Below are 54610 nucleotides of genomic sequence, written 5' to 3' on the forward strand. Positions count from 1 at the left end.
TGTCGCAGTCGGCACGGGCGCGTCTTCGCGCCCGGCCGCACAGGGTCGCCTGGCCAGGATATGGGCAAGCCATGGAGCCGGCTACATGTTCCTGTTGCCATGGCTCATCGGCTTCTTCGGCCTGACGCTCGGGCCCGCCATCGCGTCACTCTATCTCTCCTTCACGAACTTCGACCTGATCCGCGCGCCGGAATGGATCGGCACCGCCAACTACGCGCGCATCGCGACGGCCGACCCGAAGTTCGCCGCTGCCGTCAAGGTGACGTTTCTCTATGTCGTGCTCTCGGTGCCCTTCAAGCTCGCCTTCGCGCTGCTCGTCGCGATCCTTCTCGACCGTGGCGTCCGGGGGCTCACCGTCTATCGGGCGATCTTCTACCTGCCGTCGCTGCTTGGCGGCAGCGTCGCTATCGCCGTGCTCTGGCGACAGCTCTTTGCCGGCGACGGCCTGATCAACAGCCTGCTGGCCCAGTTCGGCATCGAGGGGCCGAGCTGGATCTCGCATCCGGACTATTCGATATGGACGCTCGTGGTCTTGAGCGTCTGGCAGTTCGGATCGCCGATGATCATCTTCCTCGCGGGCCTTCGGCAGATCCCGACGGACATGTACGAGGCGGCAAGCCTCGACGGGGCGTCCAAGTTCCGTCAGTTCTACAAGATCACGCTGCCGCTGCTGACGCCGGTCATCTTCTTCAACGCGGTCGTGCAGACGATCGACGCTTTCAAGGCCTTCACTCCCGCCTTCATCATTTCCGGCGGCACCGGCGGCCCGATCAACTCGACGCTCTTCTACACTCTTTACCTCTACCAGGAGGCCTTCGGTAATTTCCGCATGGGCTACGCCTCGGCGCTTGCCTGGATTCTCGTGCTGATCATCGGGCTGTTCACGGCCTTCTCGTTCCTCACCTCTCGCTACTGGGTGCACTACGATGACTGACGCGACCATGAGCTCGGTAACCGCCCCGCCGCCGGTCCCGACGGGCCGCCGCGGCCCTGTCGGATCGTTCCTCGTTCACGCCGCCCTGATCGCCGCCTCGATCGCCATGATCTATCCGCTCCTGTGGATGATCTCGGCCTCGGTCAGGCCGGAGGACGAGATCTTCGCCTCGACGTCGCTTTGGCCCTCCTCGGTGGACTTTTCCTCCTATGTGCGCGGCTGGTTCGGGCTCGACGTCAGCTTCGGGCGGTTCTTCTGGAACTCGCTGGTCATTGCGGTCCTCACCGTCGTCGGCAATGTCGTCGCCTGCTCGCTCGCGGCCTATGCCTTCGCGAGGCTGCGCTTCGCGGGGCGGAATTTCTGGTTCGCGATCATGCTCGGCACGATGATGATCCCCTATCACGTGACGCTCATTCCCCAATATGTGCTCTTCCTCGATCTCGGCTGGGTGAACACCTTCCTGCCGCTGGTGGTCCCGAAGTTCCTCGCCAGCGATGCCTTCTTCATCTTCCTGATGGTGCAGTTCTTCCGCGGAATACCGCGCGAACTGGACGAAGCGGCGATGATGGACGGCTGCGGCGCCTGGCGCATCTACTGGAAGATCATGCTGCCGCTATCGCTTCCCGTTCTGGCGACGGCCGCCATCTTCTCCTTCATCTGGACCTGGGACGATTTCTTCGGGCCGCTGATCTACCTCAACGACATGAACAGCTACACGATCCAGCTCGGCTTGAGGACCTTCGTCGACTCCAGCAGCACCTCCGACTGGGGCGGGCTCTTCGCCATGTCGACGCTCTCGCTCGTGCCGGTGTTCTTCTTCTTCCTCTTCTTCCAGCGCCTTCTGATCGAGGGCATCGCCACAACCGGCATGAAGCGCTGAGCGACGGAGCTTGAAAATCATCATGGACGAACTGCGTTTCGCTGCCGTCGGGCTCAACCACAACCACATCTACGGCCAGGTCAACTGCCTGCTTCGGGCCGGCGCCCGCCTCGCCGGCTTCCACGAGAAGGACGATGCGCTGGCCGCGGAATTTTCCGCCGTCTACGCAGACGCCCGGCGCATCGCGACGGCAGAGGAAATCCTCGAGGACGAGAACATCGGCCTCATCGTCTCGGCCGCCGTTTCGAGCGAGCGCGCGGAACTGGCGATCCGTGCCATGCAGCACGGCAAGGACGTGCTTGTCGACAAGCCGGGCATGACGAGCTTCGACCAGCTCGCCAAGCTGCGCCGGGTCCAGGCCGAGACGGGCCGCATCTTCTCGATCCTCTATTCGGAGCATTTCGAGAGCCCAGCCACGGTCAAGGCCGGCGAGCTCGTCGCCGCCGGCGCGATCGGCGAGGTGGTGCACATCGTCGGCCTCGGCCCGCACAGGCTGCGCCGCGAGACGCGGCCCGACTGGTTCTTCCGCCGCGCGGACTATGGCGGCATCCTGACCGACATCGCGTCGCACCAGTGCGAGCAGTTCCTGTTCTTCACCGGCGTCAACGACGCGACCGTGCTATCGGCGAGCGTCGGCAACCGGAGCGTTCCCGACGCTCCGGAACTGCAGGATACGGGCAGTATCCACCTCTCGACGGGGCGGACAACCGGTATGATCCATGTGAACTGGCTGACCCCGGAGGGAATGCCGACCTGGGGTGACGGCCGGCTCTTCATCGTCGGCACCTCCGGAACGATCGAGGTCCGCAAGACGGTCGATCTCGCCGGCCGCGAAGGCGGCAACCACCTGTTTCTCGCGGACCGCAACGGCGTCGAACATATCGACTGCTCTCGCGTCGACCTGCCCTTCGGGCGCCAGTTCCTCGCCGACATCCGCGACAGGACCGAAACCGCAATGCCGCAGGAGCGCTGCTTCAAGGCCATGGAGCTTGCGCTTCAGGCGCAGGCGATCGCCGAACAGAACGGGGACAGGAACTGACATGAGCGTGAAGACAGTTGCCATCATCGGCTGCGGCATCGGGCGTTCGCACATCGTCGAAGGCTATCAGCCGCACCCGGACAAGTTCCGGGTCCAGGCTCTCTGCGACCTCAACGAGGAGCGGCTGAACGAGGTCGGCAACGAATTCGGCATCGAGCAGCGGACCCGCTCCTTCGACGAACTGCTCGCCGACGACAGCATCGACATCATCGACATCTGCACCCCGCCAGGCATCCATCTCGAACAGGTGCTCGCAGCACTTGCCGCCGGCAAGCATGTGATCTGCGAAAAGCCGCTGACCGGATCGCTCGCGGGCGTCGATGCGATCATGGAAGCCGAGAAAGAGGCCCGCGGCGTGCTGATGCCGATCTTCCAGTACCGCTATGGCGACGGCATCGAGAAAGCCAAGCGCATCATCGAGGCGGGCATCGCGGGCAAGCCCTATGTCGGCTCGGTCGAGACGTTCTGGCTGCGCACGCCCGAATATTATTCCGTCCCCTGGCGCGGCAAGTGGGCGACGGAGCTCGGCGGCGTGCTCGTCACCCACGCGCTGCATCTGCACGATATGATGCTGCATCTTCTCGGCCCGGTGGCGCGCGTATTCGGCCGCGTCGCGACCCGGGTCAACGACATCGAGGTCGAGGATTGCGCCTCGGCGAGCCTGCTCATGAAGAACGGCGCCTTCGTTTCGCTTTCCTGTACGCTCGGCTCGCAGGAGCAGATCAGCCGGCTCAGGCTGCATTTCGAGAACGTCACCTTCGAAAGCAGCCACGAACCCTATGCGCCGGGTAAGGATCCGTGGAAGATCATCGCGTCAAATGACGAAGTGCAGGCGCGGATAGACGAAGTGACCGGCGACTGGCGCCCGGTCTCGCCACGCTTTACCACCCAGATGGCGCATTTCCACGATTTCCTGAGCGGCAGGGGACCCCTGCCCGTGACGACGCAGGACGCGCGCCGCGCACTGGAACTGGTCACCGCGATCTATCAATCCGCCGATACCGGCCGCGAAATTGAGTTACCGCTTGGGCCGGACAGCCCGAAATATGCCGATTGGCGTGCGAATACCCGATAAAGGCCGCAGGGAGGGACTTTGACATGGCGACGAGCGTCGTTCTTCAGAAGGTCGAGAAGCGCTACGGCGCGCTCGACGTGATCCACGGCATCGACCTGACCATAGACCCCGGCGAGTTCGCCGTCTTCGTGGGTCCGTCCGGTTGCGGCAAGTCGACGCTGCTCAGAATGATCGCCGGACTGGAGGAGATTTCCGGCGGCACGCTGATGCTCGACAGCGACCGGATGAACGAAGTGGCACCCGCCAGACGCGGCATTGCTATGGTGTTCCAGTCCTATGCGCTCTATCCGCACATGTCGGTCTACAAGAATCTCGCTTTCGGCCTCGAAACGGCCGGCTTCAAGAAGGCCGAAATCGAGCCGAAGGTGCGCCGGGCGGCCGAGATCCTGCAGATCGAAAAGCTGCTCGACCGCAAGCCGAAGGCGCTCTCCGGCGGTCAGCGGCAGCGCGTGGCGATCGGCCGCGCGATCGTGCGCGAGCCGCGCATCTTCCTCTTCGACGAGCCGCTTTCCAACCTCGACGCCGAACTCCGCGTGCAGATGCGCGTGGAGATCTCAAGGCTTCATCGGGACCTCGGCAACACCATGATCTATGTGACGCACGATCAGGTGGAGGCCATGACCATGGCCGACAAGATCGTCGTCCTGAATTCCGGCCGGATCGAGCAGGTGGGCGCACCGCTCGATCTCTACAACAATCCCGTCAACCGTTTCGTCGCCGGCTTCATCGGCAGCCCCAAGATGAATTTTCTCAAGGCGCGGATCGCGGACGTCACCGGAAGCGAAACGGCGATCGAGGTCTGCGGCGGAACGATCCGCCTTCCCCGCCGCCTGAACGGTGCGACACAGGGGCAGGACGTCACGTTCGGCATCCGGCCGGAGCATCTTTCCGCGCGCGAGGGCGGTATCAAGCTCGCTACCGTCAATGTCGAGATCGTCGAGAATCTCGGCGGCGAAACCATGCTCTACGGGATCACGCCGGATCGCCAGCAGCTGACCGTCGCGCTGGAGGGGCAGCAGAAGGTCGAGCGCGGCTCCAATCTCGCCGTCCACTTCGACCCGTCGCGCTGCCATGTCTTCGGCGCCGACGGCAGGGCCATGCGATGAAACTGTTCTACAGCCGCAATCCCAATCCGCGTCTTGCCGTCGCGGTGGCACGCCATCTCGGGGCCGAGGTCGAGTTCGAGTTCGCCTCGCCCTTCGCGCCGGGGCAGGCGGAACGGTTTCGGCCGCTCAACCCGAACCTTTCGCTGCCGATACTCGTGGAGGCCGGAAAAAGCCTTTGGGAGGCCGACGCGATCGCCTGCCGGCTTTCACGCGCGATGCAATCGGATTTCTGGCGCATCGGCGACGACGAACCCGACATGGTCCGATGGATCAGCTGGGGCAAGGAAAACTTCGTACGAGCTTGCGACATGGTGCAGTTCGAGCGCGGCACGAAGCAGCGCTATGGGCTCGGCCCGATCGACCAGCAGCTGATCGAGGAGGGGCTGAGGATGTTCCGTACGGCAGCGGCGATACTCGATATGGAGCTTTCCGGGCGGAACTGGCTGGTCGGAGGCGCCGTGTCCCATGCGGATTTCCGAATGGCGACCTTTCTGCCCTTCAACGATGCCGCCGGGCTGCCGCTTGGCGATTATCCCAACATCTGCCGCTGGAATGACCGGCTCGAGGAGATCGATGCCTGGTGCGATCCCTTCAGGGGACTGGATGCGCCCGAACTGCCGCCTGTCCCGGAGCGCTGATCGGACCGCAGACGCAGCCTCAAATCCAACGATCGTCGAAGCGGTGGACGGCCACACCCGCCACGGGGCTTCTTGCGACAAAAATGCCGCCGGAGCGGTTTTCCTTGCCGATGCCCGCGGGCCGCAGCGACGTGACGAGAAGCGTCTTCAAGTCCGGTCCGGCGAAGCAGGGCATGGTCGGCGCCGGCACCGGAAAGCGGTGCGTCCCGACAAGGCGGCCTTCGGGCGAGAAGCGATTGACGATGCCCGCCGACACGCCGGCGCTCCAGTAATGGGCTTCCGCGTCGGTGGCGGCTCCGTCCGGCCGGCCGCTCGCCTCGTCCAGGCTTGCCAGCCGCCTGCGCCCGGAAAGCGCGCCCGTTGCGGGATCGAACTGCCAGCGGTCGATCCAGGCCCCGCGCGAATCCGAGTGAAACAGAAGGGAACCGTCGCCGCTCCAGGCGAGGCCGTTGGAGCAGACCACGCCTTCCACCTTGCGTTCCACCGCGCCCTCGGGCGAGACGCGGTAGAGCGACGCGACGGGGCGGCGGTCGGGCACATCGTGCATCGTCCCCACCCAGAAGGCGCCGTCCGGTCCCACCTTGCCGTCGTTGAGACGCGTATCCGCAATGTCCGGCTCGATCGCGGCGATTTCCCTGGTGACCGCGCCGGCGTCGGGATCGAACAGAACCACGCGATCGCGCTGCGCCAGCACGAGGCGTCCGGAGCGCGCAAGGCCGGTGCTGCAGGCGCCGCCCTCGACGGTCCATTCGACGTGGCCGGCGCCTGAAAGATCGACGCGATGAAGGGCGCTGCGGCCGATATCGACGAAGAACAGGCAGTTCCGGCGCTCATCGAAAACCGGGCTTTCGGCGACGTCGCAGCGCGACTCCAGAAGACACTCAAATGTTAAATCGAAAGACATGTTTCACACCATGGGCCCGGGCCGCTGCCAGGAGAAATGCGTACAGAGGCGCTTAAAGTCCATATTTGAATTCGTTGCCGCAGGTGTTTGCTCTATCATTGCTCTTGCCCTCGCTCAACTTGTAAAATAAAAATACAAGAAACCGGCCGGGAGATTTGCATGAAGACGCCCCTTGAAACCGCGATTCTGAAGGCCTGCCGCTCCGCGCGGTGCGCCGCGGCAGCGTGAGCCGGGCTATCGGCGAGCGCTTGAAGTGGATCGGAGCATGACCGGATCAGAGATCGCCATGGGAGCCGGTGATACGGGCGCGCGATTCCGTCAGATGGTAGCGCATGTAAAGGCGGGCGAGGTCCCGGTTCTGGCCCGAAATGGCAGAGTAGATCTTGCGGTGTTCTTCGAGGACACGGCGGCGGCGATCATCGGAGCCCTGCCGCGTCAGGCCGAGCGCCATGCGCATCGAGCCGCTGAGAATGTCACGCAGTTCTTCCAGAAGCCGCGGGAAAAGCTCGTTTCCCGCGGCTTCTGCCACGGCGTGGTGAAAGGCGAAATCCTCTTCCCAACCGGTTTCGCCGCGCGCGAAGGCGCCTTCCAGCGCCGCCAGCGCCTCGCCGATCTGATTGAGCTGAGCCTTTGTCCGGCGCATCGCGGCAAGCCCCGCGCATTCCGTCTCCAGCGCGAGCCGGGGCTCGAAAGCCCTCAGATAGCTCGCGATCTCGGCCGAAGCGGCGAGACTGGTGAGCTTGTCGGACGGGCGCGATTTCACGAAGGTGCCGATACCCTGGCGCGAAACCACCAGGCCGTCGGCCTGCAGCCGCATCAGCGCCTCCCGCACGACCGGACGGGAAACCTGAAAGTCGCGGCAGATATGCGCTTCGGACGGCAGCTTCGCCCCCTCGGCCATCTGGCCGCTGGCGATCTGCTCGAGAATTTGCCCGTAGAGAACATCGGCAAGCCGCTCCCGCCGCGCCGGTTTCAGTTTCAACGTTACGTCGTTCAAGGGTCTGCCTTCACCTGTCATTTTTCTGTACAGGCGCAATCTAGCCGACCCGCCCGCAAATGCAAAGGAGCGTGCCGATGACCAGGCGCAAGAAGCCGGAGGAATTTCGAAGCTTTCGCTGGTTCGGCGTCAAGGACCTGCGCGCCTTCGGTCACAGGTCCCGCCTCTATCAGATGGGCTACGACCATGCGGAACTCGCAAACAAGCCCGTCATCGCGATCATCAATACCTGGAGCGACATCAATCCGTGCCACGCACATCTCAGGGCTCGGGCAGAGGAGGTCAAGCGCGGCGTCTGGCAGGCGGGCGGCTTTCCGATCGAGCTGCCGGCCATGTCGCTTGCCGAGACCTATGTGAAGCCAACGACGATGCTCTACCGCAATTTCCTGGCCATGGAGGTGGAGGAGCTCATTCGCTCGCATCCGGTCGACGGCGTCGTCCTGCTTGCCGGCTGCGACAAGACCACGCCGGGAACGATCATGGGAGCGATCCAGGTCGACCTGCCGACGATCTTCGTGCCGGCCGGGCCGATGCTGCGCGGCAATTATCGCGGCCGGATGCTGGGTTCGGGATCGGACGTCTGGAAATACTGGGCGGAAAAGGAAGCCGGCCGCGTCACCGAGAACGAATGGAGCGAAATGGAGCGCGGAATCGCCCGCTCCTTCGGCACCTGCATGACCATGGGCACGGCCTCGACCATGACGGCGCTTGCCGACACGCTGGGGCTTTCGCTGCCCGGCGCCTCCGCCATCCCCGCGGCGGATGCCGGTCATGCGCGCATGGCCGCGCTTTCCGGCGCGCGCATCGTCGAGATGGTCTTCGAGGATCTGAAGCCGTCCGACATTCTGACGGCGAAGGCATTCGAGAATGCGCTCGCGGTGCACATGGCGATGGCCGGCTCGACCAATGCGATGATCCATCTTATCGCGATCGCGCGCCGTTGCGGCGTTCCTCTGACGCTCGATGATTTCGATCGCGTATCGGCCGAAGTCCCTGTTCTCTGCAACATCCGGCCGACCGGTGAATTCCTGATGGAGGACTTCTACTATGCCGGCGGCCTGATCGCGCTCTGGAAACAATTGAAGCCGCTCCTGCATACCGGGGAACGCAATGTGATCGGCACGATCGGCGGCGCCCTCGATGAGGCGGAGGTCCATCTGCCGGAGGTGATCCGCCCGCTCGACAGGCCGGTGGCCGCGCGCGGCGGCACGGCCATTCTCAAAGGCAACCTTGCGCCGCAGGGCTGCGTCATGAAACCAGCGGCGGCCGACCCTGCCCTGCTCCAACACCGCGGTCCGGCGCTCGTCTTCGACGATTACGACGCTATGATGAAAGCGGTGAACGACGATGATCTCGACGTCACAGCCGACACGGTGATGATCCTGCGCAATGCCGGGCCGGTCGGCGGACCGGGCATGCCGGAATGGGGCATGCTGCCGATCCCGAGGAAGCTCCTCAAAGAAGGCGTGCGCGACATGGTGCGCATTTCCGACGCCCGCATGAGCGGCACCAGCTACGGCGCCTGCATCCTCCACGTAGCACCGGAGGCCTATGTCGGCGGCCCGCTGGCAGCGGTCCGCAACGGCGACATCATCGCGCTCGACGTTGCCCGCCGCACGATCACGCTCGAGGTCGATCAGGCGGAGATCGAGCGCCGGCTCGCCGAATGGAGGCCGCCGGAGCGCGACTATTCGAGGGGCTATCTGAAGATGCATGCGGAGCATATCCAGCAGGCGCCGGAAGGCTGCGACTTCACCTTCCTGCAATCGCCCCATAAGCTGCCCGAACCCGAGATTCATTGATCCCGACGACGACTGGTCATTAGACCCGAAATCATCGCGATCCGTGCCAAGCAGGTTGTACGCATGACGACGCGACTATTGATAACCGGGGCCGCGGGCGGCCTCGGCCGCTATGCCCGCGAGGGGCTGAAGGGCTGCGCCGATGTTTTGCGCCTTTCGGATGTCGCCACGCTTTCTCCCGCCGGAGAGGGCGAGGAGATCGTGCGATGCGACCTCGCCGAGCGCGAGGCGGTCGACCAACTCGTGCGCGGTTGCGATGCGATCCTGCATCTCGGTGCGATCTCGGTGGAGTCAGACTTCGACGCTCTTCTTCAGGCCAACATTCTCGGCACCTACAATCTCTACGAGGCGGCGCGAAAAGCCGGCGTGAACCGCATCCTCTTTGCGAGCACCAACCATGTGACCGGCTTCCATCCCATCGGCGAGACGCTCGACCACCTGTCGCCGCGGCGGCCGGACAGCCTTTACGGCGTCAGCAAGTGCTTCGGCGAGGACCTTTCCCGGCTCTATTTCGACAAATACGGCATGGAAACCGCCTGCCTCAGGATCGGCAGCTGCTTCGCCGAACCCACCAACCGGCGCATGCTCTCCACCTGGCTGAGCCCGCGTGATTTCCTGGCGCTTGTGCGCCGGCTTCTCGATGCCCCAAAAATCGGCCATCTGGTGCTCTACGGCGTCTCCGCCAACCGCGACGTCTGGTGGTCTAACGGGCATGCGGACTTCCTCGGCTGGCGCCCGCAGGACAGCAGCGAGCCTTACCGGCACGAGATTGAGAAGCGTGAGGAGGAGCCTTCGGACGGCGTGCGCTATCAGGGCGGGCGTCATGCGGCGGCGAAGTTGCCGGGTTGAGGCGACCGGCTCCGCAAGACCACGGTTTTCCGTCCCTGCCGCTACGCTCGGCATTGCCCTGGCGCCGCACCGCCATAGATTCTGCAGCGGCAGCTTCGGCGGCTCGTTGCACCGTCGCTATCCGAGCTCTCGCTTCAGGAGGAATACATGACTTCCCCCAGGACGGCACGTGACGTTTCCAGCCAAGAGCCTTTATCCGCCGGTCCGCTGTCTGCAGATGAACTTCAGCGGATGGACGCCTACTGGCGGGCGTCGAACTATCTCTCCGTCGGCCAGATCTACCTCCTCGACAACCCGCTTCTCAGCGAGCCGCTGAAGCGGGAGCACATCAAACCGCGGCTTCTCGGCCATTGGGGTACGTCGCCCGGCCTGAACATGCTCTATGTGCACCTGAACCGGGTGATCAAGCGCGACGATCTGGAGATGATGTATGTCATCGGCCCCGGGCATGGCGGGCCCTCGCTTGTCGCCCACGCCTATCTGGAGGGCACCTATAGCGAGGTCTATCCGGATATCAGCCAGGACGCCGAAGGCCTGCGGAAGCTGTTCAAGCAGTTCAGCTTCCCCGGCGGCATCCCGAGCCATGTCGCGCCGGAAACGCCGGGCAGCATTCACGAGGGCGGCGAGCTCGGCTATGCGTTGAGCCATGCCTACGGTGCCGCCTTCGACAATCCGGAGCTGATCGTCGCCTGCGTGGTGGGCGACGGGGAAGCCGAAACGGGCCCGCTCGCGACCGGCTGGCACGGCAACAAGTTCCTGAATCCGGCGCGCGACGGCTGCGTCCTGCCCATCCTGCACCTCAATGGATACAAGATCGCCAATCCCTGCTTTCTCGCACGCATTCCCAGAGAGGAGCTGCAGAAGTTCTTCGAGGGCATGGGCTATGCGCCGCTTTTCGTCGAGGGTCATGATCCCGCAGACGTGCATCAGCAGCTGGCGGCCGCGCTCGATACCGCGCTCGCGGATATCAGGCGCATTCAGACCGACGCCCGGGTCAACGGCAATCTGAAACGCCCTGCATGGCCCATGATCGTCTTCCGCACACCCAAGGGCTGGACCTGCCCGGCCGAGATCGACGGCAAGAAATGCGAGGATTACTGGCGATCGCATCAGGTTCCGATGGGAGACATGGACAAGCCGGAGCATATCCGCATCCTCGAAGGCTGGATGAAGAGCTATCGGCCGGAGGAGCTCTTCGACGGTGACGGGCGGCTGACGGCGGAACTGGCGGCGCTTGCCCCACCGGGACGCCGCCGGATGAGCGACAATCCGCATGCCAATGGCGGGCTGTTGCTGCGCGACCTGAAGATGCCCGACTTCCGCGATTATGCGGTTGCGGTTCAGAGCCCCGGAGCGGCCACGGCCGAGTCGGCCCGCGTGATGGGCAGCTATCTGCGCGACGTGATGAAGCTCAACCTGAAGTCCGGGAACTTCCGCCTGTTCAGTCCGGACGAAAACAACTCGAACCGCTGGCAGGACGTGCTCGAGGTCACGGATCGCTGTTTCATGGCGGACATCTATCCGGAAGACGACCACTTGTCGCCCGACGGACGGCTTATGGAGGTCCTGAGCGAGTATCAATGCCAGGGCTGGCTCGAAGGTTATCTCCTGACCGGACGCCACGGCTTCTTTTCCTGCTACGAAGCCTTCATTCACATCATCGATTCGATGTTCAACCAGCACGCCAAATGGCTGAAGGTCTGCAACGAGATCCCGTGGCGGCGCCCGATCGCTTCCCTGAACTATTTCCTGAGCTCGCATGTCTGGCGCCAGGACCATAACGGCTTCAGCCATCAGGACCCCGGCTTCATCGATCACGTGGTCAACAAGAAGGCGGACATCATCCGCGTCTATCTGCCGCCGGACGCCAATACGCTGCTGTCGGTGACGGACCATTGCCTGAGGAGCCGCAACTACATCAACGTCGTCGTCGCCGGCAAACAGCCGTCGCCGCAATGGCTGACCATGGACCAGGCGGTGAAGCATTGCACCGAGGGCCTCGGCATCTGGGAATGGGCAAGCAACGACAAAGGCTGCGAGCCGGATGTGGTCATGGCATGTTGCGGCGATGTTCCGACGCTGGAGACGCTCGCCGCGGTGCAATTGCTGCGCGAACACCTGCCGGAATTGAAGGTGCGGGTGATCAACGTCGTCAATCTGATGAAGCTGCAGCCATCGGGAGAGCACCCGCACGGCCTGCCGGACCGCGACTTCGACGCCCTGTTCACCAAGGACAAGCCGATCATCTTCGCCTTTCATGGCTATCCCTGGCTGATCCACCGCCTCACCTATCGCCGAACGAACCATGCCAATCTGCATGTCCGCGGCTACAAGGAAGAGGGGACGACGACGACGCCCTTCGACATGGTGGTGCTCAACCATCTGGACCGGTTCCATCTGGTCGAGGACGTCATCGACCGGCTGCCGCAACTCGGCGCCCGCGCGGCCTATTTCAAGCAGGCGATCCACGAGCGGCTGATCGACCACAGGCACCATATCGAGAAATACGGCGAGGACATGCCGGCGATCAGCGGCTGGAAATGGGGCGCCGGCAGCGCCGGCAAGGCACAGGGAACATCGACCGAAGGCGACAATGTCTGAGAGGACGCACTTCCGCGACCGGACATACCATCACAAAAGGCCCGCCGAAGCGGGCCTTTTTCTGTGTTTCGATCGCAGGGTCTGATGCAGAACGTGCCACTGCCCCCGAGTTCAGGCCGGCAGCTGGAAGAACCAGTTGGCAAACAGCACGATGGCGAGGCCTCCGCCGAGCGCCAGATAGGGTAACATGCCCGCCTTCCTGACGCCGAGGTTCTGCCCGGAGAGGCCGAGATCCTCCATGGCTTCGAGCGGGAACCTGCCGCGATCCTGAAAGTAGTGGCGATAGGCGAAGACCGGCAGGATGAGCGCGGCGAAGATGAAGCCGACCCACAACGCATTGGAGTAGCCCCAGACCTTGGCGCCGGCGCCCAGGAAGAGCGCGTTCACGAAGGCCAGCACAGTGTTCAGGCCGATCAGCCAGGTCGGCGCCTTCCAGGGCCGCTCGATATGGCCGGAGTCGATACGGTGGATCCAGCCGGAGTTGAGGTTCAGGAAGTTGAAGATGATGTAGCCGACATTGGAGACGGCGAGCACGAAGAAGTAGCCGCCGACGTCCGAGGCGATGGCAAGCAGGAACAGATTGAAAGCGAAGTCGGTCCACATGGCCCGGGTCGGCGCGCCGTTCTCGTTCACATGGTTGAGATATTTCGGCAGCCAGCCGTCCTTCGAGCCCTGGTAAAGCGTGCGCGAGGAACCGGCCATCGCCGTCATGATGGCGAGGAAGAGCGCGAGAATCATCAGAACGACGAGAAGCTGGGTGACGATACGGCCGGCGCCGATCAGGCCCCCGAGCGCCTCGGCCACACCCGTGCCGTCGATGATGCCGGGCGCCAGCATGCCGGCATGACCAAGCACCCCCTGGAAGGCGAAGGGTACGAGGAAGAAGAACAGGCAGCAGACGAGGCCGGAATAGAAGATCGCCTTGAAGGTGTCGGTCCGCGGGTTCTTCAGTTCGCGCGTATAGCAGACCGCCGTCTCGAACCCGTAAGTCGACCAGGCGGCGATATAGAGGCCGCCGAGAAAGAGCGTCCAGCCGCCATTGCTCCAGGTGCCGTCCTCGCCGGAATAGGCGGCCGTCGGTGGCACGAGGCCGGTGACGTTGGAGGCAACGATATGGCCGCTGACGATCGGATAGATGCCGATGATCAGCAAGGGAATGAGGACGAGCATAGCGAGCCACTTCTGAACGCTGGCGGTCCCGGCGATGCCGCGATGCTGGATCGCGAAGATGATCAGCATCAGGATGCCGCCGATCAGGAATGTGGCGTTGATATTGGCCGTGGCGAGGAAGGGTATGCTGAAGCTGACCAGCGACCAGTTGCGGATCATGGGCGTCAGCGCCGCTACGCCGTCGGCTGCGAGAACCGCCTTGACGGCATCTTCCGGCGGGGTGCCGGCATGGGCCGCGATATACTCGGCGACACGGGGGCTATCGGCGGTGACGGAGGCGGCATGGGCGCCGATCCAGTCGAGCACCGCCTGCGAATCCGCCGCCGGAATCGGGAAGAGGGCATTGAGGATATAGCCCGCGGCGATCACGCAGCCGAGCGAGAGCACCGGCGACCAGGCGAACCAATTGCACCAGACGGAAAGCGGCGCGATGAGTTTCGAATAGCGCAGCCATGCGGTCGCTCCATAGATCGAGGCGCCGCCGGACTTGTTGGCGAACATCCCGGCGATTTCCGCATAGGTGAAGGATTGCAGGAAGCCCATGATCATCGAAATGATCCAGACCGCGAAGGCCAGCTTGCCGGTCGTGCCGGCAATGCCGCCGATGGAGAAGAGCACGAGTGGCGGCACGCCAGCTGCCACCCAGAAAGCGCCCTTCCAGTCGAGCGCGCGTATAAGCTTCCCCTCGGTGCCGGCAGCAATGCCGGCGTTCACCACATCTGTCATCGCTGAATTCCCCTTTTATTTGTTCCGGACGTGTTCTTCGATACGTCTCCCTGAACGTGCCTCCCACGGCAGCCGGCCCGATGTCTTGGTGCCCCATTTATGCATTGAATTCAGATCCGGCCGTTTATGCATAGTGAAGAAAGTTTCTTCATAGTCAATATATCTCCTTTACTTCAGCTCGGTATTTTGCCAGCATGATCCGGGCAGGGGCCAACATTCGGCCGCGAGGGTGCTATGGAAAATCGCCGTCCTGGGATACTTGGGGGGAGGCCCGTTTCGGCGAGCATCATCCGCTATCCGGGCATTCCGGCGCTGCCGAAGGACACTGAACGATACCGATGCAAGGGTGGCGGCTCGCTGGTCGTACGCGTCGAAGCGGGAGACCTGGTGACGGTCACCGATGCGGAGGGCGGCCAGGCATGCGAGCTTTCCTTCGTTGACGAAAGCGGCCGCTTCCAGGCGGCAGGCCTCGGCGCGGCGTTCACCAATGCCGCCGAGGGCCTCAAGACCATTCTCTCCCGCGAAGAAGCGGGCACGCTGCGCATTCGAAGCGCGCTTCGGCGCCGCGGTGCGGATCTGGCCACGGCCGGCGCGCTCCGCATCTTCGGGGAACGGTCCACGCCGGGCAACAGGGTCGAATTCACGATCGCGCTGAAGGGGCTGCTGATCGTTGCCGCACCCGCAGAGGCGATGTCGCCCGAGGCACAGGACACGGCAACGCCCATCGAAGTCAGGGTCCGCCGCAGCAGGGTGGTCCGCGACTATTCCTCCGCCTTGCCGGAGCCGCTTGCCGATCCGATCGAAGACATCCGCATCAAGGCTGCAACCGCTTCGGCGTATTTCGTGCGGGCCGGAGAATTCATACAGATCATCGACGTCTATGGCCGCCAGTGCACGGACTTTCAGGCCTTTGCCGCCCGCAAGGTCGACAAGGGCCTCGACCTGGCTCTCGACTCAACCGTCACCCGTACCCTGCTCGGGCGCAGCTACCCGGCGCCGGGCCTGCCCTCCAAGGCTTTCGATCGCGATTTCGAGCCGCTGGTGGAGATCGTGCAGGACACGGTTGGCCGTCACGACGCTTTCGCCACCGCCTGCAATTCGCGCTATTACGATGACATGGGCTATCCCGGCCACGTCAACTGTACCGACAATTTCAACGCGGCGCTTGCGCCTTATGGCATTCCCGGCCGCAAGGGCTGGGAGGCGCTCAACTATTTCTACAACACCGATATCGACCACAACAATCAGCTCTATCTCGATGAGCCCTGGTCGCGTCCGGGCGACTACGTGCTGATGCGGGCCCTGACCGACCTCGTCTGCGTCTCCTCCTCCTGCCCCGACGATATCGACGCGGCAAACGGCTGGGATCCGACCGACATCCACGTCCGGACCTTTTCCGGAAAAGAGCAATTCTCACGAGCGGTAGCCTATCGCATGACACCAGATGCCGATCCCGAACTGACGCGTGAAACCGCCTTTCACCCCCGTTTCTCGGCGCTGACGCGAGACTACGCTGAATATCGCGGCTATTGGCTGCCGAACCGGTTTTCGTCGGCGGGGCCAGTCGAGGAATACTGGGCCTGCCGGGAAAGGGCGGCAGTGATCGATCTCTCGCCGTTGCGCAAGTTCGAGGTCACCGGTCCGGATGCCGAGGAATTGCTGCAATACTGCCTGACGCGCGACGTGCGCAAGCTTTCTACCGGGCAGGTCGTCTACTCCGCGATGTGCTACGAGCATGGCGGGATGATCGACGACGGCACCCTTTTCCGTCTCGGCGACAAGAACTTCCGCTGGATCGGCGGGGACGATTACAGCGGCATCTGGCTGCGCGAGCAGACGGAGAAGAAAGGCTTCAAGGCCTGGGTGCGCTCCTCGACCGATCAGATGCACAATATTGCCGTTCAGGGCCCGAAGAGCCGCGACATCCTCAAGGAGATCGTCTGGACGGCACCGCGTCAGCCCACGATCGGCGAGCTCGAATGGTTCCGCTTCGCGGTCGGTCGCATCGGAGGCTTCGAGGGCGCGCCCATCGTCGTCTCGCGCACCGGCTATACCGGCGAGCTCGGCTACGAGATATTCTGTCACCCAAAAGACGCCCTGACCGTTTTCGACGCGGTCTGGCGGGCCGGCGAGCCGCATGGGCTGAAGCCGATGGGGCTGGAAGCGCTCGACATGGTCCGCATCGAGGCGGGACTGATCTTCGCTCATTACGACTTCGACGATCAGACCGACCCGTTCGAGGCCGGTATCGGCTTCACGGTGCCACTGAAGTCCAAGCATGACGATTTCATCGGCCGCGAAGCGCTGATCCGCCGCAAGGAAAACCCGCGCCACTTGATGGTCGGCCTCGACATACAGGCGAACGAGGCGGTCGGCCACGGCGACTGCGTGCATGTCGGACGCGCGCAGATCGGCGTCATCACCAGTGCCACCCACTCACCGGTCCTCGGCAAGACGATCGCGCTTGCCCGGATCGACGTTACGCATGCGACGGTCGGCACGCAGGTGGAGATCGGCAAGCTCGACGGCCAGCAGAAGCGCCTGCCCGCAATCGTCGTGCCGCTGTCGCACTACGATCCGCAGAAGAAGCGGCCGCGCTCCTGAACCGATTTGGGAAATCCTCTCTACGCCTTGCCGGCCGCGCAAGTGGAATTTAGCCCCTCCCACAGGTGGGAAGGGCATGCGCCGAGCCGAAGATCGTCAAGCGCGCAGATATTCCTCCAGGGAGTCGTCGAGCGCTTCCACCCAAGGCGTGTGATGCTTGGGCGACATATTGCCCGTCATCAGCGAACGATAGGCATTGTCGCGAAAACCCATGATGTTTTCCGCCTTGTGGTGCTCCCACTTCATGAAGGTCCGGTTGACCCCTTCGATATCGAAGCTCGGATAATCGGTTTCGGCCAGTAGCTCCTTCACATAGTCGCCCTGATACCAGATCATCTCCTCGGCATGCTCGAGCGTTTCCTCGCGGGCGCGCCACATGTCGAAATTGGCCTTCAGTTCCTCTTCCGGCGGCAGCGCGATGCGGCCCATCATGACGTCGCGCGCCCACCAGGCCTGCACGTCGAACATGTTGAAGGTATAAAACTGATCCTGCATACCGATGTAGAAAAGCTGCGGATTCTTGTCGAAGACCACGCCCTTGTAGAGATGGTCGGCCCAAAGGCGGTTGGCGGTCTTGAGCCTGAGTTCATCCGGCAGAAACGGAAAATGGTGCTGGTAGCCGGTGCACAGGATCAGCGCGTCCACTTCCTTCGTCGAGCCGTCCGCGAAATGAGCCGTCTTGTTTTCGAGCTTCGTCAGCAGCGGCCGTTCCTCGAAATTTTCCGGCCAGTTGAAGCCCATCGGCTTTGAGCGGTAGCTCGTCGTTACCGATTTCGCCCCATACTTCCAGCATTGCGAACCGATATCCTCGGCCGAGTAGCTCCGGCCGACGATGAGAACGTCCTTACCCTTGAATTCCAGCGCATCGCGGAAATCGTGGGCGTGCAGAACGCGGCCGTTGAAGGTTTTCACGCCTTCGAAATAGGGAACGTGCGGTGTCGAGAAGTGGCCGCTCGCAACGACGACGTAGTCGAATTCCTCGTCATACATGCGGTCTTCGAGGCGGTTATGAGCGATAACCGTGAATTTCTTCGTCTCTTCGTCGAAGTGCACCATGCGCACCGGCGTATTGAAACGCACCCAGTCGCGCACATTCGCCTTCTCCACACGGCCCTTGATATAATCCCACAGCACCGCGCGCGGCGGGTAGGAGGCGATCGGCTTGCCGAAGTGCTCCTCGAAGGTGTAGTCCGCGAATTCCAGGCATTCCTTCGGACCGTTCGACCAGAGGTAGCGATACATGCTGCCATGCACCGGCTCTCCATATTCGTCCAGCCCGGTGCGCCAGGTATAGTTCCACAGCCCTCCCCAATCGGACTGCTTTTCATAGCAGACGATCTCCGGAATCTCGGCACCCTTCTGGGCGGCCGACTGGAAGGCCCGCAACTGGGCGAGGCCCGATGGACCGGCACCGATGACGGCAACTCTTGTCATGACGCATTCCCCTTTTGCTTTTGTGAAGTTGCAATTGCATGCAGTCGTCTTGGCGCTGGAAACGGCGTCAATCCGGGAATGTGCCGGGACTGGTCGGCGCGCCGTCGTCGAATTTCGTAAGCCAGTCGATCGTCGTCTGGCGATAGCGCGTCAAGCCCTTGTAATCGATGAGCTCGGGCGGCAGCGTGCTGAGCACGCGCGGAAAGCGGCGTGCCCATTTGGGGACCGTCACGAGCTCGTTCATATTCATCAGATAGCAGCGGATGACGAAGAGGATGGCGTTCGAGCGCGGCAGGCGCCACAGGCTCTGCACCTCGACGCGCAGATGCACCTTCTCGCCGACGTTTTCCGGTGTGACCGTCGCGCGGTCGGGTCCCCATTTATGATAGTTTTCCGGGCTGGTATCGAGGCGCGGATTGATCGTCATCGTCCAGTTGAAACGGCGCGTAGGCTTGCCCTGCTGCAGGTTCAGGAGGAATTTCAGCGCGCGGTCGAAGACGCCCATCTGATGGGCGAGCGGCACCGGGCCGTGCCATTCCATGAAGTTCATGCCGATGTCGAAATCGAGCGACCAGTCGGCCTGGGTCGTGACCATGCCGGCATCCATCCAGAGATTGCCGTCGCGCTGGTCTACGATGCAGAAATCCCCCTGCGCCTGGCGGGTGATGTATTCGAGCGGTTCATAGGGCAGCGTCGAGCGATCGCCGAAGGTGAAGGTGTCGTCGATGCCGAGCGGCCGGTTGATCCAGCGCCATTGATCGCCGTTCCTGATGAGCGTGAAATGTTCGGGGAAGCCGGCGGCCTGCTCCTCCATCAGAAGTTCAAGCGTATCCCATTGGGCCGTCATCATATGGGGCAACGCCTGGTAGCGCAGCGGATCCTCTTTCAGAACCAGGGCCCGATCGTGCATCTCGGCGACGTAGTGCTCATCGACGTCGATCAGGCTTTCGAAGGCAGTGCCCTTCTGCCCCTTCACATGCGGTTCCATGTTGACCGCGTACATGTATTCGTCGCGGTCGAAGGGAAACGGAAAGCGCCGGATGTTTTCCGGACTGTTGCGATAGCTGAAATCGTCCCGGAACGTTTCCTGCTTGAAGGCGATTGCCATGCCCGTTCTCCTCCTGATCGGCCCGATGGATCGTTTTGTCGAACAATCCAAGTCTTTGAACTACGCATTTCTGGGCGGAAAACTGTTGGACGGTTTTCCTGGACGGCTCTAGAGGTCGAGATGCAAAGCCTTTCCCTCGAATCGGGAGACGCAGAGCATCACCTTTCGGCCGGAAGCCTTTTCTTCGTCGGTCAGATAGACGTCGTTGTGCAGCAGCTTGCCGTCGCAGAGGGCGACCATCGTTTCACACTGCCCGCAGGCACCGCCGCGACAGAGAAAGGGCGCATCGATTCCGGCCGCCTCGATCGCCTCCAGCATGCTCTCGTGATGACCGACATGGACGGTCTTGCCGGAGCGCGTCAGCTCGATCGAAAAGGGCTTGCCGGGCTGGGAGGACAGAAAGCGCTCGGAATGCAGGTTCTGCTCCGGCCAGCCAGCCTCCAGCCCGGTCTTGAGTACGCCGTCGATCATGCCCGCGGGACCGCAGACATAGAGATGCGTGCCGAGCGGCTGGCTGTCGAGCAAGCGGGCGACCGGAATGCGATTGTCTTCGGCATCGCAGTAGATCTTCACCCGATGCGGTCCGTAGCGGGCGACGAGGTCCTCGCAATATGCGCCGCGGTCGCGCGTTCGAATGGCATAATGCATTTCGAAACAGGCGCCTTCGCGGGCAAACTGCTCCATCATGGCGATGAAGGGCGTGATCCCGATGCCGCCGGCAATCAGCAGATGCTTTCGGCCGCGCCAATCCGGCTGAAACAGGTTGACGGGATGCGATACCCTCATTTCGTCGCCTTCGCGCACCTTCTCGTGCATGAAGGACGAGCCGCCGCGGGAATCCTCGACATGCAGCACGCTGATCTCGTAGGCCGAGCAATCATATGGCGCCGACATCAGCGAATAGGCATTGCGCCGCACGTGACCATTGTCGTTCATCGAAACGATGACGTGGGCGCCACCGGAGAAATAAGGCATCGCCCGGCCGTCGAGGCGCTCGAAGCGAAATCGTTTGATGCGATGAGCGACCGGCGTCACGCGGGTCACTCGGACGGGAATTTCAGTACCACCGCTCACAGGAACAACTCCTCCGGATCAGGCGCGCTGCCGGGTTCCTCCGCATCGATATTGACGCCCTGGAAGGCGCCGAGGCGCCGCGAGTAATGGTCGCGTACGAGAAGCGGCAGACCGCAATGGCCGCAGGGAAAGGGGCTGTGGGTGACGTCCTCGGTGACGCCTTTGCAGTGGACACATTGCACGCGGCGCGCCAGCGAGCCGCGGTGTTCGGTGATGATCGAGGCATGGTCCATGCCGTGATCGAGCGCCACCATCATCGCCTGGCCGATGAAGCCCTCCGTGCCGGCGATATAAAGCCGCGTCCCCATATGGGCGTTCGTCAGCGTCCCCCTGAGGCGGAAGAGCAGCGTCGCGATCGTCGGGGCTGCGAAGAACATATCGGCGCCAAGCGCGCGCAGCGCCTCGTCGTTTCCCTTGCCCTGCGAGCCGCGCGCGACATAGAGGATCTCGCTGCGGGAAAGCGCCGTCTCGTCGAGTGCCGGCTTCCGGTCGAGGAGGGCATGGGCGCCCTCCCCTTCCAGTGCGAAGATGTGCCGCCGGGCGCGCGGCTGGATGGAAAGTCCCGTATAGACCGGACGGCTCTTAATGCCTTCGACAAGCATGGCCGCCTCCCTAGCCCACGGCCGTCCTCTTTTTCTTCTCCGGATCGTCGAAGGTCAGCGTGTGGGCGATCGCTCTGGCATTGAGGTTCTTGCCGTGCACCTCGAGCTTCGCGCCCTGGACGGCCTTGTCGACGTCCAAACGGGCAATCGCCATGGATCTCTTCGTCAGCGTCGAATAGCTCGGGCAGGTGATCACCCCGACCTTCTTGCCCTCGGCATAGACTTCGTCGCCGAGATCCGCTGGACCGTCGGCATCGATCAGCATGCCGAATATCTTGAAGCGTTCCCTGCCTTTCAGGCGCGCATGCTCCTCGGCACCGCGGAAGCCCGTCTTGCCGGGGCTGACCGTGAAATCGAGGCCGAGTTCCCAAAGGCTGTCGCCGGGCGGCTGGTCGGCGAAGGGATACATCTGCGAATTGTCGTAAGGATAAAAGAGCAGGTAGCTTTCGACCCGCAGCATGTCGAGCACGCTGAAACAGCAGGGGATGATGCCCATCTCCTTGCCTTCCGCGACGATGCGATCCCAGATCATGATCGCATCCTGTCCGCGCACGAAGATTTCGTAGCCACGCTCTCCGGTATAGCCGGTGCGCGAGATCATGACGGGCGCGCCGAAGAGCGTCGTCTGCATGTGGTGGAAATATTTAAGGTCGCGGATGCCAGGCACATATTTTGCGAGATAGTCGACCGCAAGCGGGCCCTGCAGCGAGAGATCATGCAGGTCGTCGTCGAACAGGACTGCGCAATTGCGGCCCGCAGCCTGCTTCACGATCTCCTCGTAGCCGGAGCCGGAGCCGTGAACCAGCATCCAGGAATTCGGACCGGTGCGGTACACGATACAGTCGTCGGTGAAATGGCCGCGATCGTTCAGCATGCAGGCATAGACGGAGCGTCCGGGATAGATCTTCGTCATGTCGCGGGTGGTGATGTAGTCGAGCACGGCGATGGCATGCGGACCGACCAGGTGCACCTTCTTCAGGCCGGAAACGTCCATGATCCCGGCCTTCGTGCGGATCGCGACATGCTCTTCGGACATGTCCTTCTCGTAGGTCCAGGCGGTTCCCATGCCGCTCCAGTCCTCCAGTTTCGATCCGAGAGCGCGATGCCGATCCGCCAAGGCGGAGAAACGCCAAGATAAAGCCATTTCGTTCCCTCTTTTTTTCCCATACGGAATATTTATTTCCTGAATATATTCAGAATTCCGCGGGGAAGCAAGCCGGCCCGATTATTTTTGTCGCGCCGCTGCGGCAGCGATTCGCACGCGTTGGTGCGGCTTCCCGCTCTGACGCGATGGGCGGTAATGGCGGCGTTGGAGTAAGGCCGGTCTCGGCCTCGATCGGCCTCAGCCCATCCGTTCCGAGGCGTAGGAACCCGGGCTCGGCGGGAAGACGACGACGCGGTTGCCGTTGATGAAGCAGCGGTGGTGGATATGGGCGTGCACGGCGCGGGCCAGCACCTGGCTTTCGACGTCGCGGCCGATCGAGACGTAATCCTCGGCCGACTGCGCATGGGTGATGCGGGCGATATCCTGCTCGATGATCGGACCCTCGTCGAGATCGGCGGTGACGTAATGCGCCGTCGCGCCGATCAGCTTCACGCCGCGCTCATAGGCCTGCTTATAGGGGTTCGCCCCCTTGAACGACGGCAGGAAGGAGTGGTGGATGTTGATGATCTTCCCCGACATCTTCTTGCAGAGTGCATCGGAAAGCACCTGCATGTAGCGGGCAAGCACGATCAGTTCGGCGCCGGTCTGCTCGACGACGTCCATCAGCTGGGCTTCGGCCTTGGGCTTGTTCTCCTTCGTCACCTTGATGCAGTGGAAGGGGATGTCGTGGTTGACGACCACCTTCTGGTAGTCGAAGTGGTTGGAAACGACGCCGACGATATCGATCGGCAAGGCGCCGATCTTCCAGCGGTAGAGAAGATCGTTCAGGCAATGGCCGAAGCGCGACACCATGAGCAGCACCTTCATGCGCTCGGACTGTTCGTGGAGAGCCGTCTCCATCTCGAACTTCGAGGCGATCGGCTTCAGCCCTTCCTCGAGAGCCGCAAGGCCAACCCGCTCCTCCGAGATGAAGCTGGTGCGCATGAAGAACTTGCCGGTATCCAGATCGTCGAACTGCGAGCTGTCGGCAATATTGCAGCCCTGCTCGGCCAGATATCCCGATAGCGCCGCAACCACGCCGCGCGTTGACTTGCAGGACACGGTCAGAACGAAATTCTGCATGTTCATTTCTCTCCCCTCGCCGTTCGCGCGCACGGGTGTCGATCCCATCCCCGTTGTCGACGTCGCAAATTGCTACCAGAGCAGATCGACGAAATCAATCTACAGGAAAATATATTTCTCCTCAGGCAACTTTTCGCTTTCGGGGCGTGCCGGAAAACGGAGCGTGGGTGAGAAGAGATGAGGCAGAAGCGACGCTCTGCCGCGCGCTCAGTCCTCTCCGCGGCCGCGCGGATAGGAAATGATCGACAGATACCGGATCGGCAGCGTGGTCAGTTCTTCCGGCCCGTGCGGCGCGTCGGCGTCGAAGAACAGACTGTCCCCCGGAGTCATGCGGTAAAGATTGTTGCCATGCCGGTAAACCACCTCCCCTTCCAGCATGTAGAGGAACTCCAGACCATCGTGTTGAAACGTCGGAAAGACGTCCGAGTCTTCGGTCAGCGTGATGAGATAAGGCTCGACGACGACGCCGGAGGTGTTCGATCCGATATGGCCGAGGAGGTTGTACTGGTGGCCGGCGCGGGTGCCGCGCCGCTCGACGTCGACGCCTTCCCCCGCTTTGACGAACACGGCGCTATGCTCCTCCTCGAAACGGCGGAAGAAGGCGGTGATCGGCACGCCGAGCGCCCGCGACAGCGTCTGCAAAGTCGTGAGCGACGGCGATGTGTTGCCGTTCTCGATCTTCGACAGCATGCCGACCGAAATATCGGTCGCGGAGGCGACGTCGGCTACTGTGATGCCGAGCTTCTTGCGGAAGGCACGCACTTCATGGCCGATCGCGACTTCCAGCACCTTTTCACGGGTGTCGCGGATTGCATGCGGATCCTGGGTCAGCGTGACACGTGCCAACTCCGCCGCCGTCTTGCGCGCGCCGCCGGCGCTTGTCGCCGCCTTGCCGTTCTTCTTCGAGTTCCGGTGCTTTTCCGCGTTTTCCCTGCCCATGCCAATCTCGCTTTGTTTTTACTGATAGTAAATATTTCTGCGTGGTTCACAACGCTATACCCGCGTGGGCGAGGAAGTATTCCGCCCTGAGTAGAAGATCAACTCCCACTGCAGCCTATGCCTGCTCCGGCGATATGGTGCGCGTGAAGAGGCGTGGACAGCGTCACTTGACAGTGGTTTCGCTTTGCCTGACATTCCTGTTAGGCAAATATTTTTTCTAAGCAGAAAACGGCCGACTTCCCGCATCGAAATTACAAGGAACGAAAAACCACCCGGAGGAGGAAACATTGGAGGAGGAAAGCGAATGGAAGCGACACTAAGCAAGCTTGGCGAAGATGCGAGCTTCAGCCAGCGTATCGATGCAATGCACAGACGTGACCGCGTCTGCCTTACGGCCTTCGTCGTGGTCCTCTGGTGCACCCTGCTCTTCGCGCTGTTTACCGTTTGGCCCTACATCGCAACGCCCGCCATCGCCGTCATCCTGACGGTCGCCTGCGGCCTGGTGCTGCTCTTCAACACAGCCGCCATCGTTGCCATGCTGCGACATTACGAAGAAGACAAGCACTTCATCTACAGCCTCGATCTCAAGCATCTCGATGAGATGCGCCCGCAAAGCCGCTAGGAGGTATCATGGCATACGAACCTCCGAAACAGAGCTTTGCAGGCCAGATCTTCGACGTGATCACGTTGCTCGTGCTGACCATCGGAGCGCTCTACATACCGCTCTATCTCGGCCTTGCGGGCGCGGCCAAGGTGCCCGATCCGATCCCCGATCCGACCTGGGAAGCGCTCGGCCAGAACGCCACCGAGCAGCAGCAGTGGGCCGCGCTCGGCATCACCGATCCGGCGGCCGCCAACGACATCATCACCGCGCGCTTCGACTACAGCTTCAGCTGGGCCTCGCTCATCGTCATGGCCGTGCTCGTCATCGGCTATTTCGTGATGGTGGTCCGGCTTTCCGACAGGGAATACCGCGAAGTGATCGAAGAGCGCTTCGGCACGGAACGACACTAGGGAGGCGGCGGCCATGTGGGACATACTCGAATACGCGGCCTGGGCGCTTTCGGCGCTGTTCGGCGTGCTGATGCTCGCCGACCTCGTCCGCATCGACACCACTTACGACAACGAACTGCTGATCTCTTCTCGCGAAGGCGAGATCGAGGCGACGGCAGAGCGCCACGAGATCTGAGGGGAGGACGGCAAATGGACGATACTACATCCGCCGCACCCGAGCCGGACCGGCTGCGCCTGCTGAGGGTGCTGGGGCCTGCTCACGTCTGGGCACTCGGCGTCGGCATCGTGCTCGTCGGCGAATATATGGGCTGGAATTTCTCCGTGGGCAAAGGCGGCATGATCGCCGGCCTAATGGCCTGCTGGGTGGCCGGCCTGCTCTACACCTGCGTCGCCATGATCGACTCGGAAGTGACTTCGACGGTCGCCGCGGCCGGCGGCCAGTACGCTCAGGCCAAGCACATCGTCGGCCCGCTGATGGCCTTCAATGTCGGCCTCTTCCTTGTGATGGCCTATACCATGCTCGAAGCCGCCAACGCCATCACGGTCGGCTTCCTGCTCGATACCGTGGCCGGAATGCAGGGCCAGACCGGACTCAATCAGCAACCCTTCATCGTTCTCGCCATCATGTTCCTGGCGTGGCTCAACTATCGCGGCGTGCTCGCCACCCTGACCTTCAACCTGGTGATCACCGCCATCGCCTTCCTTGCGATCGTGGCGTTGTTCGTATCGGTGCAGTTCGGTGCCTCGGCGGTGCCGCTCGATTTTTCGGCCATCACCTCCGATCCGCTACCCTATGGCTGGGTGGGCATCGTGGCATCGCTGCATTTCGGGCTCTGGTACTATCTCGGCATCGAGGGTACCTGCCAGGCGGCCGAGGAGGTGCGCTCTCCTGCCCGCTCGCTTCCCTACGGCACGATGGCCGGCATCATGACGCTGCTGATCGCGGCGACCATGACCTGGTATATCTGCTCCGGCCTGATGCCGTGGGAATATCTTGGCCAGGCCGGCACGCCTTTGTTCGACGCCGCCCGCGTCACCGGCAGCACCGGACTGATGGTCCTGCTCTTCGTCGGCACGGCATTCGCCACGCTCGCCTCCGCCAACGGCTGCATCAACGACGCTTCCCGCGCCTGGTTCTCGATGAGCCGTGACCGTTATCTGCCAAGCTGGTTCGGTGCCGTCCATCCGGTCTACCGCACGCCCTATCGCGCGATCGTATTCCTGGTCCCGATCGCGCTCATCTTCGCGCTCGGCGCCCCGCTCGACCAGGTCGTGACCTTCTCGATCCTGTCGGGTCTGCTCGGCTACACCTTCATGACCTTCAACATGGTGATGTTCCGAAACAAGTGGCCGCTCGGCAGGATCAAGCGCGGCTACGTGCACCCGTTTCATCCTTTACCGACGGTCGTGCTGCTCATTCTGTGCTCGACCGCCTATTTCGCCGTGTTCCTGGGCTACGGCACGCAGCTCAGCGCGATGATGTGCTTCTACATCGTGGCTTCGCTGTGGTTTCACTTCCGGCGCTACAAGTTCGTACGCCGCGGCGATCAGTTCACGATGCCGTGGCCAAAGCCACACGGCTATTGATCGGTTGGAGCGCGCCGCCCGTTTCGGATCGCGCGCTCCGGCTGCTTCTGAAACTGTCCGGAGCGCTTCCCGCGCAGAAGCCGCCGACCAAGCCAGGGCGATCGTATGATCACCACAATTGCCTTCTCTGCCTTCGCAATAGTTTCCGGCATATGGATGAGCGTTCGCGCGGTCCGCGACCACCGGGCGGCCATCGCCGAGCGCCGCGGCCTTCTGGACGACGCGGCGCGGCACTTTCCCGGCGCCCGCATAACCTACGGCGCAGATCATTTTCCGATCCTCGCCGGCAGGCTGGACGACGGGCGGCAGGTAAGGGTCGAACTCGTCCCCGACACGCTGGTCTGCCGACGATTGCCGCAACTGTGGCTGAAGCTCACTTTGCTCGAAACGAGCGCCTGTGCCAGGCCCAAGATCGGTGCGCTGGCGCGGCCGACCGGCGCCGAATTCTACTCGCTGGTGCACGAGATGCCGCATCTGTTGATCCCGCCGCCCAGCGAGGCCGCCATCCTGATGCGCGGCGACGGCAACGCTTCGCGCCGGCAGGTCGAACGCGCCGCGGCCATGTTCGCCAAGCTGTTTGCCGATCCCACGCTCAAGGAGGCCGCGATCACTCCACGCGGCGTGCGGCTGGTCCGCCAGGCGGCGCAGGGGCAACGCGGCGCCCATCTGCTGTTGCGACAGGCGCACTTTTCAATCACGGCCATTGCGCCCGAGGTGATACGCCGGACGATCGCCGAAGCAGAGGCCCTGAGCGGCTCGCTGGCGGACGATGAGCCCGCTTATTCGCTGCCCCCATCGGCGGGAGCATTTCCAGGAAGTATTCAGCGGTTTTCGGACCGGGAGTGCGTAGTTTCAAATTGCTGAGGAGGCCGCCGTGGCCAAGCCGATCAATCCCTATCTGGTGCTGATGCTGGCTGCGGTGTTGCCTGGGGCCGGCCATGTCGCCTTGCGCGACGCGGCTCGGGGCTTGGCCTTTGCCTTTTTCGTCGTATTTTTTTCGGTGATCACCTACATGACGGCGCCACCGGACCGTTCTTTCATCGGACGGCATGCAGGCGGCATTTTCGTCTGGGCCCTGTCGATCCCCGACGCCTACCGCCGTGCGCGCATCCGTACGGTCATGGCCCGGAAGAGCTGAAGGGACGTTAAGTTCCTCACGTGCCGCTCACGCCGCGATCGACGTCAAAAATCCCCGTGCCGAGGCACGGGGATGGCCGCAAGGCTCCTGTGGAGATTCTAGTCTACACGTCGAGCGTGGTTTGGTGTTCCCATTCGGTGAATTGCGAACAATAGGTGTTCCACTCGCCTTGCTTGAGTTTCAGATAGGCCGCGGAGAACTCTCGTCCCAAGGCCTCCTGCAGCTCCTCGTCCCGATTGTATTCCCGCAATGCGTCGAGCAGGTTCAGCGGAAGCTTCGGTGCATCGGTTACCTTGTGGCCGTCCTTATACATGTCGATGTCGTAGTGACGGCCGGGATCGGCCTTGGAGCGAACGCCCGAAAGGCCGGCCGCAATGATGATCGCCTGCAGGAGATAGGGATTGACGGCGCCGTCCGGCAGGCGCAGCTCGAAACGGCCGGGGCCGGGAACGCGCACCATGTGGGTGCGGTTGTTGCCGGTCCAGGTCACCGAATTGGGCGCCCAGGTCGCGCCGGAGATCGTGCGCGGCGCGTTGATGCGCTTGTAGGAGTTGACCGTCGGATTGGTGACCGCGGCGAGCGCGCTTGCATGTTTCATGATACCGCCCAGGAAGTGGCGTCCCTCGGCTGAAAGGCCGAACTCCGCCTTGTTGTCGGCAAAGGCATTCACCTCGCCTGCCAGATCCCAGACCGAAATGTGGCAATGGCAACCGTTGCCCGTCAGACCCTTGAACGGCTTCGGCATGAAGGTCGCGCGCAGCCCGTGCTTCTCGGCGATCGACTTCACCATGAACTTGAAGAAGGAGTGCTTGTCGGCGGTCCGGAGCGCGTCGTCATACTCCCAGTTCATCTCGAACTGGCCGTTCGCATCCTCATGGTCGTTCTGGTAGGGCTTCCATCCGAGTTCGAGCATGTAGTCGCAGATCTCGGCGATCACGTCGTAGCGGCGCATGATCGCCTGCTGGTCATAGCAAGGCTTTTCCGCCGTATCGAACGTGTCGGAAATCTTCGATCCATCCGGCGAGATCAGAAAGAACTCCGGTTCGACGCCGGTCTTGACGCGAAGCCCTTCCTGGGCCGCCTCGGCGACGAGCTTCTTCAGCACCACGCGCGGTGCCTGTTCCACGGGCGCGTCGTCCATGATGCAGTCTGCCGCCACCCAGGCGACGTCCTTCTTCCAGGGGAGCTGGATGACCGCAGACGCATCCGGGAGAGCGAAGAGATCGGGATGCGCAGGCGTGAGATCGAACCAGGTGGCAAAACCTGCGAAGCCTGCGCCGCCCTTCTGCATGTCGGCGATCGCTTCCGCGGGAACCAGTTTGGCGCGCTGCCCGCCGAAGAGATCGGTGTAGCTGATCATGAAATATTTGACGCCCTTTTCGCGGGCGAATGTGGAGAGATCCAGTGTCACTTCGTTCCCCTTTTGGATTCCGACACTCAATTTCAAAAGAAAGGGCCGCACCCTCTCAAGTGCGGCCCGTCATCCTTTCATTCAAAAGGTACCTTTGCCAGGATACCAGCTCGTTCCCGCGAGCGGCACCTGCGCCATGGCTGCGGCTTCCATCGTCAGCGCGCACAGATCCTCCGGCTCGAGATTGTGGAGGTGGTTCTTGCCGCAGGCACGGGCGATGGTCTGTGCTTCGAGCGTCATCACCTTCAGATAGTTGGCCAGCCGCCGGCCGGCGGCGACCGGGTCGAGGCGCTTCATCAGTTCGGGGTCCTGCGTCGTGATGCCGGCGGGGTCCTTGCCCTCGTGCCAGTCGTCATAGGCGCCGGCCGTCGTGCCGAGCTTCTGGTATTCTTCTTCCCAGTGCGGGTCGTTGTCGCCGATGGCGACCAAGGCCGCGGTACCGATGGCAACCGCGTCGGCTCCAAGCGCCAGCGCCTTGGCGACGTCCGCGCCGGAGCGGATACCACCGGACACGACGAGCTGTACCTTGCGGTGCATGCCGAGATCCTGCAGCGCCTGGACGGCTGGCCGAATGCAGGCAAGCGTCGGCATGCCGACATTCTCGATGAAGACGTCCTGCGTCGCCGCGGTCCCGCCCTGCATGCCGTCGAGCACGACGACATCCGCACCGGCCTTGACCGCGAGCGCCGTGTCGTAATAGGGCCGCGCGCCGCCGACCTTGACGTAGATCGGCTTCTCCCAGTCGGTGATCTCGCGCAGTTCGAGGATTTTGATCTCGAGGTCGTCCGGCCCGGTCCAATCCGGATGACGGCAGGCCGAACGTTGGTCGATGCCCTTCGGCAGGTTGCGCATGTTGGCGACCCTGTCGGAGATCTTCTGGCCGAGCAGCATGCCGCCGCCACCGGGCTTGGCTCCTTGCCCGACCACCACCTCGATCGCATCCGCGCGGCGCAGATCCTTCGGATTCATGCCGTAACGCGACGGCAGGTACTGATACACGAGCGTCTGAGAATGACCGCGCTCCTCATCCGTCATACCGCCGTCGCCGGTGGTGGTCGACGTTCCCGAAGCCGTCGCACCGCGTCCGAGTGCTTCCTTGGCGGGACCGGAGAGTGCTCCGAAGCTCATGCCGGCGATGGTGATCGGAATCTTCAGATGGATCGGCTTCTTCGCGAAGCGCGTTCCCAGAACGACGGAGGTGTCGCATTTCTCGCGGTAGCCTTCGAGCGGATAGCGCGAGATCGATGCGCCGAGAAAGAGAAGGTCGTCGAAATGCGGAACCTTGCGCTTGGTGCCGGCGCCTCTGATATCATAAATGCCGGTCGCAGCCGCACGGCGGATTTCCGCAAGCGTATAGTCGTCGAAGGTCGCGGACTTGCGCGGCGGGGTATAGGGGTTGTGATAGCTCATACTGGTCCCTGCCTTTAATACGCGTCTGCGTTGTCGATGTTGAAATTGTAGAGCTTGCGTGCCGAGCCGTAGCGCTTGAACTCTTCCGGCCGGACATCCTTGACATCGGCCTTCTCCAGGAGCTCGGCCAGCTTTTGCAGGTGCTCCGGACGCATCTCCTTCTCGATGCAGTCGGCGCCGAGACTCTTGACCGTGCCGCGTACGAAGAGCTTGGCCTCGTAGAGGCTGTCACCCAGGGCATCGCCCGCATCGCCGAGCACGACGAGGTGGCCCGACTGGCCCATGAAAGCCGACATATGGCCGATATTTCCGTGGACGACGATATCGATGCCTTTCATCGAGATGCCGCAGCGCGACGCCGCATTGCCCTTTATGACGAGCAGGCCGCCGCGCCCGGTAGCGCCCGCATACTGGCTGGCATCGCCTTCGATCACGACTTTGCCGGACATCATGTTTTCCGCGACGCCCGGTCCTGCCGAGCCGTGAACCGTGACCGTTCCGCCATCGTTCATGCCGGCGCAATAGTAGCCGACGGAGCCGTTCACATCGACCACGACGGGACCGTCGATCCCGACGGCGACCGCATGGCTGCCACGAGGATTGGCGACTTCGTAGGACAGATCGTTCGAGCCCTGCTGAATATTATGCAAGGACCTATTGAATTCACGCAGCGGCGTGGTGGCGAGATCAATAACAGGCATACTTGAAAATTCCTTGGAAAGGGGCCGAAATCACCCGTCAGGCGGCCTTCTGATGATCCCAGAAGTATACGGTCGCGGGCTCCGGCTCCCAGATGCGCGCGCTCTCGATATCCGGCAGGTTGACCAGCGCCCGGTATTCGGAACCGAATGCGACATAGCGATCCGTTTCGGCCATGACCGCCGGCTTGCACGCGATCGGGTCGCGCACGACGCCGAAGCCCGACTTGGTGCCGACGACGAAGGTAAAGAAGCCGTCGAGGTCGTCGAGCGCGCCGGTCAGGGCCTGTCCGAGATCCTTGCCCTTGGCCATTTCCGCCGTCAGGTACGCGGCAGCAACCTCGGTGTCGTTCTGCGTCTCGAAGGCAATGCCTTCACGGATCAGTTCCCGGCGCAGATTGTTGTGGTTCGACAACGATCCGTTATGCACGAGGCACTGATCCGACCCGGTGGAAAACGGGTGCGCGCCAAGTGTGGTCACGGCCGATTCCGTAGCCATGCGGGTATGGCCGATGCCATGCGAACCGCCCATCGAGCGTACATCGAACCGTGCGACGACATCCTTCGGCAGGCCGACTTCCTTGTAGATCTCGACGCTGTCGCCGGCACCCATGATGCGTACATCCGGACGGATGGCGGCGAGAACGGCGCGGACATCCGCGAGCCTGGCAGCTGCGATCGCAACGACCGCATGGGTGCTCTTTACGGCAACGCGTGCCGGCACGCCTGCTTCAGCGAGGTCCCTTTCAAGGTCTGCGAAGTCGATCTCGGGCTTCGCAGACTGGATCGTCACCTTCGCCTTCCCCTCGGTAGCCGAGCCGTAAATGGCCAGCCCGGCCGAGTCCGGACCACGGTCCGTCATGGTGATCAACATGTCCGAAAGAAGCTGGCCAAGCTGCGGCTCGAGCCTGCTGTCTTTCAGAAACAAACCAACAATGCCGCACATTCGCGTAGTCCCTCCATTCGTGCATGGACCGATGCTAGCACGCAGTCGCGGGACCATCAACTGTGGAGAATATTTTTTTCTTAGTAGGCAATTTCAGATGCTTCCGCTCATGAGCCGCTGCGGCGGCGCAGGCTTCCCGGTGTCTGCGAAAACAGGCGTTTGAACGCATTCGAAAAATGTGCGGGGCTCGAAAAGCCGGTGGCGTAGGCGATCTCCGGGATGGAGAGCGGACTCTGCTGCAGGAGCCGGCGGGCGTGGCGCAGCCGGATCTCCCGGTAGGTGTCGAGAAAGCCGGTCCCGCGATGCTCCCGGAAAAGCCGATCGAGATGCCGCGGGCTTACCCCGGCCAGGCGCGCCATGGCGGTCCGGTCGAGCGGTCGTTCGATCGCAGTTTCCATCTTCTCGAGAACCGCGAGCAGGGCGGGATGGTTGGTACCGAACCGCTCTGCGGCCGAACCGCGCTGCGGCGCTGCCGGCTCGGCGACGGCCGCGTGCAGATACCAGTCGCTGACCCGGCGAGCGAAGTCGGTCCCCAGGCGTTCGGCGATCATCGCATGCATCATGTCGAGCGGCGCCACCCCGCCGCCACAGGTGGCAATTCCGCCATCGAGCACGAAGCGGGCGTGTCTCGGGTTGAGATGGGGAAATGCTTCCTTCAGCGCAGGCGCGTGTTCCCAATGAATGGTGAAGTCGCGGTTGTCGAGCAGGCCCGCTGCGGCAAGCACGAAAGCCCCGCTCGATATGCCGCCGATGCGAATACCGAGGCGCGAGAGCCGCCGGAGCGTCGTGTGGGACGCAGACGTATCCGCCCAGTCGGTTGGCTCTCCGCCCGCGCAGACGAAGACGGTATGGCAGCTCTCTCCTTCGCTCTCCAGATCCGCACAGCCGACCGACAGCCCGGAAGATGAAGCGACGGTCCCTCCTCCCGGCGCAAGCGGGACGATCTGGTAGAGCGGCCGGCCGGCAAGGAGATTGGCCGCACGCAGGGGCTCCGTCGCCGATGCGTAGCTCATCAGCGCAAAATTGCGCACCAGCAAAAAGCCGATCCTCTGTACGTTCTTGCTGTCGGAAGATGCTGCCATGACCGATTCCTACATCGGGAGGTCCTAAAATTGCAACTCTCCGGAGGTTTCGGATGCTAACTTGCCCCTCGGATCACTTATGGGGCGGCATCCATGCGCTACTCTGCACTTTCCATCCTCCTGAACGGCCTGCGCGGCAACCGGAACTGGGCGCCGGCATGGCGCCAACCCGATCCGAAGCCCCATTACGACGTGATCATCGTCGGCGGCGGTGGCCATGGCCTGGCGACGGCATATTATCTCGCAAAGGAATTCGGCATCACCAATGTCGCGGTGCTGGAAAAGAACTATATCGGCTCGGGCAATGTCGGTCGCAACACGACCATTATCCGCTCGAACTACCTGCTCCCCGGCAACAACCCGTTCTACGAGCTCTCCATGAAGCTCTGGGAGGGGCTGGAGCAGGATTTCAACTTCAACGCCATGGTCTCGCAGCGCGGCGTTCTCAACCTTTTCCATTCCGACGCTCAGCGCGACGCCTATACGCGGCGCGGCAATGCGATGCGGCTGCACGGGGTGGACGCGGAACTCCTCGATCGGGCGGCCGTGCGTAAGATGCTGCCCTTCCTCGATTTCGACAATGCCCGCTTCCCCATTCAGGGCGGGCTCTTGCAGCGCCGCGGCGGCACCGTGCGTCACGATGCGGTCGCCTGGGGCTATGCCCGCGGCGCAGACAGCCGCGGGGTCGACATCATTCAGAATTGCGAAGTGACCGGGATCAGGCGTGAAAACGGGCGCGTCATCGGCGTCGAGACCAGCCGCGGCTTCATCGGCTGTGCAAAGCTGGCGCTGGCGGCGGCCGGCAATTCCTCGCAAGTCGCCGAAATGGCCGGATTGCGCCTGCCGATCGAGAGCCACGTGCTTCAGGCATTCGTGTCGGAGGGCCTGAAGCCGTTCATCGATGGCGTGGTCACGTTCGGAGCCGGGCACTTCTACGTTTCGCAATCGGACAAGGGCGGACTGGTTTTCGGTGGCGATATCGACGGCTACAACTCCTACGCCCAGCGCGGCAACCTGGCGACCGTGGAACACGTGGCGGAGGCCGGCAAGGCGATGATCCCGGCATTGTCGCGGGTGCGCGTGCTGCGTTCCTGGGGCGGCATCATGGACATGAGCATGGACGGCTCGCCGATCATCGACCGCACGCCGATAGACAATCTCTATCTGAATGCCGGCTGGTGCTATGGAGGGTTCAAGGCCACCCCCGCCTCAGGATTCTGCTTCGCCCATCTTCTCGCCCGGGGCACGCCACAGAAGACCGCCGCAGCTTTTCGTCTCGACCGTTTCGAGCGCGGCTTCCTCATCGACGAAAAGGGACAGGGCGCTCAGCCCAACCTTCACTGATTTCGCGGACCAAGGAACATCCGAAATGGCAAGCCTCGTGCCCTGCCCGAATTGCGGGCAAAGACCCAAGGAAGAATTCACGATCAAGGGCGCGGCCCTGTCGCGACCGGAGGCCGACGCGGATTCGACCGATTGGTTCGACTACGTCTACCTGCGCGACAACCCGCGCGGCGCCTACGAGGAGTACTGGCACCACACGTCCGGGTGCCGCCGCTGGCTCGTCGTTGCCCGGGACACCGTGACGCATGAGATTGCAGCGTGCTGCGATGCGGCCGGCCGCGCTCGATCGGAGGCGCGCAAATGAGCTCCTACCGTCTGCCGAAACGCGGTCTTGTCGACCGCAACGCCCCGCTCTCCTTTACCTTCGACGGCCGCCCCATGCAGGGCCTGGAAGGCGACACGCTCGCCTCGGCACTGCTTGCGAACGGTCGGATGCTCGTCGGCCGCAGCTTCAAATATCACCGGCCCCGCGGGATTCTGACGGCGGGGGCCGCCGAACCGAACGCGCTGGTCACCGTGGGCCGCGGCGGCCGCGCCGAGCCGAACACGCGCGCCACCATGCAGGAGCTCTACGAGGGTCTCGAGGCGCGGAGCCAGAACCGCTGGCCCTCGCTCGACTTCGATATCGGTGCGCTGAACGGTCTGCTGTCACCTTTCCTCGGCGCCGGCTTCTACTACAAGACGTTCATGTGGCCGGCGCCGCTCTGGGAGAAGCTCTACGAACCGGTCATCCGCAGGGCCGCCGGACTCGGCAAGGCAAGCTACGAAGCGGATCCCGACGCCTATGAGAAGAGCTGGGCGCATTGCGACCTGCTGGTCGTCGGCGCCGGTCCGACGGGACTTGCCGCGGCACTCACCGCCGGCCGCGCCGGCGCACGGGTCATTCTCGTCGACGAGGGCTCGCTGCCTGGCGGCTCGCTCCTGTCCGATACGGCGACGATCGACGGCAAGGCGGCGGCTGATTTCGCCCGCGACACGAGCGACGAACTGCGGTCGATGCCGAATGTCCGGGTCATGATGCGGACGACCGCCTTCGGCTGGTATGACGGCAACGTCTTCGGCGCGGTCGAGCGCGTGCAGAAGCATGTGCGCGAGCCCGCCAGCCATCTGCCGGTCGAGAGGCTGTGGCGGATCGTTGCCGGAAAGGCCCTGCTTGCGGCCGGCGCCGAAGAGCGCCCGCTCGTCTTCGGCGGCAACGATCGTCCGGGCGTGATGATGGCAGGCGCGATGCGCGCCTATCTCAACCGCTACGGCGTCGCCCCGGGCCGGACGCCCGCCATCTTCACCACCAATGACACCGGCTATACGCTCGCGCAGGAGCTCGAGGCCGCGGGCGTCGACGTCGTCGCCATCGTCGACAGCCGCCCGGCGGCCGGCGTCGACTATCGCGGCAAAGCACGCCTTGTCCGGGAAGCGGTGGTTTGCGGCACCAAGGGCGGCAAGGCGATCTCGGCGATCGAAGTCCATCACGGCGGTCGGACCGAAACGATCGCGGTCGATGCGCTCGCCATGGCGGGCGGCTTCGACCCGATCATCCATCTTGCCTGCCACCGGGGCGGCAAGCCCGTCTGGTCGGCGGAAAAGGCGGCATTTCTCGCGCCCGGGAGCTTGAAGGGGCTCGAGGTTGCCGGCGGTGCAGCAGCGACGACGGGCCTCGCTGCCTGCCTCGGCGAAGGCGCCGCCCGCGCTGAAGCCATCGTCAGGGAGCTCGGTCTGCCCTGCTCCCCGGTCGCCGTTGTGAAGGTCGAGAGCGAGGAAGGGATACATTCCCCTGCCCCGCTCTGGTCGATCCCCGGTATCAAGGACAAAGCCTTCGTCGATTTCCAGAACGACGTGCATCTCAAGGATATCGGCCTGGCCGTCCGCGAAGGCTACAGCCATGTCGAGCTTGCCAAGCGCTACACCACCAGCGGCATGGCGACGGACCAGGGCAAGCTTTCGAACGTCAATGCGATCGGGTTGATCGCCAAGGCACGCGGCGTCTCGCCCGCCGAGGTCGGGACGACGACGTTCCGCCCTTTCTACACCCCGATATCCTTCGGTGCGCTGACCGGCGCGCATACGGGCCATCATTTCCAGCCGGTCCGCAAGTCGCCGCTCCATGATTGGGCAAAGAAACACGGTGCCGTCTTCGTTGAGACGGGTCTCTGGTATCGATCCTCCTGGTTTCCGCTGAGCGGTGAACGGACGTGGCGGGAGAGCGTCGAGCGAGAGGTGCTGAACGTACGGAAGAATGCCGGACTCTGCGACGTCTCGATGCTCGGCAAGATCGACATAACAGGAAGCGACGCCGCCGAATTTCTCAATCGCGTATACTGCAACGCCTTCCTCAAACTGCCCGTCGGAAAGGCGCGTTACGGGCTTATGCTGCGCGAGGACGGCTTCATCTACGACGACGGCACGACCAGCCGCCTCGAGGAGAACCGCTTTTTCATGACGACGACCACCGCCTATGCGGCCGGCGTCATGAACCACCTCGAATTCTGTGCGCAGGTGCTCTGGCCGCAACTGGACGTGCGTCTCGCCTCCATCACCGACCAGTGGGCGCAAATGGCGATTGCCGGTCCGAAGGCACGCATGATCCTGCAGAAGATCGTCGATGAGGATATATCCGACGCGGCGTTCCCGTTTCTTGCGGCGAAGGAGGTTTCGCTGTTCGGAGGCGCCCTTCACGGCTGCCTCTTTCGGATTTCCTTCTCCGGCGAGCTCGCCTACGAACTTGCGGTCCCGGCCGGCTATGGCGAGAGCATCGCCGATGCCCTCCTGGAGGCGGGGAAGGTTCACGGCATCATGCCTTACGGCGTCGAGACGCTCAGCGTTCTGCGCATCGAGAAGGGCCATGTGACGCACAACGAGATCAACGGCACCGTCGTGCCGGCCGATCTGGGCTTCGGGAAAATGGTTTCGGCCGGCAAACCGGATTTCGTCGGCAAGGCGATGCTTCAGCGGGAGGGGCTGACCGCGCCCGACCGGCCGCAGCTGGTGGGCGTCGTGCCGCTCGATCCGCAACAGTCGTTCCGCAGCGGCTCGCACATTCTCGCCAAGGGGGCGGCAGCCACGCTCGAAAACGACGAGGGCTATGTCACCTCGAGCGCCTATTCGCCGCATGTCGGATCCACCATCGCGCTGGCACTGGTCAGGAACGGCCGCAACCGTCACGGCGAAGAGGTGCTGGTCTGGAGTGGCCTTCACGGAGAATCCACGCCTGCGCGTCTTTGCAATCCGGTTTTCTTCGACCCTCAGAACGAGAGGCTCCATGTCTGAATTCCGTCCAACCCTTCGCCCGGCGCTCGGCAGCCGGCAGGCGGTCGCTTCCGCCGATTTCAGGCTCTCGCCACTGCCGGAAGGCACGATCATCCATGTTCTCGCCCGGCCGGGTCAGGAGGACATCGTGCCCTTTCTCGGCAGGTTCACCGATGCGGCTCCGCACGCTTTGCGCCCGGTTTCGCCCGACCAGTGGTTCATCATCAGCGACGCACCTATCCCGCATCAGGAAATGAAGAGCCTCTTTGCCGCCCTCGAACCGCGCGCCACCGGTGTCGATCAGAGCCACGGCCGCGTGCGCATCCGGATCGAGGGAAAGATGGCGCATCGCGCGCTTTCGAAAGGCACAGCGCTCGACCTTGACCCGTCCGCATTCCCGATCGGTCAATCCGCGGTGACACTGGTCGGCCATATCGCAGCCCATGTCACCCGCGTCGGAGCGGAAACCTTCGAGATCATCGTGCTGCGCGGCTTTGCCGAAAGTCTCTGGGACGATCTTGCCCGAATGGGCCTGGAATTCGGCTGAACCCCACTGTCGGAGAGCGAACATGACGACGATCATCGACGGCAAGGCCGTAGCGGCTTCCATCAACGGCGCGATAAAAGACGCAAATGCCGAGCTGCAGGAGCAGACAGGCAGGAAAACCGGACTTGCCGTCATTATCGTCGGCGACGATCCCGCAAGTCATGCCTATGTCGGCGCAAAAAGCCGCATGGCCAAGGAGTGCGGCTTCTTTTCGGTCCAGCACACGCTGCCGAAGGAAACGACACAGCAGGAGCTTGCGGGCCTGGTGCATCAACTGAACGCTGATGACGGCATCCATGGAATTCTCGTGCAGCTGCCTTTGCCGGAGCACCTGGACGCAGATGCCATCATTCAGTCGATCCGGCCCGAAAAGGACGTCGACGGCCTGCATGTTGCCAATGCCGGAAAGCTCGCAACCGGCGACCTGGAGAGCGGCCTGATCTCCTGCACCCCGGCAGGCGCGATGGTCTTTGTGCGCCGCGTGCACGGCCGCGACCTTTCCGGCCTGAATGCGCTGGTCATCGGTCGTTCCAATCTGTTCGGCAAACCGATGGCACAGCTGCTGCTGAATGCCAATGCGACGGTGACGATCGCCCATTCCCGCACCAGCGATCTGGCCTCGATCTGCCGCAACGCCGATATCGTGATCGCCGCGGTCGGCCGGCCCGAAATGGTCAAGGCGAGCTGGTTGAAGACGGGCGCCACCGTCATCGATGTCGGGATCAACCGTGTTCCTGCACCTGAGAAGGGGGAGAACAGGACGAGGCTGGTCGGCGACGTGGCTTTCGCGGAGTGCGCACCATTCGCATCCGCTATTACGCCGGTTCCGGGCGGCGTCGGACCGATGACCATCGCCATGTTGATGGCCAACAGTGTGATCGCAGCTCACAGAGCATCCGGCCTGAAGGTGTCCGAACGGCTCTCGAAGCTGATATCCGGCTGACAGCCGTGGGGTCGCTGCAGGCGTCGTCGCAATTTTCCAAATACGACTTCCGATCATCGCTAAACGTCGCAACGACCTTGGGACGGAAAGCTCTACAGATAGATGCCCAGGCAGAGAATCGAAACGGCCAGCATCGGCAACCGCTGCCTCTTCACGCGAAACAGAGGGGCGATTGCAAGGGCCGCGAGAGAGGCGACCGCTGCAGCAAGAACGCTTCCGGCAGAGAGGTACAGACCCAACGCTCCGACGAAAACCGCGGCTCCGACAGTCGTCTCGGCGGCGGATTGCCAGTTATAGGGGTCAGCGCGAAAAGCCGCGAGAAACGCGGGACCGCTCAAGCCTAAAGCGAGCCAAATCAGCACGGAGGAGGAGAAGGCGAAGAAATCCAAGTTGCACCCGTACCCGACTGTGGTCGTGTTACGGAAGCAGTTTTCATGCCAACTTCCAGCCCCGGCAGGAATGGACTACAGCAACGAACGATTAGCACGCGATGCCACGGCGATCGCTACGCCGAGGCACTTCTCCTCTGTCCGCGTCATCGCGCCCGCTCACACCGGCCGATTTCCGAAATGTCGCGGGAACCACACAGAAATCCGTCCGTGCTATTGCCTCGCCCTTTTTATAGGCACATAAGCTTCGAAAAATAAGCAACTGCATCCGACGCCCGCAAATGATTGTCCCCCCTCCGCCACACGATCGAAAGTCCGGCCGTTTGCCGAGATTCAAGCTGTTCTCGCCAATTCTGGCGGGTGCAACGCTCAAAGAGCGCTTGATCGGCTGTATCGGGGCGTTGATCGGGATTTGTGTCACCGGCCTGGTCTGCGGGTTCGTTTTCGGGGACGACCCCCAACTGCCGCTGATCGTCGCGCCCATCGGTGCCTCCGCGGTTTTGCTCTTCGCCGTGCCGGCCAGTCCGCTTGCGCAGCCTTGGTCGATCATCGGCGGGAACACGATTTCCGCCCTGATCGGCGTCTCCGTGACCTATATCGTGGCGGACCAGATGCTTGCCATCGGCCTCGCAGTCGCTCTGGCGATTCTTGCGATGTCGCTGACGCGATCGCTTCACCCGCCAGGAGGCGCCGCCGCGCTGACCGCCGTAATCGGTGGAGCCGCGGTCGCACGCTCGGGTTTCTGGTTCCCGTTCATACCCGTTGCGATCAACTCCTTGATCCTCGTCGGATTGGGCATGGTGTTTCATCGGCTGGCCCGCCGCCAATATCCTCATCGACCCGGAGTTGCGCCGGTGAATACACATGCGACGGCGGATCCTCCACCTGCGCTTCGTGTCGGCTTCAATTCCGAGGACATAGACTCGGCAATAGCGCGGTTGAATGAAACACTCGATGTCAGCCGCGAAGACATCGATGCCCTCTTGAGGGAAGTCGAACTGCAGGCCCTCATCCGGCAGAGGGGAGAGTTGACCTGTGCCGACATCATGTCCCGCGACGTCGTAACCGTGCCCGGCGACACAACCCCTGACCATGCTCGATACCTGTTGTTGAAGCACGACATTCGTACACTTCCCGTGCTTGACGAAAACGAGAAGCTTCAGGGTACGGTGGGCCTGCGGGAGCTCGCCGGCAAAGAGCCCGGCAGCAAATTGCCGATAAGCGCGGCGGCTACCGCCAGGCCATCCGACCCGGCGATCGGCCTGCTTCCCCGCCTCACGGACGGGGCGACACACGCCGTCGTCATTCTTGACGACGACGGCAAGGTCGTGGGCATCATATCCCAGACCGACCTGCTCGCGACTTTGGCCAAAAGTCTCTCGCATAATGGTCTGTCCGAAATAATGCAGGGCAACGGGCAGGGCATCTGAAGCCCCGGCCAAAGAATATTATATGCAGAACCAGGTCATCCGGGCGCGCTAGATGCGTGGTTTCGGCGCGGGTTCCCGGTCCGAGTCACCCGAATTGGGTTCCCCCTTTGGCTCTATGAGAAGAACCTTGACCTCTGTCTCTGCTCGGGGACGGTGTACAACGCCTTTCGGAACCACAAACAGCTCGCCAGCTTTGACCACCTGAGAGGGTTTTCCTTCGATATCCATGATCATTTCGCCCTCGAGGACGTAGAAGAAATCGTCCGTGGTCTCATGCTTGTGAAATGGGTATTCCCCCTTAAATTTGACGACCATGACATCGTTGTCGTTGTAATCGGACACGACGTGCGGGTCCCAATGGCTCGAAAACAGAGCCAGCTTCTCGGAAATATTGATTGATCTCATCGCGATATCCTTTCGGCTGTTCGCCCGCAACTATCGGTGAAGGTGACTTGATGCAACGCGAGTTCTCCGCCCCCTTCAGACGCCGGCACTGGATGCGGCGGCCCTCAATCCTGCCCGAATGCGATCCAGCATAGACCGATCCGCCTTTGCGGAAGAAACGAGATAAGCGGGGTAGGCAAATTCCGGACTGTTGGGAACGAGCTCGAGGCGGCCGTCCACAAGATAGGGCCGAACGAAGCCCTGCCGAAAATATCCGGATCCGCCGACTTCCAGAATGTAATCGAGAGCAAGCGGCCCATAACTGATCGCTACCACCGGATTCCGGCCGCCCGGAAAGGCCGCCCTATAGCTGCCGGCAAAATCCTCTCCCCAATCGATGCCAACGAGGTCTTCCGGTCCGGGCGGCTGCGACAAAGCTGTAGTGCGAACGAGAACGAGCTTTTCTTCGAAAAGCAGCTCCGTAAGCGTGCCTGGACGATTTGGCGCTCCATAAAGGACCGCCGCGTCAAGTGAACCGTCCTGCACGAGTTCCATTAGCCGCTCCGATCTGTCTATCGTCGTTCGAATGGCGACGCTGGCGCATTCGCGGCGCATCCACAAAAGCCAATGCTTCAACAGCGGATTCCACAGGCTGAGCTCAGCACCGATCGTCACCATGGCCTCGCGTCCCGGGGGCAAAGCGACCGTGGTTCGCGCCGCCTCCCATACTTGCACTAGGCTCGTTGCAAAACGGAAAAACTGCTCTCCGGCGGGGGTCAGCCTGGCACCGGCCTTGTTCCGAACGAACATCGGCCGATCGAGTTGTTCCTCGAGTACGCGAATTCGCGCACTCACTGCCGTCTGGGAGATGTTCAGATTGGCAGCGGCATTCACGAAGCTTCCCGTCTTGACCACCTCGAGGAACGTACGCGCAATGCTGATGTCCATCTTCGCCCCGCGCAAATGGCGTCGCCGCGTCGGCCCTGCCTGCCGGCGGCACGCCTCATAAAATAAGTGCAGAATATTTGCGGTTAACCAGCAATTCAATTCGTTTGTCAGCAGATTTCACGCTTGCCATCCTGGTCCGCATGCCTCGGCTGATCCCGACCAGCCACGCTGATTTGATGCCATCAAGGGACCTACTGCCGATGCTCGAGCGAAAATCCAGATCTGACAGAGCGGAAACCACGGCCGCAGCCCACGGGGTCGCGACCGACCCGGCATTCGGCTCCGTGGTGCCGCCGCTATACTTGTCCAGCACCTACGAGTTCGCCGGTTTCGAGACGCCGCGCGCCTACGACTACGGCCGCTCTGGAAATCCGACCCGTGACTTGCTGGCGCAAGCACTTGCGAAGCTCGAGGGAGGTGCCGACGCGGTTGTCACGCCGAGCGGCATGGCCGCGCTCGACCTCCTGCTAGGGCGCTTGAGACGAAACGATCTCGTGCTGGCACCGCATGATTGCTATGGCGGCACATTGCGACTGCTGAAGGCGCGTGCCGATCTGGGGCACCTCACATTCCGGCTTACCGACCAGAGGGATTTCGGCGGATTCGAGGCCGCATTGTCGGACGCTCCGGCCCTCGTCCTCATCGAGAGCCCCAGCAATCCTCTGATGCGCGTCACCGACATTGCCCGATTGTCCACGCTCGCCAAGGCGGCAGGCTCCGCCGTAGCCGTCGACAACACGTTTCTGTCCCCCGCTCTCCAGCAACCCCTTTCTCTCGGAGCCGATTACGCCATTCACTCGGCGACCAAATTCCTGAACGGACATTCGGACGTCATCGCCGGTGCGGTGATCGCTGCCGAGCCGCAGGAGGCGCATGATCTCAAGCGCTGGGCCAACGTTACCGGGGCAGTCGCGGCACCTTTCGATGCCTGGTTGACTTTGCGCGGGCTGAGAACGTTGTTTGCGCGAATGTCCAGCCAAGAACGCAGTGCCATGACGATCGCAGAGTATCTCGACGCCCACCCTGCGGTCCGCCACGTCCACTATGCGGGACTTCCGGATCACGCAGACCACGAAGTCGCAAGACGGCAGCAGCGCGGCTTCGGCGCCATGATGAGCTTCGAACTCGAAGGGGGCGTTCCAGCCGTTCGGCGATTCCTGGCACATATTCGCTGCTTCACGCTGGCCGAGTCGCTCGGAGGGGTCGAAAGTCTCGTGGCTCATCCGGCCACCATGACCCATCTCGACATGGGTCCTGAAGCCAGAGAGCGCGCGGGTATTCGCGACGAACTGCTCAGACTTTCGATCGGGCTCGAACATATTGACGATCTTATGGAGGGGCTTGAACTTGGATTGGGCGCCTGTTGAGCGAAGATCGATCGAGGAGGTAAACGGGAATGGACATCGACGAAGATACTCCGCCGACCTTTGCGTCGCCACCCTGCTTGATGCACGAACTCGACCCGGCCTATGCGGGCCTGTCTTCCGACCGGTCGATCTGTGCCGATGTCAGGCGGTGGCGGACAAGCGAACGTGCTCGCCTCATCGCCCAACGCCTGGCCATATCTCCCGACCTTCGGGCCGCTTGCGAAGCTGAGATCGTCAGCCGCCTACTTGCCGAAATCGGACATGTGCGCGGCCGTGTGGTCAGCGTCTACTGGCCGTTTCGCGGTGAGCCCGATCTCAGACCGCTGATGCGGCAAATAGCCGATGACGGCGGCCAATGTGCGCTTCCGGTGGTGGTCGAAAAAGGGAGGCCTCTGGAGTTTCGCATCTGGCGACCGGGCGACAAACTCATCCGCGGGATCTGGAACATACCCGTCCCGGCCAGGCTCGTTTCATGCACCCCCGATATAGTCGTCGCCCCGGTGGTGGGTTTTGATCCGTCGTGCTACCGGCTCGGTTATGGCGGGGGCTATTACGACCGGACACTGGCGACAATTGCGGCGACGCGCCGCGTGCTGGGTGTTGGTTTCGCACAGTCGAGGATAAGAACCATTTATCCTCAGGCGCATGACATCCGGATGGACGTCGTGGTGACCGAGTCGACCACCGATCGTTGCTGAGCGCGTCTTGAATTCCGATATGGCGCTGCGGCCATCGAATTGCGAGAACGTGGCGCCTTGACGAAAATTGCTTTAGGTTCTCCGCGGACTTGGGTCGATTTGTGAACGGCTGCGAATCGGGTGTCGCCATGGACGAGCAACGACGGAGCTACCGGCAGCGGCTCATTGCGCTGGCCGCCGCCAGTATCGGCAGTCTGGCGGCCAGTGCGATCTCCTACGGAGCGGCGATCTATCGCGCCGCCAATCCCGAACCCCTGCGCGCCGCCGTGCCGGGCGAAACGGTCGATACCGGGCGATGGCATGTGACGATCGCCGGAGCCCGCGTGAGCGGTTCCCCACCTTCCGGCAGGAGGCCGCCCGAGCCGCAAACTTTCCTGCTTGTCGATTTCGAGGCCGGCAACCGCTCGGCGTCGACCGCCTACCTGCCGGCGAAACTGCTCACCTTTGCCGGCCTGGAGGCGAAACTTGCCTCCCCCACCTTCTATCTGACGCGGGACAAGGCGTTCGGCCCCAGCCTGCACCCCGGCATGCCGGAGAGGTTGACTGCCGTATGGGAATGGCCGGCGGGGGAAATGCCGCCGCGTGAGTTGAAACTGCTGATCGGGAGCCAGGTCTACAAGAAACGCGACAATCTCTATGGCGCCTCCAACTGGTTCGACCGTGATCCCGTGGCGATAGTGTCCCTGACTGTCACGCAGGAAGCGGCGAGGGCAAGGCAATGACGGCCTTCGCAAATATCGTCGCCCTGCTCCTGGCGGCGGCGGCGCTCTACGGCATGCAGCACTCGACGCCATCCTACAGCGAAATCCTGTCGCCCGTGGCGGTGCCCGCCGCGCAGGGAAAGCCGGCGCAGACCGAACGCTTCGTCTTCGGGGTCGCCAAGGTGCATCTCGCCCGCCAACTGGTCGCTTCGCATTTCGGCGAGCCGCGCACCTACACCACCTCCGGAAAATGGCTCGTCGTCGAAGCGGCGGCGAAGGCGCAGGACCGATCGGTGTCGCTGACCTCGGCTGCGTGGCGCGGCCCTTCCGGTCTGCGCTTCGCCATGAGCACGCGCATCGGCAGTACGCTCGGCCTGTTGGGTTCCGAGCGCCTGGAGCCCGGCATTCCGCGCCCGGTGCTGCTGGTGTTCGAGCTTCCCGAAGACCAGATCGAGGGCGGTACACTGCTGGTCGCCGAGACCGCGGTAACTCCCCTGTCCGAGCAGGTGGAGATAGCCATGGACAGCGTGCCGCCGGAAAACAGGTACGAGTCCCTCACCCTAGCACGCGGCGGCCGCATCATGCCCTGGTCGCTGGAGTTTCATCAATGAGCGCACGGGCTTCGTCACGGGAGAGAAAGAGCTACTGGATCAGCCTCGTATCGCTGCTCGCCGCCGTGCCGCTCGCGGTCCTCGTCGGGTCCCGTGGCGAATTCGCCGCCTGGCTGCAACGGCGCATGGAACCACCCGTGACCGTCGAGCACGACGGAAGCGGGCAAGGCGCCGGCGGCAGCTGGCGGCTCATATCGCTGCGCCGCCTGCCGGGAACCTTGCCGGATACCAGCCTCATGCTGGCGGAAATCGACCTCTCGGTTGAGACAGCGGATGTCTTGCAGCAGGCCTTGCCCTGCGCGCTCTCGCTGACGGATGGCGCTGGCCGCCGCTGGGACCCGCTGCCGCTGCCCGGCCGACTTTTACGCGAGGTCGATCCCGAGGTTGCCGACAGTCCGCAATGCACGACGCTGACGATCGGCGAGGCCGGCGATGCGCCGCTTCGCGTGGTTGAACTCTTTCTCGTGCCGCGGCAGGCGGACGGGTTCACCCTGTCAGTTGCCCTGACTGGCTCGCCGACGATTCTCTTGAAATAGCGCGGTTACCATAAGCCTGCGCGCCGCCGGGTTCGCCGGATCGGGACACTGCGTATTCCAGCATGGCGGCCAGCAGGGCGATCCGCACCGGAGCGAAAAGGATTCCGCCGTCGAGTTCGGTCGGGCTGCCGACGACAACGGCCAGGACGTCGCCTATCCGCTGCCAGGTTTCGAGATCGTGCGGCCCGAGATGACGGGTTGCGCCGTACCACGCCCAGGCCGGGAGCCAGCCGGTGGCGCGGTAAAGCACGACGAAGGCGAGCAAGGTCCCGAGGCCGGCGCCGAGCACCGTGCGCAGGCAGGCCCAGACCGGCCGGTAGCGGGTCCGGTAGCCTCCGAGGAAGTGGGCGGCGAAATCGGCCAGCCATTTGCGCAGCGTGGTGGCGCGAGCAGGCGGCGGGGGAGCGGCGACGGGTTTTGCCGAAAGGTCGTAGCCATAGACGATGGCAGCCATGACAAGCCAGACGAGCGGCAGAAGGGCGTAGAAGAACAGCTCCTGCGCCTGCGCGGCGAGCCCAGGCTCCTGGAACTCCACCGCAGTGCCGGCCGCTGCCGCGTGTGCTTCCATGGAAAATCCGACGATGCCGGCTTTCACCATATCGAGAAACGCGCCCGCGCCGATCCAGCCTATGAAGTCGTCCTTCCATCTATCCAGCGCATAGAGTCCGATGAAGATCCAGCTCGCGTCCGCCGCCACGATCACGAAACGCAGCCACGGCGACTGCAGGCGCCCGTTGGCGCGCTTCGCAAGCCATCGCACGAGCCAGCAGGCGAGGATCGCCGCGACCAGGCTGCGCGAGCGCAGGAGCTCGAAAATCTGTAACCGTTCTCCCAGTGCCACCCGATCCAGGGCGAGACGCGAATACTCGCGCACCGTGTCGCCAAGGAATCCCCACGCGGCGTAATAGGCGAAGAACGGCAAGATGGCTGCGGAGGTAATCACCAGAAGGCGATTCGACAGCCGTTCCGTCTTCGTCACGCCAGTACTTGGCGCCGCGCTGCGTAAGGCCGCGAGGGCCGGCAGGCCCGGACGCAGGATCGCGAACATCGCAATGACGACCAGCAGCTTGACGAGGACTACAAGCGACAGCGTTACCATTCCGCCAAGGGGAACTTTCAGGCCGACCCCGACCGCCGCCTCGAGGAGCAGGACACGCGCGATATATCCCAGCGTTGCGGCGAGCAGAAGCTGCGGCCAGAAACGTGCAAGAAGGCGCGCTGTCAATGCCAGCAGTCCGCCGATGTCCCTGAGCATCCCCATGCCCCGAACCTAACCATAACCTTCCGGGCTCTCAACCGGGCAAATAGATGGAAAATTGCAGTCCGCGCGCGCTGCGGTACGGACGCATTGAGTAGCGGCGCCATATTATTCCGCTGCAGGCAGCACTGTTCGTGGGTGAGCGTCCGGTGAGCGGATTTTGCTGAACGAGCCAGTTAGGCGATGTTCTGGCATTAGAACCAGCATTAGTGCTGACACTAATATCAGATCTGGGAGGTTGGCATGGCTCGCATGGAGATCATTTCCGGCGTTGAGCGTAGGCGGCGGTGGTCGAAGGAAGCGAAGCTGGCGATATTGGCTGAAGCCGATCAACCGGGCGTTCGCATTGGTGATGTCGCTCGTCACCATGACATTTATCCTGCGCAGATCCGTTTATGGCGGAAAACGCTTAGCCACTTCGATGTGTCAGCATCGTTCCTTCCGGTCCACCTGGTCAACGAAATAAGCCTCGGGCAGATGCCGGCAGCCGGCGGGGCGCCGGTGCTTATCAAGATCCAGCTACGAAATGGTCGCAGTTTGAAAGTTCCGGCGGACATTGAACGCAAGACGCTGTCATCGTTGATCGCGTGTGTTGAGGCTGCATGATCGGGCCGACAGGAAATGTGCGGGTCTACTTGGCTTGCGGGGTGACCGATATGCGGCGCGGTATCGATGGTCTGTCTGCAATGGTCGAGGCGGTGATCAAGGAAGCGCCGGGGTCCGGAGCGATCTTCGGGTTCCGTGGAAAGCGCGCCGACCGGATCAAGCTTCTATGGTGGGACGGCCAAGGGTTCTGCCTATTCTACAAGATTCTCGAGCGCGGATACTTTCCTTGGCCGACGGCGAAAGATGGTGTTGCGCATCTGACGCAGGCTCAGTTGTCGATGCTTGTTGAAGGGATTGACTGGCGCCGACCAGCGTGGACTTCCGCCCCTGGCCGCACGGGATAGAAGCTATATTTTACAGGGACATCCTGGGCAAAACGCTAGTGCTTTCGCTGCAAATCGGCTATGTTTTTGGGCATGAAAGCACCGCCGCTGGACAGTCATGACGAGCTATTGGCATTGCGCGCGCTCGTCGCTGAACAGGCGGCGAAACTCAGCGCGCAAGAAGCCGAAGTCATCAAACGCGACTCGATCATCGGTCTTCTGCGCGCGCAGCTGGAACTGCTCCGACATCGGCAGCACGGCGCTTCTTCGGAAAAGATCGATCGGAAGATTGAGCAATTCGAACTGATGCTCGAGGAGATCGAAGCCTCTCGCGCCGAAGCTGATGCTCGTTCCGGAAAAGGCCTGCTGCCAGATCTGGATGATACCCCCGACAAGCCGAAACGCAGACCTCTGCCGGATGGCCTTCCAACTGAAGAGCGGGTGTACATAGCGCCCTGCAGTTGCCCGACTTGTGGTGGCATGTCCTTCCTGAAGGCGGCCGACAAGGTGGTCCAGGTGTTGGAGCATGTGCCGGCTTCTGTGAAGATCGTCCGGCATATCGAGAAGCGCATGGTCTGTAAGGACTGCGATACGACGGTGTCTGGCGAAATGCCGACCTTGCCGATCGGGCGAGGCAAGCCCGGTCCGGGGTTGCTCGCGCATATCATGGTCGCCAAGTTCGACGATCACATCCCGCTCTACCGTCTCTCCGAGATGTACGACCGCCTGGGAATAGACATCTCCCGGTCTGTCATGGCGGACTGGGTTGGCCGTGTGTCCGTTCTGCTTTCGCCCCTCATCTCGCTGATCAGAGCCCATATCGCCGCGGTCGACCGAATACACACGGACGATACCCCGGTCGATGTTCTCGACCCTGGACGAGGAAAGACGAAAACCGGCAGGGTCTGGGTCTATGTCTTCGATGGCAGCGGCTACCAGGATCCCACGCCCGGAGCGATCGCCTATTACTATAGCCCCGACCGAAAGGGCGTGCATCCGGCTGAACACCTCGCTCACTTCAGCGGCGTAATGCATGCGGATGGGTATGCTGGCTATAGCAAGCTTTACGGCAACCAGATCATCGAAGCTGCCTGCATGGCGCATGTGCGCCGCAAGTTCCATGATGTGATCAAGCTCAAGCCATCTCCGATCGCCGACGAGGCTCTGTCGCGCATCGGTGCACTCTACGATATCGAGGATCGTATCCGCGGCATGTCGGCTGACGAGAGGCGAACACTGCGCCAGCAACACGCCAGACCCATCCTGGCGGACCTTAAGGCCTGGATTGAAACGACGCTTTCGACGCTGCCGCAGAAACAGAAGCTTGCAGAAGCGATGCGATACGCTCTCTCGCGATGGGCAGCTTTGAGCGTCTACATTGACGATGGCCGTGTCGAAATCGATAACAACATAGCTGAGCGCGCCATGAGGCCACTCGGAATTGGAAGAAAAAATTGGCTCTTTGCCGGGTCAGACAAGGGCGGCGAGCGCATGGCCAATATCCTGACTATCATCGAGACAGCTAAACTCCATGGCCACAATCCAGAGGCCTATCTGGCAGACGTCCTGACCAGGATCCAGAGCCATCCGAAGGATCGACTTGAGGAACTGCTCCCGTGGCAGTGGACTCCGGCAAAAGACCGGTGCGAGGCTGCGTGATGGCACGCTCAAGGATCATCTATACCCTCAAAGAGGTCGCTGAGATGATCGGCGAGAACCTCGAGTTGATCGAAGAGGTGACCGCCAACTCGGATAATATCAGCGAGGGCGAATTGCTTTATGTCCGCGACGGCACCGAATACGGCACAAAGGGTCTGACCGAGAACGGCGTGGACGAACTCCAAAATCTCCTCGCCGACATACGGACATGGGATGGTGGAATCCGCCAGTTTCTCGTCGATGAACAATGCGATCCGGATGTGGTCGAACGCGTTATGGCCGACGAGATGAAACGCGGCCTATAATATCGGCCTCTCGACCAAGCGAAAATGCCTTCGCCGGACGCTCACGTTCGTGGCGCACCCGCTCTGTCGCTAGGTTTGCCCCAAACGCCAAAAGGCCCGCTGCTGCGGGCCTTTTGGCGTGTATGTGTGTGTTTGGTTGCGGGGGCAGGATTTGAACCTGCGGCCTTCAGGTTATGAGCCTGACGAGCTACCGGGCTGCTCCACCCCGCGTTATCCGAGTTTTGCGAAGCAAAATCTCGTCTGAGTTTTGCGAGCCAAGATCTCGCCGAGTTTTGCGAAGCAAAATCTCGCCGAGTTTGTCCGGCTTGTGAGAGAAGATGATCGGTTTGTTTATCCTGCGTTTTGCAGACCTGGCAGCGACCTACTCTCCCGCGTCTTAAGACGAAGTACCATCGGCGCTGGGGCGTTTCACGGCCGTGTTCGGAATGGGAACGGGTGCAGCCACCCCGCCAGAACCACCAGGTCGGCAAAGCGCAAGATTGAGCCTGCGCTGCAGGCTCGAACCGATTTGAGAAGCTGGTGAAGCGATTGCTTCGTTTTGAACACGTCTTCTGTCTGTCGCCGCGGCCGTGAGGCCGCAAGCGCAGAGCGCGTCGCGCCTTGTGGCGCGCGCCGTCCGCAGCGCTACGCGCGTGAGGACAAAGAAAGTTGCGATGCTCATCTTCGATGAGCATAAGCAATGGGAACGATCAAGCCAATCGAACGATTAGTACCGGTAAGCTTCATGCGTTGCCGCACTTCCACACCCGGCCTATCAACGTGGTCGTCTTCCACGGTTCTCAAGGGAATACTCGTTTTCAGGTGGGTTTCCCGCTTAGATGCCTTCAGCGGTTATCCCTTCCATATATAGCTACCCTGCTATGCCCTTGGCAGGACAACAGGTCCACCAGAGATATGTCCATCCCGGTCCTCTCGTACTAGGGACAGATCCTGTCAATATTCCTACACCCACGGCAGATAGGGACCGAACTGTCTCACGACGTTCTGAACCCAGCTCACGTACCGCTTTAATTGGCGAACAGCCAAACCCTTGGGACCTGCTCCAGCCCCAGGATGCGATGAGCCGACATCGAGGTGCCAAACAACCCCGTCGATATGGACTCTTGGGGGTCATCAGCCTGTTATCCCCGGCGTACCTTTTATCCGTTGAGCGATGGCCCTTCCACGCGGGACCACCGGATCACTATGACCGACTTTCGTCTCTGCTCGACTTGTCAGTCTCGCAGTCAGGCGGGCTTATGCCATTGCACTCGACGAGCGATTTCCGACCGCTCTGAGCCCACCATCGCGCGCCTCCGTTACTCTTTCGGAGGCGACCGCCCCAGTCAAACTACCCACCATACACTGTCCCGGATCCGGATGACGGACCGCGGTTAGACATCCATGACGATAAGGGTGGTATTTCAAGGATGGCTCCACGAGAACTGGCGTCCCCGCTTCAAAGCCTACCACCTATCCTACACATGCCGACACGAATGCCAGTGTAAAGCTATAGTAAAGGTGCACGGGGTCTTTCCGTCTGACCGCAGGAACCCCGCATCTTCACGGGGAATTCAATTTCACTGAGTCTATGTTGGAGACAGCGGGGAAGTCGTTACGCCATTCGTGCAGGTCGGAACTTACCCGACAAGGAATTTCGCTACCTTAGGACCGTTATAGTTACGGCCGCCGTTTACTGGGGCTTCGATTCAGAGCTTGCACCCCTCCTCTTAACCTTCCAGCACCGGGCAGGCGTCAGACCCTATACGTCGTCTTGCGACTTCGCAGAGCCCTGTGTTTTTGATAAACAGTCGCTACCCCCTGGTCTGTGCCACCCCATCCTACTTGCGTAGAAAAGGGTCACGCTTCTTCCGAAGTTACGCGTGCAATTTGCCGAGTTCCTTCAACATAGTTCTCTCAAGCGCCTTGGTATACTCTACCTGACCACCTGTGTCGGTTTCGGGTACGGTCTATACGGTGGAGCTATTTCCTGGAACCGCGTCCCCGCCCGGACAATCCAATAAGTCCGGACAAGTTGAGCAATCCGTCACTACCACCAGGCCCACGAATATTAACGTGGTTCCCATCGACTACGCGTGTCCGCCTCGTCTTAGGGGCCGGCTAACCCTGCTCAGATTAACTTTAAGCAGGAACCCTTGGTCTTTCGGCGAGAGGGTCTCTCACCCTCTTTATCGTTACTCATGTCAACATTCGCACTTCCGATACCTCCAGGACCCCTCACGGGTATCCCTTCACTGGCTTACGGAACGCTCCGCTACCCCTACGTCTTCCGAGGAAGATCGTAAGCCTCAGCTTCGGTGCATGGCTTCAGCCCCGTTACATTTTCGGCGCAAAGACCCTTATTTAGACCAGTGAGCTGTTACGCTTTCTTTAAATGATGGCTGCTTCTAAGCCAACATCCTGGTTGTTTTGGGATCCTCACATCCTTTCCCACTTAGCCATGACTTGGGGACCTTAGCTGGAGGTCAGGGTTGTTGCCCTTTTCACGACGGACGTTAGCACCCGCCGTGTGTCTGCCGACTAGTACTCCTCGGTATTCGGAGTTTGGTTAGGATCAGTAAGACGGTGAGTCCCCATAGCCCATCCAGTGCTCTACCCCCGAGGGTATTCGGTCGACGCACTACCTAAATAGTTTTCGCGGAGAACCAGCTATTTCCGAGTTTGATTGGCCTTTCACCCCTAGCCACAAGTCATCCCAATCTATTGCAACAGATGCGGGTTCGGTCCTCCAGTTGGTGTTACCCAACCTTCAACCTGCTCATGGCTAGATCACTCGGTTTCGGGTCTAATGCGACATACTAAAGCGCCCTGTTCAGACTCGCTTTCGCTACGCCTCCACCTACCGGCTTAAGCTTGCATGCCACACTAAGTCGTTGACCCATTATACAAAAGGTACGCCGTCACCCTTGCGGGCTCCGACTGTTTGTAGGCATCCGGTTTCAGGTTCTATTTCACTCCCCTTGTCGGGGTGCTTTTCACCTTTCCCTCACGGTACTTGTTCGCTATCGGTCATGCACGAGTACTTAGGCTTGGAGAGTGGTCTCCCCATGTTCAGACAGGATTTCACGTGTCCCGCCTTACTCAAGGACAATGAGTGTTCTACGTGTACGGGGCTGTCACCCGCTACGGCCGAACTTTCCAGATCGTTCCACTTTATTCCTCATTGCCACTGGCCTGGTCCGCGTTCGCTCGCCACTACTTGCGGAGTCTCGGTTGATGTCCTTTCCTGCAGGTACTTAGATGTTTCAGTTCCCTGCGTTCGCTTCTTATCCCTATGTATTCAGAATAAGATACCTTTCAACAATGCTTGGAAACCTAAGCCG

49 protein-coding genes, 1 tRNA gene, 2 rRNA genes and 1 pseudogene (2 of these 53 cut by a window edge) are annotated in these 54610 nt (G+C 62.0%); 31 read left to right on the forward strand and 22 right to left on the reverse strand.

Annotated features, from left to right (window positions below):
* The 6 genes in view from M1D34_RS15035 to M1D34_RS15060 are tightly spaced (at most 23 nt apart) and all read left to right on the forward strand, a layout consistent with a single transcriptional unit that may run on beyond the window.
* Positions 1–934, forward strand: partial view of a carbohydrate ABC transporter permease gene (locus M1D34_RS15035; protein WP_014529984.1) — the 3' portion only. The gene continues 23 nt to the left of window position 1, outside the view; the window shows 934 of its 957 coding nt (coding positions 24–957); the start codon falls outside the window, past its left edge; its stop codon occupies positions 932–934.
* Positions 927–1814 carry a carbohydrate ABC transporter permease gene (locus tag M1D34_RS15040; protein WP_003532486.1) on the forward strand — a complete coding sequence of 296 codons (888 nt, stop codon included), beginning with the start codon at positions 927–929 and terminating at the stop codon, positions 1812–1814. The genes M1D34_RS15035 and M1D34_RS15040 overlap by 8 nt, the downstream gene beginning before the upstream one ends.
* A gap of 22 nt (positions 1815–1836) precedes the next feature.
* On the forward strand, positions 1837–2853 hold the full coding sequence (locus M1D34_RS15045; protein WP_013844972.1) for a Gfo/Idh/MocA family protein: 1017 nt from the start codon (positions 1837–1839) through the stop codon (positions 2851–2853).
* A 1-nt stretch (position 2854) separates the two neighbouring features.
* Positions 2855–3928, forward strand: a complete 1074-nt coding sequence (locus M1D34_RS15050; protein WP_498779714.1) for a Gfo/Idh/MocA family protein — start codon at positions 2855–2857, stop codon at positions 3926–3928.
* Between the two features lie 23 nt (positions 3929–3951).
* Positions 3952–5034: an ABC transporter ATP-binding protein gene (locus M1D34_RS15055; RefSeq protein WP_498779715.1), complete on the forward strand. Its 1083-nt coding sequence runs from the start codon at positions 3952–3954 to the stop codon at positions 5032–5034.
* Complete coding sequence (locus M1D34_RS15060; protein WP_498779716.1) at positions 5031–5672, forward strand: glutathione S-transferase family protein; 642 nt, start codon at positions 5031–5033, stop codon at positions 5670–5672. The genes M1D34_RS15055 and M1D34_RS15060 overlap by 4 nt, the downstream gene beginning before the upstream one ends.
* A gap of 19 nt (positions 5673–5691) precedes the next feature.
* Here the strand turns inward: M1D34_RS15060 and M1D34_RS15065 are convergent, their stop codons facing one another.
* Entirely contained in the window at positions 5692–6576 is an 885-nt protein-coding gene (locus tag M1D34_RS15065) for an SMP-30/gluconolactonase/LRE family protein (RefSeq protein WP_498779717.1), read from the reverse strand.
* Positions 6577–6850: 274 nt separating this feature from the next.
* Entirely contained in the window at positions 6851–7573 is a 723-nt protein-coding gene (locus tag M1D34_RS15070) for a FadR/GntR family transcriptional regulator (RefSeq protein ID WP_003532493.1), read from the reverse strand.
* 77 nt (positions 7574–7650) lie between these two features.
* Between M1D34_RS15070 and araD the strand changes: the two genes are divergently transcribed.
* From araD to M1D34_RS15085, 3 genes are all read left to right on the forward strand, one after another.
* Positions 7651–9375: an L-arabinonate dehydratase gene (gene araD / locus M1D34_RS15075; RefSeq protein WP_010968358.1), complete on the forward strand. Its 1725-nt coding sequence runs from the start codon at positions 7651–7653 to the stop codon at positions 9373–9375.
* Positions 9376–9438: 63 nt separating this feature from the next.
* Complete coding sequence (locus M1D34_RS15080; RefSeq protein WP_003532495.1) at positions 9439–10224, forward strand: NAD-dependent epimerase/dehydratase family protein; 786 nt, start codon at positions 9439–9441, stop codon at positions 10222–10224.
* 147 nt (positions 10225–10371) lie between these two features.
* On the forward strand, positions 10372–12825 hold the full coding sequence (locus tag M1D34_RS15085; protein WP_498779720.1) for a phosphoketolase family protein: 2454 nt from the start codon (positions 10372–10374) through the stop codon (positions 12823–12825).
* Between the two features lie 111 nt (positions 12826–12936).
* Here the strand turns inward: M1D34_RS15085 and M1D34_RS15090 are convergent, their stop codons facing one another.
* Entirely contained in the window at positions 12937–14721 is a 1785-nt protein-coding gene (locus M1D34_RS15090) for a trimethylamine N-oxide permease (RefSeq protein WP_153318866.1), read from the reverse strand.
* Between the two features lie 234 nt (positions 14722–14955).
* Here M1D34_RS15090 and M1D34_RS15095 point away from each other — a divergent pair, with 234 nt between their 5' ends.
* Positions 14956–17325, forward strand: coding sequence for a trimethylamine N-oxide demethylase (locus tag M1D34_RS15095; protein WP_498779722.1), 2370 nt, complete (start codon positions 14956–14958; stop codon positions 17323–17325).
* A gap of 96 nt (positions 17326–17421) precedes the next feature.
* On the opposite strand, the gene M1D34_RS15100 is transcribed toward M1D34_RS15095, so the two are convergent.
* From M1D34_RS15100 to M1D34_RS15130, 7 genes are all read right to left on the reverse strand, one after another.
* Positions 17422–18759 (reverse strand): trimethylamine monooxygenase, encoded by a 1338-nt coding sequence (locus M1D34_RS15100; protein WP_498779723.1) that lies wholly within the window; start codon positions 18757–18759, stop codon positions 17422–17424.
* Between the two features lie 67 nt (positions 18760–18826).
* The gene (locus tag M1D34_RS15105) at positions 18827–19867 is read right to left on the reverse strand and encodes a heme-dependent oxidative N-demethylase family protein (RefSeq protein ID WP_153318868.1); all 1041 of its coding nucleotides are present in this window, start codon (positions 19865–19867) and stop codon (positions 18827–18829) included.
* A 108-nt stretch (positions 19868–19975) separates the two neighbouring features.
* Positions 19976–20941, reverse strand: a complete 966-nt coding sequence (locus tag M1D34_RS15110) for a PDR/VanB family oxidoreductase (protein ID WP_107607840.1) — start codon at positions 20939–20941, stop codon at positions 19976–19978.
* On the reverse strand, positions 20938–21543 hold the full coding sequence (locus M1D34_RS15115) for a dimethylamine monooxygenase subunit DmmA family protein (RefSeq protein ID WP_127541453.1): 606 nt from the start codon (positions 21541–21543) through the stop codon (positions 20938–20940). The genes M1D34_RS15110 and M1D34_RS15115 overlap by 4 nt, the downstream gene beginning before the upstream one ends.
* Before the next feature lie 10 nt (positions 21544–21553).
* Entirely contained in the window at positions 21554–22687 is a 1134-nt protein-coding gene (locus M1D34_RS15120) for an aminomethyl transferase family protein (protein ID WP_498779725.1), read from the reverse strand.
* Between the two features lie 198 nt (positions 22688–22885).
* On the reverse strand, positions 22886–23770 hold the full coding sequence (purU, locus tag M1D34_RS15125) for a formyltetrahydrofolate deformylase (protein WP_127597191.1): 885 nt from the start codon (positions 23768–23770) through the stop codon (positions 22886–22888).
* 207 nt (positions 23771–23977) lie between these two features.
* Positions 23978–24709 carry a helix-turn-helix domain-containing protein gene (locus M1D34_RS15130; protein WP_003532514.1) on the reverse strand — a complete coding sequence of 244 codons (732 nt, stop codon included), beginning with the start codon at positions 24707–24709 and terminating at the stop codon, positions 23978–23980.
* Positions 24710–25013: 304 nt separating this feature from the next.
* Between M1D34_RS15130 and M1D34_RS15135 the strand changes: the two genes are divergently transcribed.
* From M1D34_RS15135 to M1D34_RS15160, 6 genes and pseudogenes are all read left to right on the forward strand, one after another.
* Positions 25014–25331, forward strand: coding sequence for a hypothetical protein (locus M1D34_RS15135; RefSeq protein WP_003532516.1), 318 nt, complete (start codon positions 25014–25016; stop codon positions 25329–25331).
* Between the two features lie 8 nt (positions 25332–25339).
* On the forward strand, positions 25340–25723 hold the full coding sequence (locus M1D34_RS15140) for a hypothetical protein (protein WP_003532519.1): 384 nt from the start codon (positions 25340–25342) through the stop codon (positions 25721–25723).
* 13 nt (positions 25724–25736) lie between these two features.
* Positions 25737–25898, forward strand: a complete 162-nt coding sequence (locus M1D34_RS15145) for a hypothetical protein (RefSeq protein WP_003532521.1) — start codon at positions 25737–25739, stop codon at positions 25896–25898.
* A gap of 14 nt (positions 25899–25912) precedes the next feature.
* Complete coding sequence (locus tag M1D34_RS15150) at positions 25913–27310, forward strand: APC family permease (protein ID WP_003532523.1); 1398 nt, start codon at positions 25913–25915, stop codon at positions 27308–27310.
* Positions 27311–27415: 105 nt separating this feature from the next.
* Positions 27416–28160, forward strand: a pseudogene (locus M1D34_RS15155) (hypothetical protein).
* 24 nt (positions 28161–28184) lie between these two features.
* Entirely contained in the window at positions 28185–28448 is a 264-nt protein-coding gene (locus M1D34_RS15160; RefSeq protein ID WP_003532527.1) for a hypothetical protein, read from the forward strand.
* Between the two features lie 103 nt (positions 28449–28551).
* Here the strand turns inward: M1D34_RS15160 and glnT are convergent, their stop codons facing one another.
* The 5 genes from glnT to M1D34_RS15185 all read right to left on the reverse strand — a co-directional run bounded on the left by glnT (position 28552) and on the right by M1D34_RS15185 (position 33995).
* Positions 28552–29859 (reverse strand): type III glutamate--ammonia ligase, encoded by a 1308-nt coding sequence (gene glnT / locus M1D34_RS15165; RefSeq protein ID WP_003532529.1) that lies wholly within the window; start codon positions 29857–29859, stop codon positions 28552–28554.
* Positions 29860–29940: 81 nt separating this feature from the next.
* Complete coding sequence (locus M1D34_RS15170) at positions 29941–31269, reverse strand: FMN-binding glutamate synthase family protein (protein WP_010968347.1); 1329 nt, start codon at positions 31267–31269, stop codon at positions 29941–29943.
* A gap of 14 nt (positions 31270–31283) precedes the next feature.
* Positions 31284–31970, reverse strand: a complete 687-nt coding sequence (locus M1D34_RS15175; protein ID WP_003536329.1) for a GltB/FmdC/FwdC-like GXGXG domain-containing protein — start codon at positions 31968–31970, stop codon at positions 31284–31286.
* Between the two features lie 37 nt (positions 31971–32007).
* A complete protein-coding gene (locus tag M1D34_RS15180) occupies positions 32008–32913 on the reverse strand; it encodes a class II glutamine amidotransferase (RefSeq protein ID WP_003536328.1) in 906 nt (301 codons plus the stop codon).
* A gap of 107 nt (positions 32914–33020) precedes the next feature.
* The gene (locus tag M1D34_RS15185) at positions 33021–33995 is read right to left on the reverse strand and encodes a GlxA family transcriptional regulator (protein WP_498779729.1); all 975 of its coding nucleotides are present in this window, start codon (positions 33993–33995) and stop codon (positions 33021–33023) included.
* A 93-nt stretch (positions 33996–34088) separates the two neighbouring features.
* Between M1D34_RS15185 and M1D34_RS15190 the strand changes: the two genes are divergently transcribed.
* Genes M1D34_RS15190 through folD form a run of 5 tightly spaced genes read left to right on the forward strand, consistent with a single transcriptional unit; the run spans position 34089 to position 40072 of the window.
* Complete coding sequence (locus tag M1D34_RS15190; protein ID WP_498779731.1) at positions 34089–35339, forward strand: sarcosine oxidase subunit beta; 1251 nt, start codon at positions 34089–34091, stop codon at positions 35337–35339.
* Between the two features lie 25 nt (positions 35340–35364).
* Positions 35365–35643 carry a sarcosine oxidase subunit delta gene (locus M1D34_RS15195; RefSeq protein ID WP_498779732.1) on the forward strand — a complete coding sequence of 93 codons (279 nt, stop codon included), beginning with the start codon at positions 35365–35367 and terminating at the stop codon, positions 35641–35643.
* On the forward strand, positions 35640–38603 hold the full coding sequence (locus tag M1D34_RS15200) for a sarcosine oxidase subunit alpha (protein WP_498779734.1): 2964 nt from the start codon (positions 35640–35642) through the stop codon (positions 38601–38603). The genes M1D34_RS15195 and M1D34_RS15200 overlap by 4 nt, the downstream gene beginning before the upstream one ends.
* Positions 38596–39129, forward strand: a complete 534-nt coding sequence (locus M1D34_RS15205; protein ID WP_027991015.1) for a sarcosine oxidase subunit gamma family protein — start codon at positions 38596–38598, stop codon at positions 39127–39129. The genes M1D34_RS15200 and M1D34_RS15205 overlap by 8 nt, the downstream gene beginning before the upstream one ends.
* 22 nt (positions 39130–39151) lie before the next feature.
* Positions 39152–40072, forward strand: a complete 921-nt coding sequence (folD, locus tag M1D34_RS15210; protein ID WP_153313507.1) for a bifunctional methylenetetrahydrofolate dehydrogenase/methenyltetrahydrofolate cyclohydrolase FolD — start codon at positions 39152–39154, stop codon at positions 40070–40072.
* Between the two features lie 92 nt (positions 40073–40164).
* On the opposite strand, the gene M1D34_RS15215 is transcribed toward folD, so the two are convergent.
* Positions 40165–40461 carry a hypothetical protein gene (locus M1D34_RS15215; RefSeq protein WP_498779736.1) on the reverse strand — a complete coding sequence of 99 codons (297 nt, stop codon included), beginning with the start codon at positions 40459–40461 and terminating at the stop codon, positions 40165–40167.
* Between the two features lie 281 nt (positions 40462–40742).
* Between M1D34_RS15215 and M1D34_RS15220 the strand changes: the two genes are divergently transcribed.
* Positions 40743–41891 (forward strand): CBS domain-containing protein, encoded by a 1149-nt coding sequence (locus M1D34_RS15220; RefSeq protein ID WP_010968340.1) that lies wholly within the window; start codon positions 40743–40745, stop codon positions 41889–41891.
* Positions 41892–41939: 48 nt separating this feature from the next.
* Here M1D34_RS15220 and M1D34_RS15225 read toward each other — a convergent pair whose 3' ends face one another.
* Both M1D34_RS15225 and M1D34_RS15230 read right to left on the reverse strand, forming a co-directional pair.
* Positions 41940–42296 carry a cupin domain-containing protein gene (locus tag M1D34_RS15225; RefSeq protein ID WP_010968339.1) on the reverse strand — a complete coding sequence of 119 codons (357 nt, stop codon included), beginning with the start codon at positions 42294–42296 and terminating at the stop codon, positions 41940–41942.
* 75 nt (positions 42297–42371) lie between these two features.
* Complete coding sequence (locus M1D34_RS15230) at positions 42372–43223, reverse strand: LysR family transcriptional regulator (RefSeq protein WP_010968338.1); 852 nt, start codon at positions 43221–43223, stop codon at positions 42372–42374.
* A 200-nt stretch (positions 43224–43423) separates the two neighbouring features.
* Between M1D34_RS15230 and metB the strand changes: the two genes are divergently transcribed.
* The 5 genes from metB to M1D34_RS15255 all read left to right on the forward strand — a co-directional run bounded on the left by metB (position 43424) and on the right by M1D34_RS15255 (position 47136).
* A complete protein-coding gene (metB, locus tag M1D34_RS15235; RefSeq protein WP_498779739.1) occupies positions 43424–44590 on the forward strand; it encodes a cystathionine gamma-synthase in 1167 nt (388 codons plus the stop codon).
* A gap of 29 nt (positions 44591–44619) precedes the next feature.
* Positions 44620–45288, forward strand: coding sequence for a 5-formyltetrahydrofolate cyclo-ligase (locus M1D34_RS15240; RefSeq protein ID WP_498779740.1), 669 nt, complete (start codon positions 44620–44622; stop codon positions 45286–45288).
* 89 nt (positions 45289–45377) lie between these two features.
* Positions 45378–46010, forward strand: coding sequence for a hypothetical protein (locus M1D34_RS15245; RefSeq protein ID WP_498779742.1), 633 nt, complete (start codon positions 45378–45380; stop codon positions 46008–46010).
* Entirely contained in the window at positions 46007–46600 is a 594-nt protein-coding gene (locus M1D34_RS15250; RefSeq protein ID WP_003536304.1) for a hypothetical protein, read from the forward strand. Before M1D34_RS15245 ends, M1D34_RS15250 begins: the two co-directional genes overlap by 4 nt.
* Positions 46597–47136 carry a hypothetical protein gene (locus M1D34_RS15255; RefSeq protein WP_498779744.1) on the forward strand — a complete coding sequence of 180 codons (540 nt, stop codon included), beginning with the start codon at positions 46597–46599 and terminating at the stop codon, positions 47134–47136. The genes M1D34_RS15250 and M1D34_RS15255 overlap by 4 nt, the downstream gene beginning before the upstream one ends.
* Here the strand turns inward: M1D34_RS15255 and M1D34_RS15260 are convergent.
* Positions 47087–48397: a hypothetical protein gene (locus tag M1D34_RS15260; RefSeq protein WP_498779745.1), complete on the reverse strand. Its 1311-nt coding sequence runs from the start codon at positions 48395–48397 to the stop codon at positions 47087–47089. The two genes, M1D34_RS15255 and M1D34_RS15260, sit on opposite strands and share 50 nt — an antisense overlap.
* Positions 48398–48637: 240 nt before the next feature.
* Between M1D34_RS15260 and M1D34_RS15265 the strand changes: the two genes are divergently transcribed.
* The 4 genes from M1D34_RS15265 to M1D34_RS15280 all read left to right on the forward strand — a co-directional run bounded on the left by M1D34_RS15265 (position 48638) and on the right by M1D34_RS15280 (position 51287).
* Positions 48638–49000 (forward strand): transposase, encoded by a 363-nt coding sequence (locus M1D34_RS15265; protein WP_498779747.1) that lies wholly within the window; start codon positions 48638–48640, stop codon positions 48998–49000.
* Positions 48997–49344 (forward strand): IS66 family insertion sequence element accessory protein TnpB, encoded by a 348-nt coding sequence (gene tnpB / locus M1D34_RS15270; RefSeq protein WP_018240454.1) that lies wholly within the window; start codon positions 48997–48999, stop codon positions 49342–49344. Before M1D34_RS15265 ends, tnpB begins: the two co-directional genes overlap by 4 nt.
* 72 nt (positions 49345–49416) lie before the next feature.
* Positions 49417–50982 carry an IS66 family transposase gene (tnpC, locus tag M1D34_RS15275; protein WP_498779749.1) on the forward strand — a complete coding sequence of 522 codons (1566 nt, stop codon included), beginning with the start codon at positions 49417–49419 and terminating at the stop codon, positions 50980–50982.
* The gene (locus M1D34_RS15280) at positions 50982–51287 is read left to right on the forward strand and encodes a hypothetical protein (RefSeq protein WP_498779751.1); all 306 of its coding nucleotides are present in this window, start codon (positions 50982–50984) and stop codon (positions 51285–51287) included. Before tnpC ends, M1D34_RS15280 begins: the two co-directional genes overlap by 1 nt.
* Before the next feature lie 133 nt (positions 51288–51420).
* On the opposite strand, the gene M1D34_RS15285 is transcribed toward M1D34_RS15280, so the two are convergent.
* The 3 genes from M1D34_RS15285 to M1D34_RS15295 form a co-directional block, all read right to left on the reverse strand.
* A tRNA-Met gene (locus tag M1D34_RS15285) sits at positions 51421–51497 on the reverse strand.
* 138 nt (positions 51498–51635) lie between these two features.
* Positions 51636–51750: ribosomal RNA gene (gene rrf / locus M1D34_RS15290) — 5S ribosomal RNA — on the reverse strand.
* Positions 51751–51972: 222 nt separating this feature from the next.
* Positions 51973–54610, reverse strand: a 23S ribosomal RNA gene (locus M1D34_RS15295) (it continues 168 nt past the right edge of the window).

It is taken from the genome of Ensifer sp. D2-11, assembly GCF_054161295.1.

Excerpts from the sequence above, each read along its gene's own strand:
- tnpC (WP_498779749.1), top strand. The coding sequence starts at position 49,417 with ATGAAAGCACCGCCGCTGGACAGTCATGACGAGCTATTGGCATTGCGC.
- M1D34_RS15240 (WP_498779740.1), top strand. The coding sequence starts at position 44,620 with ATGGACATCGACGAAGATACTCCGCCGACCTTTGCGTCGCCACCCTGC.
- M1D34_RS15040 (WP_003532486.1), top strand. The coding sequence starts at position 927 with ATGACTGACGCGACCATGAGCTCGGTAACCGCCCCGCCGCCGGTCCCG.
- M1D34_RS15185 (WP_498779729.1), bottom strand. The coding sequence starts at position 33,995 with ATGGCAGCATCTTCCGACAGCAAGAACGTACAGAGGATCGGCTTTTTG.
- M1D34_RS15090 (WP_153318866.1), bottom strand. The coding sequence starts at position 14,721 with ATGACAGATGTGGTGAACGCCGGCATTGCTGCCGGCACCGAGGGGAAG.
- M1D34_RS15100 (WP_498779723.1), bottom strand. The coding sequence starts at position 18,759 with ATGACAAGAGTTGCCGTCATCGGTGCCGGTCCATCGGGCCTCGCCCAG.
- M1D34_RS15115 (WP_127541453.1), bottom strand. The coding sequence starts at position 21,543 with ATGCTTGTCGAAGGCATTAAGAGCCGTCCGGTCTATACGGGACTTTCC.
- araD (WP_010968358.1), top strand. The coding sequence starts at position 7,651 with ATGACCAGGCGCAAGAAGCCGGAGGAATTTCGAAGCTTTCGCTGGTTC.
- M1D34_RS15170 (WP_010968347.1), bottom strand. The coding sequence starts at position 31,269 with ATGAGCTATCACAACCCCTATACCCCGCCGCGCAAGTCCGCGACCTTC.
- M1D34_RS15230 (WP_010968338.1), bottom strand. The coding sequence starts at position 43,223 with ATGGACATCAGCATTGCGCGTACGTTCCTCGAGGTGGTCAAGACGGGA.
- M1D34_RS15080 (WP_003532495.1), top strand. The coding sequence starts at position 9,439 with ATGACGACGCGACTATTGATAACCGGGGCCGCGGGCGGCCTCGGCCGC.
- M1D34_RS15095 (WP_498779722.1), top strand. The coding sequence starts at position 14,956 with ATGGAAAATCGCCGTCCTGGGATACTTGGGGGGAGGCCCGTTTCGGCG.
- purU (WP_127597191.1), bottom strand. The coding sequence starts at position 23,770 with ATGCAGAATTTCGTTCTGACCGTGTCCTGCAAGTCAACGCGCGGCGTG.
- M1D34_RS15135 (WP_003532516.1), top strand. The coding sequence starts at position 25,014 with ATGGAAGCGACACTAAGCAAGCTTGGCGAAGATGCGAGCTTCAGCCAG.
- M1D34_RS15150 (WP_003532523.1), top strand. The coding sequence starts at position 25,913 with ATGGACGATACTACATCCGCCGCACCCGAGCCGGACCGGCTGCGCCTG.
- M1D34_RS15205 (WP_027991015.1), top strand. The coding sequence starts at position 38,596 with ATGTCTGAATTCCGTCCAACCCTTCGCCCGGCGCTCGGCAGCCGGCAG.
- M1D34_RS15055 (WP_498779715.1), top strand. The coding sequence starts at position 3,952 with ATGGCGACGAGCGTCGTTCTTCAGAAGGTCGAGAAGCGCTACGGCGCG.
- M1D34_RS15220 (WP_010968340.1), top strand. The coding sequence starts at position 40,743 with ATGATTGTCCCCCCTCCGCCACACGATCGAAAGTCCGGCCGTTTGCCG.
- metB (WP_498779739.1), top strand. The coding sequence starts at position 43,424 with ATGCTCGAGCGAAAATCCAGATCTGACAGAGCGGAAACCACGGCCGCA.
- M1D34_RS15265 (WP_498779747.1), top strand. The coding sequence starts at position 48,638 with ATGGCTCGCATGGAGATCATTTCCGGCGTTGAGCGTAGGCGGCGGTGG.
- M1D34_RS15060 (WP_498779716.1), top strand. The coding sequence starts at position 5,031 with ATGAAACTGTTCTACAGCCGCAATCCCAATCCGCGTCTTGCCGTCGCG.
- M1D34_RS15225 (WP_010968339.1), bottom strand. The coding sequence starts at position 42,296 with ATGAGATCAATCAATATTTCCGAGAAGCTGGCTCTGTTTTCGAGCCAT.
- M1D34_RS15250 (WP_003536304.1), top strand. The coding sequence starts at position 46,007 with ATGACGGCCTTCGCAAATATCGTCGCCCTGCTCCTGGCGGCGGCGGCG.
- tnpB (WP_018240454.1), top strand. The coding sequence starts at position 48,997 with ATGATCGGGCCGACAGGAAATGTGCGGGTCTACTTGGCTTGCGGGGTG.
- M1D34_RS15260 (WP_498779745.1), bottom strand. The coding sequence starts at position 48,397 with ATGGGGATGCTCAGGGACATCGGCGGACTGCTGGCATTGACAGCGCGC.
- M1D34_RS15045 (WP_013844972.1), top strand. The coding sequence starts at position 1,837 with ATGGACGAACTGCGTTTCGCTGCCGTCGGGCTCAACCACAACCACATC.
- M1D34_RS15255 (WP_498779744.1), top strand. The coding sequence starts at position 46,597 with ATGAGCGCACGGGCTTCGTCACGGGAGAGAAAGAGCTACTGGATCAGC.
- M1D34_RS15175 (WP_003536329.1), bottom strand. The coding sequence starts at position 31,970 with ATGCCTGTTATTGATCTCGCCACCACGCCGCTGCGTGAATTCAATAGG.
- M1D34_RS15190 (WP_498779731.1), top strand. The coding sequence starts at position 34,089 with ATGCGCTACTCTGCACTTTCCATCCTCCTGAACGGCCTGCGCGGCAAC.
- folD (WP_153313507.1), top strand. The coding sequence starts at position 39,152 with ATGACGACGATCATCGACGGCAAGGCCGTAGCGGCTTCCATCAACGGC.
- M1D34_RS15105 (WP_153318868.1), bottom strand. The coding sequence starts at position 19,867 with ATGGCAATCGCCTTCAAGCAGGAAACGTTCCGGGACGATTTCAGCTAT.
- M1D34_RS15065 (WP_498779717.1), bottom strand. The coding sequence starts at position 6,576 with ATGTCTTTCGATTTAACATTTGAGTGTCTTCTGGAGTCGCGCTGCGAC.
- M1D34_RS15145 (WP_003532521.1), top strand. The coding sequence starts at position 25,737 with ATGTGGGACATACTCGAATACGCGGCCTGGGCGCTTTCGGCGCTGTTC.
- M1D34_RS15120 (WP_498779725.1), bottom strand. The coding sequence starts at position 22,687 with ATGGCTTTATCTTGGCGTTTCTCCGCCTTGGCGGATCGGCATCGCGCT.
- M1D34_RS15050 (WP_498779714.1), top strand. The coding sequence starts at position 2,855 with ATGAGCGTGAAGACAGTTGCCATCATCGGCTGCGGCATCGGGCGTTCG.
- M1D34_RS15085 (WP_498779720.1), top strand. The coding sequence starts at position 10,372 with ATGACTTCCCCCAGGACGGCACGTGACGTTTCCAGCCAAGAGCCTTTA.
- M1D34_RS15180 (WP_003536328.1), bottom strand. The coding sequence starts at position 32,913 with ATGTGCGGCATTGTTGGTTTGTTTCTGAAAGACAGCAGGCTCGAGCCG.
- M1D34_RS15280 (WP_498779751.1), top strand. The coding sequence starts at position 50,982 with ATGGCACGCTCAAGGATCATCTATACCCTCAAAGAGGTCGCTGAGATG.
- M1D34_RS15195 (WP_498779732.1), top strand. The coding sequence starts at position 35,365 with ATGGCAAGCCTCGTGCCCTGCCCGAATTGCGGGCAAAGACCCAAGGAA.
- M1D34_RS15200 (WP_498779734.1), top strand. The coding sequence starts at position 35,640 with ATGAGCTCCTACCGTCTGCCGAAACGCGGTCTTGTCGACCGCAACGCC.
- M1D34_RS15140 (WP_003532519.1), top strand. The coding sequence starts at position 25,340 with ATGGCATACGAACCTCCGAAACAGAGCTTTGCAGGCCAGATCTTCGAC.
- M1D34_RS15130 (WP_003532514.1), bottom strand. The coding sequence starts at position 24,709 with ATGGGCAGGGAAAACGCGGAAAAGCACCGGAACTCGAAGAAGAACGGC.